The sequence below is a fragment of the Acidovorax sp. 100 genome (genome assembly GCF_003688355.1).
In the GTDB taxonomy this organism is placed as follows: domain Bacteria; phylum Pseudomonadota; class Gammaproteobacteria; order Burkholderiales; family Burkholderiaceae_C; genus Acidovorax; species Acidovorax delafieldii.
In genome coordinates this window covers 630,558-685,669 of record NZ_REFD01000001.1, presented here as the reverse complement: position 1 = coordinate 685,669, position 55,112 = coordinate 630,558, and the positions used below count along the sequence as shown (strand labels likewise).

The window sequence follows — 55,112 nt, the reverse complement described above, 5'->3', positions numbered from 1 at the left end:
GCCCATGCGGCGCATCCGAAGCATCCACTCATCCCGATTGCGCTCCAACGCGATCCCCTGCGAGATCGTAAACACGTTCTTAGACCTTGTCGGCGCAGTGTCACCCGCCCTCGTCATAATGCCCGCCATGCCCCACCGCTGGAAACCCAACGTCACCGTGGCCGCCCTCATCGAGCGCGATGGCCGCTTTCTGCTGGTCGAGGAAGAAACCACCGACGGCCTCAAGCTCAACAACCCTGCCGGCCACCTGGACCCGGGCGAGTCGCCCATCCAGGCCTGCGCGCGCGAGGTGCTGGAAGAAACCGCCCACGACTTCGAGCCCACAGCGTTGATTGGCGTGTACCTCAACCGCTTCACCAAGACGCGCACGGGGGACGACATCACCTACATGCGTTTTGCGTTTGCGGGCACGCTGGGCACGCACCATGACTGGCGCACGCTCGACACCGGCATCGTGCGCACGCTGTGGCTCACGGCCGACGAGATCCGCGCCTGCCCCGAGCGCCATCGCAGCCCCCTGCTGCTGCGCTGCCTGGAGGACTACCTGGCAGGCCAGCGTTTTCCGCTGACGCTGGTGCACACTGACATTTCGGTGACGGAACCCTCTGCGCAATAGCGCCAGACGACAACACGAGAAAGTTTTTGGACGGCCTGTAACCCGCAGTGCGCGGGGGACGAATTACCAGGCAGAGAGCGCTCAGTTGTGCAGCGTGATCTACCCGCTTCATTCATCCCTCAACGTTTACGGAGTTACTCACCATGCTGTCTACCCAAGCCAAGTCCACCGCTTCCTTTGCCCTGTCTGCCGCCCTGCTGGCACTGGCATCCACCAGCTTCGCAGCGGATCTGCCCAAGGGTGCCAAAGGCGCGGCCATTGGCGCCAACGACACCGTGCACTGCTACAACGTGCACGACTGCAAGGGCAACAGCGACTGCTCTACCGCAGAGCACAGCTGCAAAGGCCAGAACGCCTGCAAGGGCCACGGCTTCAAGGCCAAGACCGCAGCCCAGTGCCTGATGGAGAAGGGCACCATCGGCGATATCAAGGGATAAGGCAACAAGCCCCCTGAGGCGCTGCGCGCCATCCCCCCAGGGGGACACCGCCAGCGCGGCGGGGCGGCCCTTGCGCGGCGGTGCTGGCATCAGGGCGTGCCAGTCTCGGCGATCATGCCCAGTGCCCGCACTTTGATACCTTGATTTCGCCATGGCACATGACCTCATAGCTACGCGCGGCACCGGCTTTGGCCTGGGGCTGCGCACGCAGCACTACGCCGATTTCCTCGCGCGCAAGCAGCCGCTCGACTGGCTGGAAATCATCACCGACAACTACCTCATCGATGGCGGCAAGCCGCTGGCGGTGCTCGATGCCATCCGGCGCGACTACCCCGTGGCCATGCATGGCGTTGCGATGTCCATCGGTGCGTCGCAGGGCGTGGACGTGCCGTATCTGCAGCGCGTGAAGGCGCTGGCCGACCGCATCGAGCCGTTGTGGGTGTCCGACCACCTGTGCTGGACGGGCCCGGGCCCCGAGCAGTTGCACGACCTGTACCCGCTGCCTTACACCGACGAGTCTGCACGCCACGTGATCGCGCAGATCCGCCATGCGCAAGACGTGCTGGGCCGCAGGCTGGTGCTGGAGAATGTGTCGAGCTACGTCCGCTACCGGCAAGACAGCGCGAGCGAGTGGCAGTTTCTGGCCCACATTGCTGAGGAGGCCGACTGCCTGCTGCTGGTCGATGTGAACAACATCTACGTGAGCAGCGTGAACCATGGCTTTGACCCGCTGATGTACCTGCAGGCACTGCCCGCGCATCGCGTGCAGCAGATTCATCTGGCTGGGCACAGCGACAACGGCGACCACATCATCGACACGCACGACCACCCGGTAGCGCAACCGGTGTGGGATCTTTACGCCCAGGCCTGCCAGCGCTTTGGCGCCGTGGCCGCGATGATCGAGCGCGACGACCACATTCCGCCGCTGGCCGACCTGCTCGATGAGTTGGCGACGGCGCGGCGCATAGCGGCAGAGACCTTGGCCTCGCCCGAACCCGCAACTGCTGCAGTCATGCCTTTGGCCCCCGCAGTGGACCCGCTGCCACTGGCTGCGGTACAGCGCCACTTCGCCGACCAGGTGCTGGCCGGCGCGCTGCCGCAAGCCACACCCGATGACCCTGTCACCGGGCGCCTGCCCATCTACCACCATGCCTACCGCGCACGACTGTCCGAAGTATTGGCAGACACCTACGCCAAGACGTTTCTCTACATGGGGTCAGACAGCTTCGATGAGCATGCCCGCGCTTTTGCGGTGGCCCATCCGCCGCAGACACGCAGCCTTAATCGCTACGGTGAGGGCCTGGTGGAAGCGCTGCGAGTGCAATACCCCGACAACCCCGAGCTGCATGAACTGGCCCAGCTCGACTGGGATTTGCGCACCCGCTTTGACAGTGCCGATGTGCCGACCCTGGAGACTGCGGCAGCTCAGGCATCGGACACCTGGACCACCCGCCCCGGTGTGCTGCACCCCAGCGCCTTGCTGCGAACGATCACGACGAACGTCGTGGGCGTGTGGAACGCCATCCACACGGATGACGACGTGCCCGAGGCCGTGGCTCTGTCCGCACCAGCCACGCTGCTGGTCTGGCGCAAAGGCCACCAGCCGCACTTTCGCACGCTCGACGCGGCCGAGTCTGCCTGGGTGCAAGCGATGCACGCCGGTGCCTCGGTCCACGACGCCTGCGCGGCGCTGCTGGGCAGCGGCCTGTGGAAGGGCGACCCCACCGTGCTCGGCGGCTGGCTCGCGCAGCTGCTGGACGATGGGTTGGTGCAGGCGGATGGTGCTATGGAGGCATCGCGCGGTGCCGGCCCTTGCTAGTCCGCCGTCAGCTTGCGTTCCTTGATGATGGTGGCCCACTGGGTCGATTCCTTCTTCATGAAGGCCGTCAGCTCGGCGCGTGTGGTGGGCTGCGGCGTGAGGCCGTGCTTGTTCAGCGCCTCTTTCACGCCCGGGTCGTTCAGCACCTTCACGATCTCCTGGTTCCAGCGGTCCAGCAGCGGCGCGGGCGTTTTGCCCGGCGCCACAAAGGCGTACCAGTTGAGCGCCTCAAAGCCCGGATAGCCCGACTCCGCCACGGTAGGGATGTTGGGCAGGTAGGCCGGGCGCGTGAGGCCGGTGGTGGCCAGCGGTATGAGCTTGCCCGTCTCCACATGCGGCAGCGCAGTGGGGGGCGCGGCGAAGTACGAAGTCACGCGCTCGCCCAGCAGGTCCTGCAGCGCGGGGGCGCCGCCCTTGTAGGGCACGTGGGTCATGTCGATGCCCGCGCGCTGGTTGAACAGTTCACCCGCCAGGTGCGATGCCGAGCCCGCGCCGGTGGAGGCAAAGTCCACGCTGCCGGGCTTCTTCTTGGACAGCTGCACAAACTCGGCCAGCGTCTTCACGCCCGCGCCCTTGTGCACCACCAGCACGTTCGGAAAGTTCACCCCGCCCGACACGGCGGCCAGGTCCTTGAAGGGGTCGTAGGCCACCTTCATCAGGTGCGGGGCAATGGTGAGTGGTCCCACCGACCCGAGCAGCAGCACCGAGCCATCGGCGGGCGCATTGGCCACAAACTGGTGCGCGATGTTGCCGCCTGCGCCGCCCTTGTTGTCCACCACCACCGACTGGCCGATGTTCTCGCCCAGCTTCTTGGCGATGAGCCGTGCCGCCGCATCGGCCGCGCCGCCTGCGGCAAAGCCCACGACCAGCGTGACGGGCTTCTTGGGCGGAAAGTCTTGCGCCGCAGCGCCCAAGGCGAGAGGCAGGGTGGCCAGCGCCAAGGCGCAACGCAGCAGGGTTCTTTTGGGGTTCATGGGGGTCTCCTTCATCGTGGGTTGTTGGGGGGCTGGGGATCAGTCGGCGCCCAGACCGATGGGGTTGGGCTGTCGCTTTTCCACGGCATGGCGCAGCAGCGACGCGGTGCGGAAGATGCCGTGCGCAAACTTGCCATAGGGCATGGTGGCGAACAGCGCCATCACCGCGCCCAGGTGCAGGCACAGCAGCAGCGGCAGGCCTGCGGTGCCACGCACCGCCCACAGGGCCAGGCCGCTGGTGGCGGTGAGGAACAGCAGCGCGATGAAGGCGCGGTCCATGGGCTTTTGTGCGGCGTCGCCGTGTTGCGGGTGGCGGCGCAGGTTCAGCCGCCACAGGCCAGCCGTGCCAATCGCCAGGCTGATGCCGCCCACGCCGCCCAGCAGCTTGGGCAGGCTGGGCAGGTCGTACGGTGCAGGCAAGGCCAGCAGGTAGTGGTACAGCGTCGCCACGCTGGTGGCCGCAAAACACAGCATGAAGCCGTAGAACGTGAGGTGGTGCATGCGCCTGCGCGACAGGGTGTAGGCGTCGTCCTCGTTGTGGCAGCCGTCGCCGTGGCCGCCGTCCAGGTATTTGAGGCGCAGCACGGCGTCGGTGGCCTCGGCAGCCGCTGGAGGCGACAGGCGCGCGCCGCTGGTGGCTGGTGTCACATCGCGCCAGAAGCGGCGCACGCCCAGGCCCAGCGCGAGCGCGGCGAACAGGAACACCGGTGCGAACAGGCCCACCAGCAGGTTGTGCGGAAAGATGCCGTAGAAGCCGCCCACCGGCGCCTGCCACAGCGCAGCGAACCCTTGCCCGTTCAGCGCCACGGCCAGCAGCAGGAACAGCGTGAGCCCGGCCACCAGCGCCAGCGCCAACGTGAGGCCGTTGCGCTGGTAGAGCTGGCCCAGTGCGGGCGGCCAGGCGTAGTCGGCATAGGTCTGGCCGCGCACCTGGGCCATGGCCTGCGGAATGTTCACCGCAAACTCATGCGGTGGCGCGTACTGGCAGGCGTGCAGGCAGGCGCCGCAGTTGTGGCACAGGTTGGCAATGAAGTGAATGTCGGCCTTGCCAAACTCCAGCCGCCGCGTCATGGCCGGGAACACAGCGCAAAAGCCTTCGCAGTAGCGGCAGGCGTTGCAGATCTGCAGCTGGCGCGCCACCTCGGTCTCGGGCGCAGACAGCACGATGCCGCCATTCGCCAGCGCCCGGGCGTCGCGGGTCAGGGCCTCAAGCGTTTGCATGGTTTGCTCCTTGTTTTGTAGCAATTGAGGCATGTGCGACTGGCGCTACCGGCCGTTTGGAGGCCAAAGCTGCCTGCGTGCCCGCAATGCGGCCAAACGCAGTGCCAATGCTCATGCCCACGCCGGCGGTGTAGCCCTTGCCCAGCACGTTGCCGGCCATCATTTCGCCGGCCACGAACAGGTTGGGGCTGGGCTGGTTGTTGAAGCGCACGGCCGCCGTGTCGTCGGTATGCAGGCCGAGGTAGGTGAAGGTGACGCCAGGCTTGAGCGCATAGCCGTAGAACGGTCCGGTGTCGATGGGCCGCGCCCAGTGTGTCTTGGCGGGCGCCACGCCTTCGGTGTGGCAGTCGTCCAGCGTGGTGTGGTCGAACTGGCCCACGCGGCAGGCGGCGTTGTAGTCGTTGAGCGTGCGCATGAAGGTATCCACGGGCAGGCCGAGCTTTTGCGCCAGCTCGGGCAGCGTGTCGGCCTTCACGCCCGGGAACACGGGCGGCATGAAGCGGCCAATCGCCTTGCTGTCGATGATGGAGTAGCCGATCTGCCCTGGCTGCTGCGCCACCAGGCGGCCCCAGATGGCATAGCGCTTGGGCCAGAAGTCCTCGCCCTCGTCGTAGAAGCGTTCGCCCGCGCGGTTGACCACCACGCCCAGCGACACGCAGTCGATGCGCGTGCAGATGCCGCCGTCGTACAGCGGCGCGCGCGCGTCGATGGCCACCATGTGCGCCTGCGTGGGGTCGCCGATGCGGTCGGCGCCGTGGTCGTCGAGCAGGTGCTTGAGCAGCACCCCCTTGTTGTAGGCCGTGCCGCGGATCAGGAAGTTGTCGGCCGGCCACTCGCCGCGCTCGTTCTGGCCCCAGGCTTCGCGCAGCCATTCGCGGTTCGATTCAAACCCCCCTGCGGCCAGCACGCAGCTCTTGGCGGCAATGCGCTCGCCGTTGGCGAGGTGCGCGGCGATGAAGCGGCGGCCGTCCATCTCGATGCGCTCCACGGGCGCTTCGTAGCGGATCTCCACGCCCAGCCGCTCCGCGCTGCGGTAGTAGGCGTTGACCAGCGCCTTGCCTCCGCCCATGAAGAACGCATTGGTGCGTGCCACATGGAGCGTGCCTGCCAGCGCGGGCTGAAAGTGCACGCCGTGGCGGCGCATCCAGGGGCGGCAGGTGCTCGACTCGCGGATCACCAGGCGCGCCAGGTGTTCGTTGGTCAGTCCGCCCGTTACCTTGAGCAGGTCTTGCCAGAACTCGTCCTCGGGGTAGGCATCGACCAGCACGTCCTGCGGCGCGTCGTGCATGCAGCGCAGGTTGCGGGTGTGGGCCGAGTTGCCGCCGCGCCAGGCGCGCGGGGCGGATTCGAGCAGCAGCACGCTGGCGCCCGCCTCGCGTGCCATCAGGGCGGCGCACAGGGCGGCGTTGCCGCCGCCGATGACCAGCACATCGACCACAGCATCGCTGCTCATGGCTGGTGGCTCCCGGTCATGCGCGGTGCGCGGGGGAATGAAGAAGGGGGTGTGGGGCCCATGGGGTGTCTCCTGGCGCGGTCGCCGTGTCGTTCATCGGGGTGATGGCGACTGTAGGGAGACGCAGGCCCGCCGTGCAGCGGGTTCAGGTCATGGGGGTATCACGGATCGTGATGGCTGCGGGGTGGCGGCTCAGGCGCTGGTGTCCTGCCCGCCGATCCATGTCGTGCCAAACCACTGGCCGGTGATCACCAGTTCGCGCACGCAATCCGTCAGCACCACGCGAGCGGCCAGCGCGGCGGGCGAGAGTTCTTGGTCGGGCAGGCTGCACAGCAGGTTGACGCGGCGCGCGGGCGCGTCGGTGAGGCGCGCGCACTGAAAACGCTCGGCCGCATCTGGGTAGCGGCCCATGGCGGCCCAGGGCTGCACGGTGGAGCCCAGGCCCGCATCCACGGCGGCCATCACCATGGCAAGCGAGTCCACCTCCAGCACCACATGCGGCACCACGCGGTCGCGGGCAAAGGCCGTGTCCAGGGTGCTGCGCAGGCCGTGTGGGCCGGTGGGCAGGATCAGCGGCTCCTGCCCCAGCTCGGCGACGGTGATGGTTTCCGGCAGCTGCCGGCCACGGGGGGTGCCGGGGCCCTCCCGTCGGTCATGGGCGCAGATGAGGAACAGGTCTTCCTCCAGCAGCGGCGCCATGTCCCAGCGGCGCGCGCCCGTGGCCTGTTGCGCCTGGTGCAGGCGGGTGTCGAACAGCACGGCCAGGTCCAGCTCACGCGCATGCAGCATGGCCGTGAGGTGTCCCGACATGCTCTCCACCATGTGCAGCCGCACGTCGGGGTAGCGTGTGCGCATTGCCTGCATCAGCGGCAGGCCCAGCACGCCCGAGGTGGTGGGCGCCAGCCCCACGGTGACGGTGCCCGACAGCCGCGCCTGCTGCGCCGCGCGCACCGCCTGGTCGGCGTGGCGCAGGGTGAGTTGCGCCTCGCGAAAGAACGCCAGCCCTGCCTCGGTGGGGGTCACGCCGCGCGGCGTGCGCTGCAGCAGGCGCGTGGACAGCTCGCTCTCCAGCCGCGTGATCTGCTGGCTGAGCGCGGACTGCACCACGTCCAGGTCCAGCGCAGCGCGGCTCATGGAGCCTTGCTCCACCACACGTACGAAATAGCGCAGTTGTCTCAGTTCCATCGGGGGCCTCGGGGTCCCTCGATGGTTGCACAAGACGGCTTGGCGCCAGCATTGGAGTGAAAACAGCAGGAAGCGTTAGTGCAATATGTCTGAGTGGCTATCATTTTGATAGTTTCAAGCGCTCAAACCCCATGCGGCAAAAACGCCGACAGCGCCTCGCGCATCCAGCGCGCAATCAGCTGCTGGCGCTCGCGCGGCATGCGGTCCACGGTCGATGCCACACTGATCGCTGCCACGGGTTCGCCCGCCGCGTTGCGCACGGCCATGCCAGCCGCCAGCACGCCCTGCGTGGCATGGTTGCCCACCACCGACCAGCCGCGCTCGCGCGTGGCGCGCACCAGGATCTGCAGGCGCTCGGGCGTCATGCCGCCGTAGCGCGGCAGATCTTGCTCGTTGGCGTCGATGCAGGCCTGCATCTCGGCATCGGGCAGCGCCGCCAGCAGCGCCAGGCCCGCCGCGCCCACGCCCAGCGGCTGGCGCGTGCCCACCTGGATCACCAGGATCTGCACCGGGTGCGTGCCCACATGGCGTGCAATGCAGTGCGAAGTGGGGCCTTCGCGCACGATGGCAAAGGCTGCGTCACCACAGGCGCGGCTCACGCGTTCCAGCACAGGCGCCAGGCGCACGGCCAGGTTGGGTTGGCCCGGGGGCTCGGCCAGGGCGGCCAGGCGCGGGCCCGCCACGTAACGAAAGCGCCCACGCTGCGCCACGTAGCCGCTCTCCATCAGCGTGGCGAGCAGCCGGTACACGGGAGCCCGCTCCAGCGCAGCGGCGCGGCAAAGGTCCACCACGCGCGCGCCATCGCGGCCATGGGCCAGCACGGCGTCCAGCACCAGCAGGCCGCGGCGCAGCGTGCGGCTGCCGGGGTCTTCGACCGGCTCGTCGGGGGTGTGTGCACTCGCACGTTCGTCCGGCTGCCGGACGTTTGAATTCGCAGGTCGGGAGGGCATGGGAAAGAATTTGTTGGTCAACGCCACCAGTGCGCAGTGTGCCGCAGGGCGTCCAGACGGCATTTTTCCAAGAACCAACGGAGACAGACACCATGAGCCCACACACCCCCGCCGCGCTGGGTCAGCGCAAAGCTTCGCCATCCCGGCCACGCCGTGCCCTGCTGGCGCTGGCGGCCACCCTGGCCTGCGGCGCTGCCATGCCGTTGCAGGCCCAGCCCAATGCGTCCGGCTGGCCCACCAAGCCGGTCAAGCTGGTGGTGGGCTATGCGGCGGGCGGTGCCACGGACGTGATTGCGCGCCTGGTGGCCGTCAAGCTCGGCGACCAGCTGGGCCAGCCCGTGGTGGTGGACAACCGCGCCGGTGCCAACAGCAACGTGGGCGCCGAGGCCGTGGCGCGCGCGCCGGCCGATGGCTACACGCTCTACGTCTACACCATCGCCAACACCATCAACGCCACGCTGTACCCCAAGCTGGGCTATGACCCGGTCAAGGACTTCGAGCCCATCGGCATGATCGCCAAGATTCCGAACATCCTGGTGGTCAACCCCAAGCTGCCCATCAAGAACCTGGCCGACTACGTGCGTTACGCCAAGGAGTCCAAGGACGGCATCACGTTTGCGTCCTCGGGCAGCGGCTCGTCCATCCACCTCTCTGGCGAGATGTTCAAGATGCAGTCCAAGCTCAAGATGCTGCACGTGCCCTACCGGGGCAGCGCACCCGCCGTCACCGACCTGCTGGGCGGCCAGGTGGATTCGATGTTCGACAACACCCCGTCGGCCCTGCCGCACGTGCAGGCGGGCAAGCTGCGCGCCATTGCCATCACCAGCGCCCAGCGCTCGCCCCTGCTGCCGGATGTGCCCACGCTGGCCGAGTCGGGCTACGCGGGCTTTGACGTGCAGTCGTGGTTTGGCCTGGCCGCACCGGCGGGCACGCCGCGCGCCGTGGTCGAGCAAGTCAACGCAGCCCTGAACAAGGTGCTGGCCCAGCCCGAGGTGCGCACGCGCCTGCAGGAGCTGGCCGCCACGCCCGACGGCGGCGCCCCCGACAAGATGCGCCAGTTTGCCTCCGCCGAGATCAAGCGCTGGCGTGAAGTGGTGAAAGAGTCCGGCGCATCGGCCGAGTAACAGATCACCCACACAACCTCCCTGCCTTCATGTTCCCCATCGACTTCTTCTGGCGGGCCGCCCAGCGCTGGCCTGACCGCATTGCCATCGACGCGCCCGAGGGCGCCATCCGTTACGACGCGCTGGCCGCCCGCGTGGCCGCGCTCGCGGCGGGCTTCACCGCTATCGACCCCACGCCCCAAAGCCGCGTGGGCATCTGCGCGGGCAACAGCGCCGACCACATCGCCGCGCTGCTGGCCGTGCTGGCCTGCGGCAAGGTGTGGGTGCCGCTCAATCCCAAGAGCACGCGGCCCGAGATCCGCCGCATCATCGACGCCACCGAGCCCACCCTGCTGGTGCTGGATGCCGCGTGCGCCGACCTGCTCGAAGGCGCAGCCGGCGCCCGCGTGCTGACTGGGGTGCAGGCCGCCGAGGGCGCCGCAACCCTGGCCAGCCTGGCCGCTGCGCACGCTGGCGCACCCCGCCCGCAGCTGGATCTGCCGGACGACGCCACCCAGGCCATCAAATTCACCGGCGGCACCACGGGCGCGCCCAAGGGCGTGATGCAGCCCTACCGCGCGTGGATGGCCAACATCACCAACCAGATCCATGCCTGGGGCTTTGACGAGCACGAGCGCTACATCGTGGCCGCGCCCATCACGCACGGCACCTCCACGTACATCCTGCCCATCCTGGCGCAGGGCGGCTGCCACGTGGTGCTGGCGGGCGCGGGCGCCGAGGCGGTGCGCACGGCCTTCCGCGAGCGCGGCGGCACCGTGTGCTTCATGCCGCCCACGCTGGTCTACATGCTGATGGCGCTGCCCGGCGCGTCGTGCGCGGACTTTCCGCGCCTGCGCCGGCTCATCTACGGCGGTGCCCCTATGCCGCCCGACAAGATCCGCCAGGTGCGCGAGTTCTTCGGCCCGGTGCTGGGCACCACCTACGGCCAGACCGAGGCGCCGCAGATCCTCACCGTGCTGTGCCCCGAGGATTTCGAGGACGAGCGCAATCTGGCCTCGGTGGGCCGCACCACCTGGTTCAGCGACGTGGCCATCATGGCGCCCGATGGCCGCCTGCTGCCTCCGGGCGAAGTGGGCGAGGTGGTGGCGCGCGGCGACCTGCTGATGACCGGCTACTGGCGCCTGCCCGAGAAGACGGCCGAGACCCTGGTGAACGGCTGGCTGCACACCGGCGACCGGGGCCTGATCGACGAGCGGGGGTTTCTCTACCTCAAGGACCGGCTCAAGGACATGGTGATCACCGGCGGCTTCAACGTCTACCCCGTGGACGTAGAGAACGCGCTGGGCCAGCACCCTGCTGTGCACGAATGCACCGTGTTCGGACTGCCCGACGACAAATGGGGCGAGACCGTGCAAGCCGCCGTGCAACTGCGCACCGGCGAGCACGCGAGTGAGGCCGAGCTGATCGCCTTTGTGCGCGAACGCCTGGGCCCGGTGCAGACCCCCAAGCGCATTCATTTTCACGAAAGCCTGCCGCGCTCGCCCGTGGGCAAGGTGCTCAAGTCTGCCGTGCGCGATGCGGCCCTGGCTGGTACGGCCACTGCCTGAACGAAGGAACCCATCTCATGACCCAAACTGCTTCCAAGACCCCCGTCACCCGCCTGTGCACCCACACCCTCACCAGCCTGCATTACCGCGATGCGGACCTGGTCGAGGACCTGATGGGCAAAAAGACCTTCACCGAAGTGATGCTGATGCAGATCCTGGGCCGCACGCCGCGCGGCGTGGACCTGCGCATCACCGACGTGGTGCTCATCGTGCTCATGGAGCACGGCCTCACGCCCAGCGCCATTGCCACGCGGCTCATCTACATGAGCGCGCCCGAGAACCTGCAGGGCGCCGTGAGCGCGGGCCTGCTGGCCGTGGGCAGCTCCTTTGTGGGCACCATGGAGAACTGCTCGGGCCTGCTCGACCGCATTGCAGCGGCGCAAGACCCTGAGGCGGAAGCGCTCGCCATCGCGCGCCACTACAAGGGCCTCAAATCCCCCGTGCCCGGCTTTGGCCACCACCTGCACAAGCCCGTGGACCCGCGGGCCTACAAGCTGCTCGAAATGGGCCGCGCCGAGCCCGATTTGCGGGGCGACAAGATCCGTGCGCTGGAGACGCTGTCCCAGGCCGTGGATGAGGTGGCTGGCCGCCCCATCACCATCAACGCCACCGGCGCGGTGGCCGCGCTGCTGGGCGAGATCGGCGTGCCCACGGCCGTGATGCGCGGCTTTGCCGTGATCTCGCGCGCGGCCGGGCTGGTGGCGCACATCGTGGAAGAGCAGCAAAGCCCCTCGGGCCGCTTCATCTGGGACACGGTGGAGCACGCCATACCCTTTGTCGGCGGCAGTGCCGGCCAGGGCACGGACGCATGAGCGCGCAGCCAGGCCATCCTCCCGCCCTGCCGCTCGATTTGTCGGGCCGCGTGGTGTTCGTGGCTGGGGGCGGGTCTGCCGGCCCGGGCTGGAGCATTGGCCGCGCGGCCTGCGTGACCTACGCGCGCCTGGGCGCCATCGTGTGTGTGGCGGACCGCGACGCAGCTTCGGCCGAAGAGACCACGGCGCTCATCCACGCCGAGGGCGGCACGGCCGCCACGCTGGTGGGCGACGTGGCGGACGCGGCCGATGTGCAGCGCCTGTTTGCCGAGGCGCGCGAGCGCTTTGGCGGCGCCATCGACGTGCTGCACCACAACGTGGGCATCGGCAAGACCGGCGGCCCGCTGGAGACGAGCGTTGAAGACTTCGACCGCATCCATTCCGTCAATGTGAACAGCCTGCTGCTGGCCTGCCAGCAGGTGCTGCCCGCCATGGTGGAACGTGGGCGGGGTTCCATCATTGCGATCTCGTCCATCGCGGGCATGCGCTACCTCGGCTACCCGCACCTGGCCTATGGCGTGACCAAGGCGGCCGTCACGCACTTCACACGCATGGTGGCGCAGCAGTACGCGGGCCAGGGCGTGCGCGCCAACACCGTGGTGCCGGGGCTGATCGACACGCCGCGCATTGCCACCACGGTGGCGAAGATGTTCTCGGACACCAGCCTCGATGAGGCCCGCGCTGCGCGTGCCCGCCAGGTGCCCATGGGCCGCATGGGCACGGCCTGGGACGTGGCCCATGCCTGCGCCTTCCTCGCCAGCGATGCCGCTGCCTACGTGACCGGCACCGAACTGGTGGTGGACGGGGGCATCATCGGCAAGTTTGTTTAAGGTCTGCTCAGAATGTGTGCACCACACCGGCCGAGATGCCGGTGGCCGTGGCCTTGTTCGCCGCGCCCTGGAAGCCGTTGCGCCAGCGGGTGTTGTCCAGCTCGGCATACACCTTGGTGCGGCGCGAGAGCTTGTACTCGGCAAACGCCACCAGGCGGCCGTAGCCGTCGTCGGCCGCACCGGTGCGCGAGCGGTCCACCTTGTAGTAGGCCGCTGTCAGGTCCACCCACGGCGTGGCCGCCCAGGTGCCGCCGGCGGACAACACGCGCTGCACGGTGAAGCGGCCTGCGGCTGTCTCGGCCTTGTTGCGGCCGGCATTGGCGGCCAGGCGCACGCTGCCCCACTGGTACGCGGCGCCCAATGTGGTGGCGTCCAGTGTGCGTTTGTTGGTGTCATTGAAGCTCTGGTAGGCGCCGGATACCACGAAGCCATCCGCAGCCCAGGCCAGGCCCACGCCGTGTGACGACAAGGCCGAAGCCTGCGATGCGACCTCGCCTATGCCCCACATGGCACGCGCCGTGAAGCCGCCGAAGCGGCCCGTGTACTTCAGTGAATTGTCCAGCCGGTACGAGCCCGAGTTGGCGCCTGCGCTGCCGTACTCGATGCCCAAGCCATGCTGGCTTAGCGCCGTCACGCCGATGTTGGGGTTGAAGCTGGCAAAGCGCATGGCCAATGGGTCCACGGGCGAGATGGCGTCGGCCAGCGTCGTGGTCTGGCGGCCCAGGGCCAGCGTGCCCCAGCCGCCCTGCAGGCCCACCCAGGATGCGCGGTCGAAGTATTTCGTGGCGTTGGCCGGGGCGCCCGAGTCGGCGTTGAGGCCGCTCTCCAGGTTGAACAGCGCCTTGGCGCCGCCGCCCAGGTCTTCACTGCCCCGCAGGCCCCAGCGGCTGGTGGTGTGGATGCCACTGCCCAGGCTGCGGCTGGAGCCGGCCGTGGGCGCGTTGGATGCAGTGAGGCCGCTGCCGTTGCGCAGGCCCAGGTCCACCACGCCGTACAGCGTCACATCAGTGCCTTGTGCCATCGCGCAGTGGCCGACCAATGCAGCGCAGGCCGCTGCCATCTTCGTTTTCATGGTTGTCTCCTCTTGTTGAAATGCGGGCATGTGTGCCGCTGAGGGGCGGTGGCGCCCCTCTCCCTCTATTTCCCAGAGCCTTCTTCGCAGGGGCTCAATCGGGTGTGAGCTGGGCCTTGACCACCACACCCTTCCACTTGGCGAGTTCCTGCTTCACCGTCAGGGCCAGTTGCTCGGGCGTGCTGGTGTCCACCACTGCGCCTTGTTCCTCGATGCGGCGCACCACGTCCTTGTCGGCCAGTGCGGTGTTCAAGGTCTTGTTGAGCAGGTCGATCACCGGGCGAGGCGTCTTGCCGGGTGCGAACAAGGCGTACCACTGGGTGATCTCCACACCCTTGATGCCAGCCTCCTCCAGCGTGGGCACATCGGGCAGCAGCGACGAGCGCTTGGGCCCGGCCAGCGCCAGGGCGCGCAGCTTGCCGCCCTTCACGTGCGGGTAGGCCGAGAACAGGCTGGGAAACATCACCTGCGTCTGCCCGGCCATGGTGTCGTTCATGGCGGGTGCTGCGCCCCGGTAGGGCACATGGGCCATCTGGGCGCCACTTTCGAGCTTGAAGATTTCCGCCGAGAAGTGTGGGGCCGTGCCGTTGCCGGCCGATGCGTAGTTGAAGTCGTGGGGCTTGGCCTTGCTCAGCGCCACCAGCTCGCTCACGGTCTTGGCGGGCACCTTGGGATTCACCACCATCAGCGTGGGCGAATAGCTCACCATGCCGATGGGCTCGAACTGCGTGATGGGGTCGTAGCGCAGCTTCTGCAGTGCGGGGCTCATGCCGTGGGTGCCGATGTAGCCGAACAAGATGGTGTGCCCGTCGGGTGCCGCACGGGCCACGTATTCGGCCGCAATGGCGCCATTGGCCCCCGCCTTGTTCTCCACGATGACCTGCTGGCCCAGCAGGGTGGAGAGCTTGATGGCCACCACACGCGCCATGCCGTCGTTGCCACCCCCGGCGGCGGTGGGCACGACCAGCGTGATGGGCTTGTCGGGATAGGCCGCATGGGCGGTGCCGGTGGCCCAGAAGGCGCTGGACGCGAGCGCCAGCGCAGCCGTGGCCAGCGCCGTGCGGCGCGTGGTGGAGTGAATGGAACGGGTCATGGTTTGTCTCCTGTCGTAATGGTTGGAATCGTTGGAAGGGCGCTGCGCAAGCGGCGCCCTGACGAGCGCTCAGTGCGCGGGGGCGCTTTCGGGCACGAACAGCGTGCCTTCCAGAATCTTTCGGGCGGTGCGTACCAGCGCGGCCTGCGCCAGCTTGAACTGGCCATCCACCTCGCTGAGCTCCACCTCCACCTGGATGCGGCCTGCCGGGTGCTGCACTTCCACGCGGCGCAGCCCGGCGGCGGGTGCATGCCGTTCGTCGGTGGCCACGGTGCCCGGCAGTACCGAGGCCGCCGCCACGCCAATCGCGCCCGTCACGGCATGCGAGCGGTGGCACTGGTGGGGGGTGAAGTAGCGCGACACCACGCTGCCTGGTGATGTGCCCGGCGACACGATCACCGGCTTGGGCAGCACGCTGTGTGTCACATCGCCCATGCCCATGCGCTGGCCTGCTTCGAGGCGCAGGGCCTCGATGCGGGTGAGCAAGGCGGTGTTGGCGTCCAGCTCGGAAGGTGTCTCGTCGCCGCGCAGGCCCAGGTCGGCGGCGCGCAATAGCACCATTACCTGCGCCGCGTCGATGCAGGTGACCTGCAGGCCCTGGATGGTGTCGATGCGCTGGCAGGTGGGAAAGATCTGCCCGGTGACGGCGCCCCAGGCGTCCAGGAAGTTCATCAGCACGGGGGCTGCCGTGCCCTGCACGCCGTCGATGCGCACATCGCCGTCGTAGTGCACCTGGCCGCCCGCCGTGCACACCTGCACGTCGATGCGGGAGCAGGTGTTGACGTTGTAGACCCGCACGGTGGTGGTCTGGCCTTCGCGGTCTGCGGGGACCAGCCCTTGCTCGATGGCAAAGGGCCCCACACCGGCCAGCATGTTGCCGCAGTTGGGGCGTGTGTCCACGCGGGCCTCCTGCACGCTGACCTGGGCAAACAGGTAGTCCACATCGCAGTCGGGCTGCGTGGAGCGCGAGACGATGGCGACCTTGCTGGTCAGCGAGTTGCCGCCGCCCAGGCCGTCGATCTGCAGCTCATGGGGCGATCCCAGGGCCGCAATCAGCGTGCGGTCGCGGGCTTCGGGGTCGCGCGGCAGCCAGTCGGCCAGGAAGAACGGCCCCCGGGAAGTGCCGCCACGCATCAGAACGCAAGGAATGTTGGTGCTCATGGGTCGGCATGGTGCGACGCCTTCGATGATCTGTGAATTGCATTGTTGGCAACGATTGATGCATGCTGTGCAATAGGCTAACGCGGCTTGTACATGCTCCAATCACGGCCGTGAATTGCAATGTTCCGATCGTTTGATGCACGGCTTGCAACGCTGAAAACACCCCGAAGCGCACTGGAAGGACGCCGCGATGAACAACAAATTCGACCTTGCCGACATCCAGGCCTTTGCGGCCGTGGCCGAGCTGCAGAGCTTTCGTGCGGCCGCCGAGGCCATCCACCTGTCGCAGCCTGCGTTCAGCCGTCGCATCGACAAGCTCGAAGAAGCCCTGGGTGTGCGCCTGCTCGACCGCACCACGCGCCGTGTCACGCTCACAGCCGTGGGGCGCGACTTTGCGCGCAAGACCCGCGTGTGGCTGGACGACCTGGACGGCATGCTCATGGGCCTGGGCGATGTGGCCGCGCGGCGCATGGGCGAGGTCACGATTGCCTGCGTGCCCTCGGCCGTGTATTACTTCCTGCCGCAGGTGGTCAAGCGCTACCACGAGCGGTTTCCGAAGATCCGCGTCAAGGTGCACGACGCCAGCGCCAACGAGGTGCTGGTGGCCGTGGCGCAGGGCGATGCGGACTTCGGCCTGAACTTCATCGGCAGCCAGGAGGCCGAGATCGAGTTCAAACCCGTGCTGGCCGAGCGTTTTGTGGCGGCCTGCCGGCGCGACCATGTGCTGGCGCGCCGCAAGAAGGTGAGCTGGGCCGAGCTGGGCCAGCACGACTTCATGTCGGTGGGCAAGACCTCGGGCAACCGCCTGCTGATGGACCTGGCGCTCGCCAACGTGCCCGACCGGCCCCAGTGCCTGTACGAGGCCAAGCACGTGACCACGCTGCTCGGCCTGGTGGAGGCAGGCCTGGGCGTGGCGGCCGTGCCCAGCCTGGCCATGCCGGGCAAGGACCACCCTACGCTGGTCAGTATTCCGCTGGTGGAGCCCATCGTCACGCGGCAGATGGGGCTGATCAAGCGCCGGGGCAAAACCCTGTCGCCCGCCGCGCAGCAGCTGTATGACCTGCTCGTGGCTACGCGTTCTGCGCGCCCGCGCAGTGCTCCGGCGGCATCAAAAATACAATGGGGGCAATGACTTCCCCTACCAAACAGCGCGTTGTCGTCGGCCTTTCCGGCGGCGTGGACTCGGCCGTGACCGCCTACCTGCTCAAAAAGCAGGGCCATGAGGTGGTCGGCATCTTCATGAAAAACTGGGAAGACGATGACGACAGCGAGTACTGCTCGTCCAACATCGACTTCGTGGACGCCGCCGCTGTGGCCGATGTGATCGGCATCGAGATCGAGCATGTGAACTTCGCGGCCGACTACAAGGACCGGGTGTTTGCCGAGTTCCTGCGCGAGTACCAGGCCGGCCGCACACCCAACCCCGATGTGCTGTGCAACGCCGAGATCAAGTTCAAGGCCTTCCTGGACCACGCGATGCGCCTGGGTGCGGAGAAGATCGCCACCGGCCACTATGCCCGCGTGCGGCACAACCTGGCCACGGGCCTGCATGAATTGCTCAAGGGCCTGGACCCGAGCAAGGACCAGAGCTACTTTCTGCACCGCCTGAACCAGGCGCAGCTGTCCAAGACATTGTTCCCCGTGGGTGAGCTGCACAAGACCGAAGTGCGCCGCATTGCCGAGGAGATCGGCCTGCCGAACGCCAAGAAGAAGGATTCCACCGGTATCTGCTTCATTGGTGAGCGGCCCTTCCGCGAGTTTCTGAACCGCTACATCAGCCATGCGCCCGGGCCCATTCTGGACGACCGGGGACGCAAGCTGGGCCAGCATGTGGGCCTGAGTTTCTACACGCTGGGCCAGCGCCAGGGCCTGGGCATTGGGGGCGTGAAGGAAAAAGGCGCCCAGCGCGGTGGCGGCGCGCACGAGCCCTGGTTCGTGGCCCGCAAGGACCTGGAGAAAAACACGCTGCGGGTGGTGCAAGGTCACGACCACCCTTGGCTGTTGTCGCACCGCCTGGTGGCGCAGGACGTGAGCTGGTGCGCTGGCCAGGCCCCGGCGCCCGGCGCCTATGCCGCCAAGACGCGCTACCGCCAGCAGGACGCAGCGTGCGCGCTGGAGACCGTGCCCGACGGCTTTGCGCTGCAGTTCCCGGACGCCCAGTGGGCCGTGACGCCCGGGCAGAGCGCGGTGCTGTACGACGGTGATGTCTGCCTGGGCGGTGGCGTGATTGCTGCCGTGGAGGGGCTGCCGCAGCCCACCGGCCATGCGCCGGCGGTGCAGCCAGCCATGACCCGTTGATGCTTCAAAATTGATAGCTGTCAGGGCAATGGAATCCAGCGCTTGCACCTGATTTGTCTTGAAACTCTCTTTCCAGATGCAAAAAAGCCGGGGCGGTGATCGCTCCGGCTTTTTTGTGGGGCGGTGCCCTGGCGTGTCAGTCGTCGTTCGTGGCCAGGCTGATCAGGATGCGCAGCACGTACCAGAGCATGAGCGCAATCGATGCGAACAGGTGCAGCGCTGCGCCGGCGGGGCGGTCTGCAGGGTAGTCGTGGATGATGCGCGAGGTGTCGTACAGCACGCAGGCGCCCGCAAACAGCACCATGAGCCCTGAGAACCAGATGCCCAGCTTGAAGCCGAAGATGGCGCCCGCGATGATGGTGCCCAGTGCCACCAGGCCCGCCACCTTCAGGATGCCGCCCAGGAACGAAAAGTCGGTCTTGCTGCTGAACGCCGTCCAGGTGAGCGCCGCCACCAGCAGCAGCGTGGTGAAGGCGGCAGCGCCGATGGCGCCGGGCACCAAAAGCTGGGCAATGCCGAACATCGGGGCAAAGATGAGCCCTTCCGCCAGCACGTAGAGGCCCAGGCCCATCAGCTGTGTCTGAGGGTTGTCCGAGTTGTCGGCCAGGTGCGATGCCAGCCAGCCCACGAGCATGAAAGCGCCCATGACCCCCAGCCACAGGAATTTGCTGCCGCTGGCCATGAGCATCTTGGCCGCGGCGGTGGAAAGTCCGCTCACCATCAGCACCGCCGACAGCACGACAAAGGCCAGAATGGCCACGCCCAGGTGCTTGTAGGTGGAGACGATGAAATCGCGCCGCTCCATCGGAGCGCCCGCAGGGGTTTGTGGCGAAAGTGCGTTGGGGTTCATGGTGTGGTCCTCCGTAGTGAGCGCGCAGGTTGGCGCAAACGATGGGAGGAGCGCGCCCCGGGCGCTGCCCCTCCCTCCCTCTCTCTTTTTATGGGGTATGGCCGTCAGGCGGCGGCCAGCTGGTGTGCTTCGTCGGCGGCGCGCAGCTTGCGGTTGGACCACACGCCTGCCGCTCCCACCAGCGTGAGCAAAATGGCAAAGATCCAGGTGCCTGCGCCGCTGAAGGACTGCGCGGAAGAGGCGGCTTCGGCCTGCAGCCGCTGTTTGGTGGTGTCGTAGCTGATGACGGTCGCGCCGTCTGCCGATACTTCATAGACCAGGTCGCTGTCGCTGCCATCGACCAAGGCGGTGACTTTTTCGTCGATCAGGTTGCTCACCAGCTGCTGCGGCGTGCTGTGGTCGATGCGCAGCTTGCGCGCCTCGGCACCAGCGGTGTCGGGCTGGACCGTGATTTCGTAGTACTTCTTGGTCGTACGACGCTTGCGCTTGACGGTGACTTCAGAGGCCTGCGTCACGGTACCGGACACGGTCTGCAGACTTTCGCGCGCCACGTAGGCGTGGCCGTCTTCCGCCTTCCAGCCGCTGTACACCGACAGCCCGATGAGCCCCGGGCCCGCCAGCAGCAGGAGCCACGCGTAGCCAGTGACAAATATCAAAATCTTTCGGACGAACCCCGGCATCACAACCCTCTCTCTTTTCAGTTTGAAATATTGATTTTGGTAACTGCTGGCCGCCGGGTTTTGCACCTCTTTGGCGAGCCAGACCGCGATGATCTTTGATATTTCCGTATCGAATGTAAGGAATTGTTGGTTTGTCGCGGTGGTGCCGAACTGGACAAAACTGAGAAGTGGCGCCCGTGAGTGCCGTTGTAAAAGCCATCGCTCCATGGCCGCGCTGGCGCTTGTGAGTCGGGTAGGCCCCAGCACCTCCTGTTGCGAGTTGCTACGTTTTGACGCCCACAGGCGACGTTTTCCGTGGGGTTGGGCATGCCTTGCGCACAGACGAAAAAAAGCCCGCACCTTGCGGGTGCGGGCTGGGGACTAAGTCCGGTGCCAGAAGCTGTCAGAACGGAATGTCGTCGTCCATGTCGTCAAATCCGGAGGCCGCGCGCGGTGCCTGTGCCACAGGAGCGGGTGCAGGGCGCTGTGCGGGGGCGGCCATGGGGCGCGGCGCTGGCGCTGCACGGCGCGGGGCCTGGTCGTAGCCACCCTGGTCGCCACCGTAACCGTCGTCGTATCCACCGCCTTGCTGTCCGCCGCCCTGTCCGCCACCGCCCATGCCCTGGCGGCTGCCCAGCATCTGCATCTGGTCGGCGCGGATCTCGGTGCTGTACTTTTCAACGCCGCTCTGGTCGGTCCACTTGCGGGTGCGCAGGCTGCCTTCTACATACACCTGCGAGCCTTTGCGCAGGTACTGGCCGGCGATTTCGGCCAGGCGGCCGTTGAAGACCACGCGGTGCCACTCGGTGGCTTCCTTCATTTCGCCAGACTGCTTGTCTTTCCACTTGTCGGTGGTGGCAATCGTCACGTTGGCCACCTGATCGCCACTGGGGAAGGTGCGCATTTCAGGGTCGCGGCCCAGGTTGCCGACGATGATGACTTTGTTTACGGATGCCATGGTGCTGTCTTTGCCTTTAAGGGATAAAAGCGCCGGATTTGGAGAGAGATTCCTGGCGCCAAACGCGCCATTGTGCCGCAACCGGGGGGCAATGGAAGCCCTGACGGCGTGGCACGGCGTGGCGTTCAGTGCCCGCCACGCCCCACGGGCCGCAGCGGCCAGGTCAGCACCAGCCACAGAGCCGTGAGCGCCGTGGTCACGGCAAACAGGCCTGGAGCCCCAGCCCATTTCACCAGCGCGCCACCCATCGCACCGCCCGCAAACAGGCCCAGAGACTGCAGGGTGTTGTAGCTGCCCAGCGCGGCGCCGCGCAGCTGGGCTGGCGCCATGCGCGACACCAGGCTGGGCTGGCTGGCCTCCAGCGCATTGAATCCGCAGAAAAAGACGAACAGCAAAGGCCCCAGCACCCACAGCGTGGCAGGCACACCGCTGGCCGCCAGCAGGCCCAGCCCCGCCTGCACCACCAGCACCAGGGCAATGGCTCCGAGCAGGGCTGCGCGCAGTCGGCCCGCACGCTCCAGCGCAAACAGCCCGCCCATGGCGGCAAACGACAGCACCACGGCGGGCAGGTACACCTGCCAATGGTGGTCTTTGGTGAGTCCTGCCTGTACCAGCATCGCGGGCACGGCCACCCACATGGACAGCTGTACGGTGTGCAGCACAAACACGCCGAGGTTCAGGCGCAGCAGGTCAGGGTGTCCCCACACATCGGCCAGGCGGCCCCGGGGGGCGTTCCGATGCAGCGCAGGCTCGGGCGGCACCCACCACACCACCACGGCCACACCGGCCAGAGCCAGCGCACAGGTCAGGCCAAACAGCCCCGCCAGGCCGATATGGGCAGCCAACATCGGTGCCGCCACCAGCGCCACGGCAAACATCAGCCCGATGCTGCCGCCCACGAGCGCCATCGCCTTGGTGCGCACACTGTCGCGTGTCTGGTCGGCCAGCAGCGCGGTCACGGCTGCAGATACGGCTCCCGCGCCCTGCAGCGCCCGGCCCAGCAGCAGTCCGGTCAGAGAATCCGCCAGCGCAGCCATCAGACTGCCGCCTGCGAAGACGAGCAGGCCGAGCACGATCACCCGCTTGCGCCCGAAGCGGTCGGAAGCGATGCCCAGCGGCAGCTGCAGGACTGCCTGCGTCAGGCCATAGATGCCCATGGCCAGACCCACCAGGGCAGGATCGTCGCCACCGGGGTACTTGCGTGCCTCCAGGGCAAACACGGGCAGCACCAGGAACAGGCCTAGCATGCGCAGCGCAAAAATGAGGGCCAGGCTGACGCTGGAGCGACGCTCCAGCGCGGTCATTGCGGTGCCAAATGAAGGTGACGACAAGGGGGGCAGGGCAGCGCCCCGTAATGAAGAAGGAGATTCCGGCACGGTGGTGCCCTGTAGGGCAGATAAAGCGGGGATTTTCGCCCATGGCGCAGAAATTTGGATGCGACCTGGGCACCAAGCCATCTCGCCAAGGCTGGGCGGACAGGCGTTGTCAACTCAAATAGTCACAGCAGACTGCAGATTTTTTGCACACATTCCTGCGGCGTGATCTGCGCTGTTGCCAGCACAAGCTCTGGCGCCAGCGGGGGTTCATAGGGCGAATCAATGCCCGTGAACTGGCGAAGTTGCCCCGCCCGCGCTTTGCGGTACAGGCCCTTTGGATCGCGCTCCTCGGCAACAGCCAAGGGTACGTCCACGAATATCTCAAGAAAGTCCCCTGGCGAAAACAAAGCCCGGGCGGTCTCGCGCTCAGCGCGGAAGGGTGAAATAAACGCCACCACCACAATCACGCCAGCTTCGACAAACAGGCGGGCTACATGAGCAATGCGCCGGATATTCTCTGCCCGGTCGGCGTCGGAGAACCCCAAATCCTGATTCAACCCTTGACGGATATTGTCTCCGTCAAGGATGTAGGTGCGCTTGCCCTGGTGATGGAGTTCTAGCTCCAGCGCATTCGCGATGGTCGATTTTCCGGCACCCGATAGTCCGGTGAGCCACACGACCCGGCCTGCATGACCGCCTAGTTGCTCCCGTTCCGCGCGACTCACTGTGAGCACCTGTGAATGGAGATGAGGGGTGTGGGGGCTGGTCAGATGGGGCATTTTGGCGCTGGCGAAGATACTGGGCATGTAATGGTAATGGGGTGGCGGCACAGACGGTTTCACGCAGGCTTTGGTGAGCGAAGCTGCAGGGGTTGACCTATCATGGTCGGTTTCCCTGCTGTTTACTTCATTCCGTGACAGACTCTCACTCCCCCATTGATGCCCAAGCCGCCGACAGCGGCCTCTACCTCGCCCGCGCCCTGCGCGAGCAGCGCATCAGCATCCGGGGGGCGCGCACGCACAACCTCAAGAACATCGACCTGGACATTCCGCGCAACCAGCTGGTGGTGATCACGGGGCTGTCGGGCTCGGGCAAATCCAGCCTGGCGTTCGACACGCTGTATGCCGAGGGCCAGCGGCGCTATGTGGAGAGTCTGTCGGCCTATGCGCGGCAGTTTCTGGGGCGGCTGGACAAGCCGGATGTGGACCTGATCGAAGGCCTGTCGCCCGCCATCAGCATTGAGCAGAAGGCGACCAGCCACAACCCGCGCTCCACTGTGGGCACGGTGACCGAGATCCACGACTACCTGCGCCTGCTGTATGCCCGTGCAGGCACGCCGTTCTGCCCCGACCATGGCCTGCCGCTGGCGGCGCAGACGGTGAGCCAGATGGTGGACGCCGTGCTGGCCTTGCCCGAGGACACCAAACTCATGGTGATGGCCCCCGTGGCACGCGAGAAAAAGGGCGAGTTCACCGAGCTGTTTGCGCAGATGCAGGCGCTGGGCTACATCCGCTTTCGGGTCGATGGGCAGATCTACGAGCACGAGAACCTGCCCCCGCTCAAGAAGACCGAGAAGCACGACATTGACGTGGTGATCGACCGGGTGAAGGTGCGCGCTGACCTGCAGCAGCGCCTGGCCGAGAGCATTGAGGCGGCCCTGCGCGTGGGCGGCAACGAGGGCAATGGCCGCGTGCTGGCGCTGGAGATGGACACGGGGCAGGAGCATCTGTTCAGCAGCAAGTTTGCGTGCCCGGTGTGCAGCTACTCGCTGGCCGAGCTGGAGCCGCGCCTGTTCTCGTTCAACTCGCCCATGGGCGCCTGCCCCGCGTGCGACGGCATTGGCCAGCGCGAGGTGTTCGACCCGGCGCGTGTGGTGGCCTTCCCGTCGCTGAGCCTGGCCAGCGGCGCCATCAAGGGCTGGGACCGGCGCAATGGCTACTACTTTGCGATGCTGGAGAGCCTGGCCCGGCACTACACCTTCGACATCGAGGCGCCGTTTGAGTCGCTGCCTGCGCCGGTGCAGCACGCCATCCTGCACGGCTCGGGCGATGAAGAAATCGCCTTCAGCTACATCATGGACAGCGGGGCCTCCAAGGGCAAGGTGCACACCAAGAAGCACCCGTTCGAGGGCATCCTGCCCAACATGGCGCGCCGTTACCGCGAGACGGATTCGGTGGTGGTGCGCGAAGACCTGGCGCGCTTTCGCAGCACCCAGCCCTGCCCCGAATGCCACGGCGTGCGCCTGCGCCGCGAGGCCCGCCATGTGAAGGTGGGCGAAGGCACACAGGCCCGCGCCATCTACGAAGTGAGCCACGCCACGCTGAGCGACGCGCACGCATGGTTCCACTCTCTGCAGCTCACCGGTGCCAAGGCCGAGATTGCCGACAAGGTGGTGCGCGAGATCGCCACGCGCCTGCAGTTTTTGAACGACGTGGGCCTGAGCTATTTGAGCCTGGACCGCAGCGCTGAAACGCTCAGCGGTGGAGAGGCGCAGCGCATTCGCCTCGCATCCCAAATCGGCTCGGGCCTGACGGGTGTGATGTACGTGCTCGACGAGCCCAGCATCGGCCTGCACCAGCGCGACAACGACCGGCTGATCGCCACGCTGCAGCACCTGCGCGACATTGGTAACAGCGTGATCGTGGTGGAGCACGACGAAGACATGATGCGCGCCGCCGACCATGTGATCGACATGGGCCCTGGCGCGGGCGTGCATGGCGGGCGGGTGATGGCACAGGGCACGTACGACGAAGTGCGCGCCAATGCGCAATCGCTCACGGGCCAGTACCTGTCGGGTGCACGCACCATTGCCGTGCCCCAGCGCCGCACGCCCTGGCTGCCGGTGCTGGACCAGCCTGCCCCCGTGGTGGAGGCCAAGACCAAGTCGCGCTTTCCGCAAACCGAGGCGAGCAAGCGCCGCGCCGAGCGCATGGCAGAGCACCATGCGCGCCAGGGCGCCGTGCAGGCGCTGCGGGTGGTGGGTGCCACGGGCAACAATTTGAAGGGCGTGACGGTGGACTTCCCGGTGGGGCTGCTCACCTGCGTGACGGGCGTGTCGGGCTCGGGCAAAAGCACGCTGGTGAATGACACGCTCTATGCCGCCGTGGCGCGGCAGGTGCACCGTGCGCACGAAGAGCCGGCCGAGCACGAAGAGATCGTGGGCATCGAGTATTTCGACAAGGTCATCAATGTGGACCAAAGCCCCATTGGCCGCACGCCGCGCAGCAACCCGGCCACCTACACCGGCCTGTTCACCCCCATCCGCGAGCTGATGGCCGAGACCAACACCGCCAAGGAGCGCGGCTACGGCCCGGGGCGCTTCAGCTTCAATGTGTCGCAGTCTTCGGGCGGCGGCCGCTGCGAGGCCTGCCAGGGCGACGGCGTGGTGAAGGTGGAGATGCACTTTTTGCCCGACGTGTACGTGCCCTGCGACATCTGCCACGGCCAGCGCTACAACCGCGAGACGCTGGAGGTGTTGTGGAAGGGCAAGAACATCGCCCAGATCCTGGAGCTGACGGTGGAGGACGCTGCGGCCTACTTCAAGGACGTGCCGACCATTGCGCGCAAGCTGCAGACGCTGCTGGATGTGGGCCTGTCGTACATCCGCCTGGGCCAGGCGGCGACCACGCTCTCGGGCGGCGAGGCGCAGCGGGTGAAGCTGGCGCAGGAGCTGAGCAAACGCGACACGGGTCGCACGCTCTACATCCTGGACGAGCCCACCACCGGCCTGCACTTTGCCGACATCGACCTGCTGCTCAAGGTGCTGCACCAGTTGCGCGACGCGGGCAACACCATCGTCATCATCGAGCACAACCTCGACGTGATCAAAACCGCCGACTGGCTCATCGACATGGGGCCCGAGGGCGGTGCCGGCGGTGGCACCGTGGTGGGTGTGGGCACGCCCGAGGAGCTGGCGGCCAACCCGGCCAGCCATACGGGGCGGTATCTGGCGCCTTACTTGAAAAAATCGCCCGCCTGATCCCTGTTGCCCGTCAGGGCGTCTTGCTCACAAACGCCACGGTCAGCCCCTTGGCCGTCACGGTGATGGGTCCTGGCTGCAGGCCCAGGCCGTCAAACACCGCCGTGTCTTGCGGGCGCAGTTGGTGCAAAGTGACCTCGCGCAGCGACTGTTCGGCCAGCAGCGGGCCGTAGGCATTGAGCAGTTCGGTCACCGCCGGGCGCAGGCTGGGAAACTCCATGCGCCCCAGCTGGATCTGGTGGGCGCGCAGTGTGCGGTCGCTGGCCTCATAGCGCAGCGCAAACTCCACCTCCAGGCTGCCCTGGTGGCTGCGCCGCAGCGCCGGGCCGGCCACATCCAGCGCCATGGCTGCGCCCAGCCGGTTCACTTCGGGCAGCAGGCGCAGGTGGGGCGCCTGCACGCTCAGGTTGAACAGGCCTTGTATCGGCACGTTGCGCGGAAACTTGGGGTCCACCATGGCCTGCAGTTGGGCCAGGGGCACGGTGTAGCTGGGCTGCGCCAGCGCGCCCCGCGCCACCAGCAGCACCGCGCCGCCCAGGGCGAGGTCCCGGGTGGCATGGGTCAGGAATCGTCGGCGATGCAGCATGGGTGCTTTCCGTCAAAACCGTTGTGACACCGCGGTAGCAAAAAGGTGCCCAAGGCTTGCTGCAGGCGTTGTTACCAGAAGTTTGTGGATCTTGTGGCGATAGCGCTGGTGCTATATGCCTTGGGTGCTATCAAAATAGGTGCGTTTGCACGTGGGCTGCGGGATGGCGGTGGCGGGGCTCGGCCGCCACCGGTGTGACCAGCGCCGCGCTCAGCGCCCCACGACCGACCAGCCCGCCCGCTGGTTGTTCTTGTCGTTCTCGTACTCCCACGCGGTGCCGCAGCGGTCGCACACGTAGCGGGTGATGGTGACGGTGCCGTCCTCACGGTCTTCCTTGCGGTTGCCGCGCTGCACCAGCTCGGCATGGCCCGGCGCCTTGCGCCAGTTGCGCTGGATGCCCTGGCAGGGCTCGCACAGGGCCATGGGTTTGAGTTCGTTCTGTCGGGCCAGGTCTTTGGTCATGGGGTGGCAGCCGTCGTGGCTGGTATGTGGGTGGGTTTGTGTGTGCGGGGCGGCTACTGTAAGGCACCTGCAGGTGCAGGGGCACAGCGCTGTGGTTTCATTTCGAGCCAAATTGGCCTCTGGCGCTTGATTGATAAGCCCAACTAGCTATCAAATCAGGACTGATCCCTCAGGCGGGCCGCCAAGGCCTTGGCCATGCGCGCGTTGTGCAGCACCACGCCCGCACGCTCCACCTGCTGGCGCGCTTCCGCCACGAAGCCCTGGGCGGCAAAAAAGGGCTCGGCGGTCAGGCTGACGTGTGCGTGCAACTGGGTGATGCCGCGCTGCGCCGCTTGCGCGTGAATGTGCGCCATCAGCGCCCGGGCCACGCCCTGTCGTGCGAACGCCGGGGCCACGAAGAACATGTCGATATAGCCGTTGGCCTGCAGGTCGGCAAACCCGGCGATAGCGCCACTGCTCTGCGCCTGCGCGATGAAGGGCTGGTTGGCACGCATGCGCTCTGCCCACTGTGGGGCGTCATGGTGCAGTGGAGCCCAGGCGGCGAGTTGTTCGGTGGTGTAGTTCTTGCAAGCCAACCCATGCACCGAGGCATGGAAAACGGCGCGCAATGCAGGTTCGTCGCCGGGGCAGAAGTTGCGGATGGGGATGAAAGGCATGGCGGGCAAGCGACAATGAAAAAGGCCGCGATGGTGTCACAGCCCTGCGTGGTTGGAGACGGCGTCAGCCCGCCGCCATGCGCAGCCTGCGCGCTGCATCTTCGTCGCGCGCGTCGTCAATCTCGCGCAGCACGGCCTGCATGTCCACATCGGCATGCGTGGGCGCATAGATGCCGGTGAGCGGCGTCTCGTTGCTCAGCAGCCCGCTCTGGTACAGGCTCCAGATTTCGGGGCCGTATTAGGTGGTGCGCAGCTCGGGGGCAAACTGGCCGAAGAAGTCGCGCAGGTTGGCCACGTCGCGCAGCAGCATGCGCTGGGCGTGGTTGTTGCCCGCAGCGTCCACGGCCTGGGGCAGGTCGATGATGACGGGGCCGTCGTGGCCCGCCTCTTCACCTTCTGGGCCCGGCAGGTGGGCCAGCAGGATGTTGAACTCCGACAAGTCGCCATGCACCACGCCCGCACACAGCATGCGCACCACCTCGGCCACCAGCGTGGCGTGGTGGGTGCGCGCGTCTTCGGGCGTGAAGCTCACATCGTTCAGGCGCGGGGCGGCATCGCCGTGGGCATCGGTCACCAGCTCCATCAGCAGCACGCCGTCGTGAAAGTTGTAGGGCTGCGGCACGCGCACGCCCGCCGCGGCCAGGCGGTAGAGCGCATCGACCTCGGCGCTTTGCCACGCGGCCTCTTGTTCTTGCCGGCCAAACTTGCTGCCCTTGGCCATGGCACGGGCCGAGCGCGAGTTCTTGACCTTGCGGTTCTCGGTGTAATCCACGGCTTGGCGAAAGCTGCGGTTGTTCGCTTCTTTGTAGATCTTGGCGCAGCGCGTTTCGTCACCGCAGCGCACCACGTAGACCATGGCCTCCTTGCCGCTCATGAGTTGCCGGACCACGGTGTCGATCAGGCCTTCCTCGATGAGGGACTGCAGGCGGGGGGGAGCTTTCATCAGGTCTATGCGGTAGGGGGAATGGGCCATTGTCGTTGCAAGGCCGGTGCCGACACGGTGCGCCGCAGATGTGGGCGCAAGCATGATGGTCGTTGATGGCTTTTGCGAGCGCAGCGATGCTCCGGTGTGACAACACCAACGACCCGGTTGCCTCAGGCGGCTGACGGCCGTGCGCATACAACAACGCCCGGCATTGCGCTAGGCAGGCCGGGCGTTGGTGGGACCTGGGTGCTGAACCGGGACGCTTACTTGTCCAGCTCGGCGGTCAACATGTCCCAGCTGGGATAAGAGCTTTCGTCCAGGGTGATCGCCCCCTTGCCGGCGACAAACTTGAAAGCGGTGGTGCCAGTGCGGGCGAATTCCAGCGTCTTGAGTTTGCACACTGCCGCCTTGGAGGGAGCATCGTTGCAGTAGCGCGGAGCGTTGTCCACGATGGTGCCGGCCGCGTAGCGCACCTGGCGCAGGTGGTCCACGGTCTGGAAGCTCTCCTGCTTCACCTCCATCTTCACATTGCATCCGCAGGACTGTTTGAGGGTGCTGGCGGCAGATTGCAGAGCAGGGGTCACCTCAGCCGCAAAAAAATCCCGTTCGGCCTTGCCGGCATGGGCCATCGATGCAACCGCCAGACTCAGGGATGCAATCACCAGCGCGTGTTTTTTCATAGTGTTCTTTCAATGGACGGTTTGGAGAACCTGTTCTCACAACTGCGGTCACCTGCCCCTCCCTGGCCGGTGGCCCGCGCTCGACCTGATGGTTCAAGCGCTGCGGATTGTGCCGCGCAGGGGCGCTGCATTCGCCGCTCTGCACCTTACAAAACGTGCATTTTTGTAAGCGTTCATGTCACGCCCATCGCCCACTCTTTGGGCGGTGCGCTGCCCCATCGCGCGTCAGCGCGGCAACGGCACGCACCGTCCTCTTGGGGGCTCTGGCGCTGCCTCGTGTGTCTCGGTCACACCGCGCAGCCGCAGGTGCGTGGCATCGTCCGCAGCCACCGGCAACTGGTGCTTGGCCTGCAGGTAGTGGTGGGTGAACACGTCCAGGTATGCCTCCAGCGCCTGTGCGGCCTGCAGCTCGCCCGCCAGCTCCAGGCACAGCGCGCCGACCTCGGAGGTGCAGAAGTGGTCCATGCGGGTGGATCGGCGCAGGTGGTAGCGCGAGAGCTGCTCGGGCTGCAGGCTCAGCACGGGCAGGTGGTTGAGGTAGGGGCTCTTGCGGAACATCTTGCGCGCCTCGGGCCAGGTGGCGTCGAGCAGCACGAACAGCGGGCGTTTGCCCTCGGCCTGGGCCACCTGCGTGACAACGCGCTCGGGCGCCACGAACTCGCCGGGGAACACCACATACGGCTGCCACTGCGGGTCGGCCAGCAGCGCCAGCAGGTCGGGGTGCACTTCGGTGCGCGCCCAGCCAAACGCATAGGTGTCGGCCACCACGTCGGCGATCAGCCAGCCGGTGTTGCTGGGCTTGAGGGGCTCGATGTCCGCCATCAGCAGGCACATGCCCGCGCGCGTGGGCCGCACGGGCCGCAGCGCGCAGATGCAGTGGCTGGGCACCAGGCGGCAGCCCGCACAGCGTTCGCCCTTGGGGCCGCCCCGGGCCAGAAAGGGCTTGGCACTGCGGGCCAGGCGCTCGGCGCGCAGGCGTGCCACCGCATGCGGTGGGGCAGGTGGTGTGACGGACGGCGTGTCGGTGGTGGCCACGTCAGTCGCCGAGGGGGCTGCGGGCTGTGTCACCGGCCGCCCGCACGTTCCAGCGCAAACAGCGGCAGCTCTGCCAGCGGGCTTAGCCACACGCCACCACCCAGCTCGGTAAAGCCCTCGCCCAGCGTGCGGCGGTACAGCTGTGCGGGGTGGCGGAACATGCGCGGGTCGGTCACTTGCTCGTCCACCACATCCTGCTCCCAGTCCTCGCGCGCGACGGCCTCCACATACAGGGCGCCCCGGCTCAGGCGCGCCAGGTTGCGCATGGCCTTTTGCACGTCCGCCTCGCTCAGGTAGGGCAGCACGCCCTGGCAGATCACCAGGTCGTACGGCGTCCGAGCCTTGTAGTCCACCACCGAGCCGCGCTCCCAGCCAAACCGCTGGCACAGGTATTCGCTGAACTCCACGCCGTGGAACTGCGCCTGCGGAAAATGCCGTGCGATCACATCGCGCCACAGGCCAATGCCGCAGCCCACATCCAGCACCCGCCGCACGGGCACGCGCAGGTACTGCAGGTAGCTGCACACAAACGCGCCCAGGCGCTCGGTGTGCGCCGGGTCCACCACGCTGGTCTTCTTGTCGAAGTAAAAGCGCTGGTAGTACGCCTCGTCAAAAATGGCCGCGTCTGCGCTGCCGGTCACTGGTTTCACTGCTGCTTCCTTTTGCCCCGAACCGCCTGAGGGGGCAGCCGCACGATGGCGATTCGAGGTGGCTGTTCGAGGCGGCGAGTATCGCCCACGAGCGTATGGACTTCTGGCGGTGTAGTCTGCGGCCATGGATTCGCTGATCTCCGCATCCGCCCGCGCACTGGCCGCCGGGGACCCGCTGGGCGCCCTCAAGCGCGTGGCCCTGCGCGACGACCCACCCGCCCTGGCCTTGCGCGGCATTGCCATGGCGCAGCTGGGCGAACACCCCCGTGCGCGCGACCTGCTGCGGCAGGCTGCGCGTGCCTTTGGCGCCCACGAAGCCCAGGCGCGCGCCCGTTGTGTGGTGGCGGAGGCCGAGGTGGCGCTGGCCATGCGCGACCTGGGCGGGTCACCCCGCCCGCTGCTGGAGGCGGCCGACACGCTGCAAGCCCACGGCGACACCGCCAACGCCACACAAGCGCGGCTGATTGCGGCGCGGCGGCTGCTGCGCATCGGCCGCCTGGACGAAGCCGCAGCGGCCATGGACGCCATGGCGACCGCCCCCACAGCGGGCGACCTGCCCCCCGCCCTGCGGGCCATGGCCGACCTGACCCTGGCCGAGCTGGCGCTGCGCTCGCTGCACATCGCCTCCGCCAGCGCGGCGCTGGACCGTGCGCAGGAGGCCGCCGAGCAAGCCCATGTACCGGCCCTGCTGGCTGAGGTGGCGCAGGCGCGCGCCGTGCTGGACCAGCCCGCAGCGCGGCGCGTGGGGGCAGGGGTGGACCAGCCGCTGCGCCTTTCCGATGTGGCAGACCTGCTGGCATCGGGCGCGCTGGTGGTGGATGCATGTCGGCGCTGCGTGGGGGTGGGCGGTGGCCCCTCCACCGCAGACGCCGCCGTGTGGCAACCGCTGGCACGCCGGCCCATCCTGTTCACGCTGGTGTGTGCGCTGGCGCAAGCCTGGCCCGGCGATGCAGAGCGCGAGGCGCTGATTGCGCAGGCCTTTCGCACCCGCCACCCGGACGACACCCACCGTGCGCGGCTGCGGGTGGAGGTGGGGCGCCTGCGCGCGCTCCTGCGGCCGCTGGCGCGTATCGAGGCCACAGCGCGCGGCTTTGCGCTGCAGCCCTTGGACGCACGGCCGGTGGTGGTGCTGGCGCCGCCCATTGATGGCGAGCAGGCGGCGCTGCTGGCCTTGCTGTCGGACGGTGCGGCCTGGTCCACCTCGGCGCTCGCGCTGGCCGTGGATGCCAGCCAGCGCACCGTGCAGCGCGCGTTGGCCGAGCTGGAAGAACAAGGCCGTGTGCGCTCCATCGGCCGCACGCGTGCGCAGCGCTGGCTGGCGCCGCCGCTGTCCGGATTCACGACGATCTTGTTACTCCCTGCTGCGCTGCCGATTGCATAAAGTGGACGCCAAGCCCCACCGGGCCACCCCACAGGAGCCAACCATGACCACATGCACCCACAGCGACCCGACACCCGCCACCCTCCGCCACCACCCTTCACAACCCGCCGAGATCGTGCGCGAATACGGCCCCTTTGCGGGCGCAGACAGCGTGCACGGCGTCACCCACGACGGCCAGCATGTCTGGGCGGCCACGGGGGCGCACCTGGTGGCCTTCGATGCCGCAACGGGCGAGACCCTGCGCACGCTGGCCGTGGCCAGCGATGCCGGCACTGCGTTTGACGGCAGGCACCTCTACCAGATCACCGAGGCGCGCATCGACAAGATCGACCCCGCCACCGGCCGGGTGGTGGCCTCCATTCCTGCACCCGGCAACGGCAACGACTCGGGCCTCACGTGGGCCGAGGGCAGCCTGTGGGTGGGCCAGTACCGCGACCGCAAGATCCACCAGATCGACCCCGCCACTGGCGCCATCCGCAGCACCATCGAGTCCGACCGCTTTGTGACCGGCGTGACCTGGGTGGACGGCGAGATGTGGCACGGCACCTGGGAGGGTGACGAGAGCACGCTGCGCCACATCGACCCCGCCACCGGCGCCGTGCTGCAGCAGCTCGACATGCCCCAAGGTGTGGGCGTGAGCGGCCTCGAATCCGACGGCGCCGACCTTTTCTACTGCGGGGGCGGCGGCAGCGGCAAGGTCCGCGCTGTGCGCCGGCCCAAGGCGGCCCGCCCCTGAGCCCCTGACACCTTCAGCCCTTGAGCGACGCGGCGCCCCGCCGCACCCACCACCCCTTGCCACCACAGGCCCTGCGCGCATTACGCGATGTCGCGGGCCGGGGACAGGTGCGCCCGCCAGCGCCTCCCTCCCCACGCAATTCTCCGTCCCGCAACGTCATCCACCACCCACCAGGAGCACCCCCATGAACGCACCCACTTCCCACCCCGTGGTTTCTGCCGACGAATGGCTGGCCCAGCGCCACGCGCTGCTGGCCCGCGAGAAGGCCCTGACCCGCCTGCATGACGAGGTCGCCGCGCAGCGCCGCGCACTGCCCTGGACCCGCGTAGACAAGCGCTACACGCTGGACACGCTGCAGGGTCCGCGCGCCTTGGCCGACCTGTTCGATGGCCGCAGCCAGCTGCTGGTGCAGCACTTCATGTTTGGCCCGGGGTGGGAGCAGGGCTGCCCCAGCTGCTCTTTCATGGCCGACCACATGGGCGGCATGGAGCTGCACCTGCAGCACCGCGACGTGTCGGTGCTCGCCGTCTCGCGCGCGCCGCTGGCCGAGATCGAGCGCTTTCGCCAGCGCATGGGCTGGCAGTTTCGCTGGGCGTCGTCGCACGGCAGCGACTTCAACCACGACTTTGCCGTGAGCTTCACGCCCGAGCAGCGCGCACGCGGCAACGGCGAGGTGTTCTACAACTACGGCATGCAGCCGTTCCCCGCCGATGAGGCGCCGGGCATCAGCGTGTTTGTGCGCAGTGACGCGGGTGAGGTGTTCCACGCCTACTCCACCTTCGGGCGCGGCGTGGAGGCCATGATGGGCACCTACCAGCTGCTGGACCTCACGCCCCAGGGCCGCCACGAGACCAACCCCGCCTACCCCATGGACTGGGTGCGCCACCACGACCGGTATGCACCTTCCCTGCCAGCGGCTGGGTCTGCGGCGGCACCAGCTGCACAGGCGCCACAGCCTTCACCGGCCCACACGGCGCCGGGCGGGTGCTGCTTCACACGGGGCTGAACCACACACGGTTGAGACCGCGACCATGGACGCCACCCTCTGGCCCTGGCTGGCCGCTGCGGCCATGGGGGCACTGCACGGGCTCAACCCCCTCACGGGCTGGGGGCTGGCCACCAGCTGGAGCCTCTGTGCGCGTGACCACAGCATGCCGCTGCGCGCACTGCTGCCCATGGCCGTCGGGCACCTGGCCGCCGTGGCACTGACGGCGGCTGCTGTGGGGTGGGGGCTGTCGTTGTCGCCACCTGCCCTGCTGGCGGTGGCGGGCGGCCTGGGCGGGGTGGTGATAGTCGCTCGCGTGCGTCTGGCGGGGGCGGCGTGGCATCGCCTGCGCAAGCCCGCCGGGCCTGTGGGCATGGCGCTCTGGTCCTTTGGGGTGGCCACGGTGCACGGTGCCGGGCTGGCGCTGGTGCCTGCGCTGGCGCCGCTGTGCGGGGGCGGTGGCGCTGCAGGTGGGGTGGCCTCTGGGGGCGACGGGCTCTCCACCCCCTTGCTGTTCGCGCTGGCCGCGCTGGGGGTTCACACCCTGACCATGCTGGCCGTCACCGGGGCCATGGCCGCTGCGGCCTGCCACGGTGTGCAGGGCGCCCAGCGCTGGCTGCAACGCTGCCGGGGTTGCAGCGGGGGGCCTGCCCGTTGATCAGGCCTTGGCCGGGCGGTGCAGGGCGCAGATCTTGTTGCCGTCCGGGTCGCGCAGGTACGCCAGGTACAGCTTGCCGCCGGGGCCTTCGCGCCAGCCGGGTGGGTCTTCGCAGGTGATACCACCGTTCGCTACACCGGCGGCGTGGAAGGCATCGGCCTGCTCGGGCGACTGCATGGCAAAACCGATGGTGCCGCCGTTGGCAAAGGTGGCGGGCTCGCCGTTGATGGGGGTGGTGATGCCAAAGGTACCAGTGGGGCCGCGATAGAAGTAGCGGTTCTTGTTGGCCACACCGGGCGGTACGCCCAGCGCCCCCAGCAGCGCGTCATAAAACTTCTTGGACCGCTCCAGGTCGTTCACACCGACCATCACATGACTGAACATTCATCGTCTCCTGTAGGCCCCTCAGGGGGCGGGTTGTGGCCAACGGTTGGCGTTGGCATGTTAGCGGGTGGCTATCGCCATCACCGGCGCGGGCCACAAGCCCCTGTGCGGCACTCAGGGGCGGAGGCATTGGGCGGGCTGTACCGCTGGCCCCAGAGCGCCCCCACAGGCTTCATGGAAGCCGTTTTGAGGCAAAAATGCGCCATGGCGCTAGTGCAATATGCCTGAATGGCTATCTAATTGATAGCAAATTTCAGCAACGCCCACAGGCTCCACGCACTGCCCCATCCCCTGGTATTGCCCTTTGAACACACCCTCACACCCCATGCTGCCCACTGCCTCCCACCCCCACGTCACCCCGGTGCCCCTCGACAAGGCCTACCGCCTGCTCAACCACGGCCCCGTCGTGCTGGTGTCGGCCGCCCACGCGGGCCAGCACAACGTCATGGCGGCATCGTGGGCCTGCGCACTGGACTTCGCGCCGCCCAAGGTCACGGTGGTGCTCGACAAGGCCACGCGCACGCGCGAACTGGTGGAGGCCAGCGGCTTCTTTGCTCTGCAGCTGCCCACCGTGCCCCTGGCCGCGCTGACTGTGGCGCTGGGCACCGACAGCGCCAAGACCACGCCCGACAAGCTGCAGCGCCATGGCGTGCCGTTGTTTGAAGCGCCCGGCCACCCGGCGCAGGCCACGCCCCCGCTGGTGCAAGGTTGCGCTGCCTGGCTGCTGTGCCGCGTGATCCCTGAGCCGCACAACCAGCAGGCCTATGACCTTTTCATCGGCGAAGTGGTGGCCGCCTGGGCTGACGACCGCGTGTTCCGCAACGGGCACTGGGAGTTCGACACCGCGCCGGATGAGCTGCGCACGCTGCACTACGTGGCGGGCGGGCAGTTTTATGCGACGGGGGCGTCGGTGCGCGGCTAGTGCCGCCCAACGTGCATGCCACCCATGGGGACGGAGCAGCGGCAGACCGGTTGTGCCCGCCCTGTTTGCAAGGCCCCGTCCGCCGGCCGCCTCACCCCGCCCCGCATCACTCCCCGTCCGAAATCCCCAACTGCTTGAGTTCCGCAAATTTGGCCGCCATCGTCGGGTTGCCGCGTGTGAGCTTCTTGATCGTGAGGTCTTCGGCCTTGTCGTTGGCCAGGCGCAGGTTGTTGGCTGACTTGTGCAGCGCCTCCTTGGTTTTCTCCAGGTCCTTGATGGCCTCGTCAATGCGCTTGATGGCTTCCTCGAACCCGTCCGATGCCAGGCGCCAGTTGCGCCCAAACGCGCCCTTGAACTCTTCCAGCTGCGATTCGAACTTGGTGATGTCCAGGTTCTGCGCCTTCACCAGCGCCAGCTCCGACTTGTACTGCAACGACTTCATCGCAGCGTTGCGCAGCAGCGTGATGATGGGGATGAAGAACTGCGGCCGCACCACATACATCTTGGGATAGCGGTAGAACATGTCCACGATGCCGGTGTTGTACAGCTCGCTCTCGGGCTCCAGCAGTGACACCAGCACCGCGTACTCGCAGCCCTTTTCGTTGCGGTCCTTGTCCAGCTCTTTCAGGAAGTCTTCATTGCGCTTCTTCGTGGCCGTCTCGTCGCTCTCGTTCTTCATCTCGAACATGATCGAGACGATCTCGTTGCCCGCCTCGTCCAGGTCGCGAAAGATGTAGTCGCCCTTGCTGCCGCTGCGCGCGTCGTTGTCCTTTTCAAAGTAGGCGCGGGGAAACGCCGTGGCGCGGATGCGGTTGAACTCCGTCTCGCAGTGCTGCTCCAGCGTCTCGCCCACCATCTTGGTGGACAGGCGCGCCTTCATGTCCCGCAGCCGCGCAATCTCGCCGTCCCGGTCGCGCAGCTGCAAGGCGTACTGCTCCTTGATGGCGGCCTCCTCCAGCTGCTTTTTCACCACCACCAGGTTCAGGTTGTTTTGGAGCTCGTCGCGCTCCCGCGCCACCACTGTGACTGCCTCGGTCACCGCCAGCCTGCGCGCCACCTCGGCAGCGTCCAGTTGTGATTTGAGCTGCTGTATCTCGGCGTCCTTTTGGGCGGCCACGCCCTGCAGCTGCTGCGCCAGCCGTGCTTGTGCCAACTGGTCCGCTGCTTGCTGCGCCTGCCGCGCACGCTCCAGCTCACTCACCAGCTTGTTTTCCAGCGCGTCGCGCTGCTTCTCCACCGCGCCCAGGGCCTGCGCCACCGCCAGGTCGCGCTCCACCGCGCCCGCGCCCAGCTGCGCCTTCAGGGCCTGAATCTCGGCATCTTTGGCCGCCGCCGACTTCTGCAGTTCATTGGCCACCTGGGCCTGCGCCAGCGCCACCGCATTGCGCTTGTCCTGCTCGGCCAGCTCCAGCCGTTCGTGCAACTGCGCGGCGAAATCCGCATCCCGCACCTGCTTGAGGATGTCGGCATACCCGGTCTCGTCAATCTTGAACGCCTTGTTGCAGTGGGGGCAGATGATGTCGTGCATGGCGGTCACCGTGTGGGTTGTTTGTGTTTCGTTGGGTGGGGAGCATAGCGGTCAGGAGTGTGGGCAGACGGAGCCTTGCGAAGCCTCGTGCAGCGCGCTGACAGACCCAGCGTGAACGGCACCCGTGGATTCATACCGCGTCAGTCATCAGTCATTAGCCATCGCCCTGGGGCGGCAGCTCCTGCATCGCACCCATCTTGCTGATGACCAGCTCAATGAAAGCCGACACCGCCAAGGGCAGGTAGCGCCTGCTGGGGTAGACCATGTGCACGCCATGCCCCTGCCGGTGGTATCCAGGAAGCATGGGCACCAGCAGGCCAGCGCGCAGATCGCGTTGCGTCAGCGTGGAGGGCAGCAGCGCAATGCCCAAGCCCGCCAGCGCGGCCTTGCGCAAGGCCTGTGCCGTGTTGCCACTGAAGCGGCCAGTCACCTGCACCTCGGCCGGTGCGCCCTCTGGCCCCGTCACGCGCCAGGTGGCCTTGCCGCTGGGGTGGCTGAACGCCAGGCAGTCGTGGTCCACCAGGTCTTGCAGCGTGGCCGGAACACCCCGGCGGGCAATGTAGGACGGGCTGGCCACCAGGCCGTCGCTGCCCGCGTCCAGCACCTTGCGGGCAAACAGGCCCGAGTCCTCCAGAATGCCGCCCCGAAACGCCACATCGATCCGGTCTGCAATCAGGTCCGCGCGGCCGTCGCTCAGCACAAAGTCCACCCGCACCTTGGGGTGCGCGACCAGGAACTCGGTCAGCCACTCCATCGCAAAGAAATCAAAAAAATCAGCCGGGGCCGCCACCCGCACCAAGCCGCTGGGCTCCTGGTTCACCGCCAGCAGTTCCTCGCCCGCATCCATCAGCCCCTCCACCGCGCCGCTGCAACGCTCCAGAAACACCTGGCCCGCGCTGGTGAGCGTGAGGTGGCGGGTCGAGCGCTGCATCAGTCGGGTACCCAGTTGCGCTTCCAGCTGCTGCACCCGGCGGCTCAGGGTGTTGGGCGGCACGCCCAGGCGGCGCGAGGCTTCGGCAAAGCTGCCGCAGCGCACCACCTGCACAAAGATGGCCACGTCGTTCAGATCCAGCATGGTTTCGCTCATTCATTCGATTAATGGACGAGTGCAATCATATTGCGCTATCTAGTCAATCAATCGATGAATTTTTAAGCTACAGGCATCAGTTCAACACCTCCGAGGTTCTCTTCATGTCTGCACCCGCCACCGCCCCACGCGCCATCACACACCGCACCCGTGGCACCACGCACGGCCCCATTACCCGCCTCATGAGCCCTGGGGACCTGGGCCAGGTGCTCAAGCCCTTCATCTTTTTGGATCGGGTGCACTTTCAGCCCGGCGCAGCGCAGCAGGGCTTTGGCATGCACCCCCACTCGGGCATCGCCACCGTCACGTTCTTGTCGCAAGGCGATGTGCGCTACGAAGACAGCACCGGCCAAGCGGGCCTGCTGCCTGCAGGCGGCGTCGAATGGATGCGTGCTGGCAACGGCGTGTGGCACACCGGCGCCCCCGTGGGCGACACACCGGGCCGGGGCTTTCAGCTGTGGGTGGCCCTGCCCGCCGCGCTGGAAAACGCCCCCGCCCACAGCCAGTACCTCGCCCCCGAACTGGTGCCCCAGGTGGGCCCGGTGCGGGTGCTGCTGGGCGAGTACGGCGCAGTGCACAGCCCCGTGGCGGCGCCCGAGGGGATGACCTATCTGGCCGTGCAGTTGGCCCAGGGCGAACGCTGGACTTACACGCCGCCCCCCGGCCACACCGTGGCTTGGGCGGCAGTGGCCACCGGCGCGCTGACGGCGGGCGAACCCATTGCGGCAGGCGAACTGGTGGCGTTTGAGCCCACCCACCAAAGCATCGACTTTGTGGCCACCGAAGCCACCCGCTTCGTGCTGGGCTCTGCCGTGCCGCACCCGCATGAGCTGGTCATGGGGACTTACTCCGTGCACACCAGCCAGGCAGCACTGCGGCAGGGCACCACAGAAATCCGGCGCATTGCAGGGCAACTGCGCCAAGCCGGGCGGCTGGGTTAATCCCTTTCACATCCCCCTCCACATTCGACTTTTCACTGCTCCCTTTCCCTCCACCCACTTCACTCATTGACCAAGGAAATCACCATGAACATCGGCATCATCGGCTCTGGCGCACTCGGCTCTAACGTGGCGCGCGCATTGGCCAGCAAAGGCCTGTCCGCCACCCTCTCCACCCGGCGCGGTCCGGAATCACTGGCCGCGCTGGTGGCAGAACTGGGCCCCACCATCAAGGCGGGCACCGTGGCAGAAGCTGCCGCCGCAGACATCGTGCTCATCGCTGTGCGCTGGGAAGACCTGGGCCAGGCCCTGGGTGGCCTGCCTGCGTGGAACGGCCGCATCGTCATCGACGGCACCAACCCCGTGGAGTTTCTGGACCCCAACTCGCCAGATGCCCAAGACCCCAGCAACCCGCTGGCGGCCTACGGCATCAAGGCCATCGACCTGGGCGGGCGCTCGTCCAGCGAAGTGTTCAGCGAATTCGTGCCCGGCGCCCGCGTGGTCAAGGCGTTCAACCACCTGGATGTAAACGTTCTGGCCCAGCCCCAAGTCTCCGGCGGCCAGCGCGCCATGTTCTACGCAGGCGACGACGCCGCAGCCAAGGCCGCAGTGCGCAAGGTGCTGGACGCCATTGGCTACTTCCCGGTGGATCTGGGTACGCTGGCGGTGGGCGGGCGTTTGTCGGAGTTGCCGTTTGGCGCGTTGTCGGCCGCCCAGTTCATCAAGATCTGAGAAGGGGTATCTGCCCTGGCACTTTCAGACCCCAGGGTAGCTCGATCAAAACATGTTGCCGGGGGGCTGTGACCCTGCTCCACCACCCGCGGCACCACCGGGGTGTGCGGTCAGCCCGTGCGAACAGCTAAAAAATCACACCAATCGATGCGTCGCATCCTTGCACTCAGCGAGCCATGACGCCGCCCTGCAAGTCCCTGCAGCGCTGTGGGGTAAATTGCCCGGCATGCCGAACACCTCTTCGCCTCCCTCTGCCGCCGCCCCCGCATCCCTCATCGACTCCCGCCAGGCCGCGTGGCGCCTGCTGACCACGCTGGGCCTGGTGGTGCTGGGCAACAGCAGCATGTATGTGGTGTCGGTGGTGCTGCCCGCCGTGCAGGCCGAGTTTGGCGTGGGCCGTGCCGATGCGTCGCTGCCCTACACGCTGATGATGGTGTGCCTGGGGCTGGGCGGAATCTGGACGGGCCGCATGGCCGACCGGCATGGGCAGATGCCGGTGCTGTGCGTGGGCGCGGTGGCCGTGTGTGGCGGTTTTGTGTGGGCGGGGCTGTCGGGCAGCATCTGGGGGTTTGGGCTGGCGCACGGGCTGATGGGGCTGATTGGCAGCTCGGCCACGTTTGCGCCGCTGATGGCCGACACCGCGCTGTGGTGGAACAAGCGGCGGGGCATTGCGGTGGCGATCTGCGCCAGCGGCAACTACATTGCGGGCGCGCTGTGGCCGCCCATCGTGCAGCACGGCATTGAGCTGATCGGCTGGCGCCACACCTATGTGCTGCTGGGCATTGTGTGTGGGGTGGGCATGCTGTTGCTGGCACTGCGCATGCGCCAGCGCGCGCCGGTGGCGCAGATGGATGCAGCACCGGCAGCGGTGGCACCGGCTGCGTCGGGTGCAGCGCCCTCGCCATTGCCGCTCGACCGCAGCCGCCCGTTCGGTCTGCGCCCGCTGCATGCACAGCTATTGCTGTGTGTGGCGGGCGTCGCGTGCTGCGTGGCCATGGCGATGCCGCAGGTGCACATCGTGGCCTATTGCACCGACCTGGGTTTTGGCGCGGCGCGCGGGGCCGAGATGCTGTCGCTGATGCTGGCCTGCGGCATCGTCAGCCGCCTGGTGTCGGGCGTGATCTGCGACCGCATTGGCGGCGTGCGCACGCTGCTGCTGGGCTCGGCGCTGCAGGGCGTGGGGCTGGCGCTGTTTCTGCCGTTTGACGGGCTGGTGCCGCTGTATGTGATCTCCGCAATGTTCGGGCTGTTCCAGGGCGGCATCGTGCCCGCCTACGCCATCATCATCCGCGAGTATTTCGCCCCACAGGAGGCCGGTGCGCGGGTGGGTGCGGTGATCATGGCCACGCTGATCGGCATGGCGCTGGGGGGCTGGATGTCGGGCTGGATTTTTGACCTGACGGGCAGCTACCGCGCGGCGTTTTTGAACGGCATGGCGTGGAATCTGCTGAATCTGTCGATCGTGGGGTGGCTGTTCTGGCGCGTGCGGGGCCGAGGGGCAGTGGTGGGGCAGGTGCAGCCTGGTGCGGGGTGAGTGCGGCCAGCTCGACTATCTCCGCAATGGTGTGCTCCTCGGCCTCCAGGTAGCGCTTTAATGCGCAAATTTTTCTTTGAGCAAATCACGATGAGCGATAGGTTCTAGCTCGGCCTGGGCCGATACACGGCCCCGTTGCCCCGGTACTCGCACCGTTTCGGTGGCCGCTGCCCGGCGCGCGCGGTGAGTCCGTCCTTCATACGGTCATACCGACTGCATCCTCCGTAATCGCTTCCGCTTCATTCTTCATGTCATACACACTTCCCCTTTCAACGAAAACGGATGTCCGCCCCGTCCTTGGCGCGCTACGCCACGCTGCGGTGTGGACCTGCGGCGTCCTCGCCGCAATGGCAACACACACAGCACAAGCGCAGCCTGCAGGCTGGACACAAGCGAGTCCGTTCAATATCACGGAAAGCAGCGGCGCAACCCTGACGGATTACCAAATACGCCTGGTGCTCGACACGGCCAGCATGGTGACGGCGGGCCAATTGCGGGCAGACGCTGCCGATCTGCGCTTTGGGACTGCCGCATCGGGCGGCACGCTGATGAACTACTACATCGAACGCGGGGTCAACACCGCCTCCACGGTGGTGTGGGTCAAAGTTCCCACGATCCCCGCATCGACCACGACGGCGTTCTTCATTTTTAGCGGCAATCCTGCCGCCACCAGCGCGAGCACCGTCAATACGTTCGACTACACCGACGCCGTTGCCAATTCGGCCACACAGCAGGTGGTCGTAGGACAGCCTGGCGGCGTCACAAATTCCCAGCGCGGCTTCAGGTTCAAACCCAACCAGGACATTCTGGTGACAGACTTCGGGAAATACGAGCCTTCGGGAACCACCCGGTATCTGACGCTGTTCGATGTCGCCACGCAGGCCAAGCTGGCCCAGCAGCAGGTCTCAGGCCCCGCGAATACGTATACCTATGCGCAGCTTGCGCAGCCTCTGATGCTTACCAAGGACACCGAATACATCATGGAGATCTACCAGGGAGCGAGTGATGGCTACTACTTCGGCTCCAGCACGCAGATCAATCCTGTGCTGACGTATTTGGACATGCGCTATTGCAATGGCTGCACGCAAGACACGTTTCCCACCAACTACCTCAACGCTATCCACTACGGCTTCCCTGACTTCCAGTTTCGTACCACCAAGCAGGTCAGCCCGGCGCCGGTCTACGCGCTGGGCAACGTCGCGACCACCCTCTCGCTGACCAGCTCCAGCAACTCGGTCGGAGTGGGCGCCAGCGTCACCTTGACGGCAACCGTCAGCACTCCGTCGGCCGCAGGCACCGTGACCTTCCTGGATGGAGGAACGCCCATCGCCGGTTGCAGCGCCGTGCCCGTGGTTGCCGGTGCCGCGCAATGCACCACCAGCGACCTGCCCCTCGGCGCCCGGTCGCTGACGGCGGTGTACGACAGCGCCACGGGATATACGGCCAGCACCAGCGCCCCGTTCTCCCTGCAAGTGACACCGCTGGTAAGCGGCACGGCGATTCCCACCCTCTCGGAATGGGGCATCGCGTGCACGGCACTGGTCCTGGCAGGCCTGGGACTGGGTGGCCTATCCCGCTCCAGGGCGCGACAGGAACGCGCGTGATGCGTCAGCGGGTCGGCTGCAGATACCGCCCCACCAGCTCTGTCTGCGCTGCGGCGTCCACGCCCAGCACGTCCACCAGATAGGGCTGCAGACCGCCATAGTCGTTGTCCACCATGTGCAGGGCGGCGTCCAGAAACTCTTCCTGCACACGCCACAGCACGCGCAGCACTTCTTCCGGCGCGTGGCTGCCCATGCCCGGTGGGCGCTGGTAGAGCGTGTTGGTGAGCAGGTAGTCGTGCATGACCACATCGCGCGGCACGCCCAGGGTCAGCAGGATGAGGGCGGCGGCAAAGCCGGTGCGGTCTTTGCCTGCGGTGCAATGGAACACGGTGGGCGCGTCGCTGGCCAGCAGCAGGCGGAACAGCTCGGCAAAACGTGGGGCGTTGTCGTGCACAAAACCCCGGTAGGTGTCCTGCATCAGGCCCACGGCGTCTTGCGCCGTGAGCTGGCGGCCGGTGCGTTGCAGCTCCAGCGCGCGCTGCACCACGGTGGGTTCGATGTGCAGTGGGTGGTAAGCCACTCCGGGCAGTGCGTAGGCATACGCGGCGCTTTCGGCCTGGCCGCGAAAGTCCACCGCGCGGGCCACGCCCAGGTCTGCCAGCAGGGCCTGGTCCTCGGGCGTCAGGCCCGCCAGGTGGTCGGAGCGGAAGATGCGACGCCATTTCACCGGGCGGCCGCCGTGGCCGGTGTAGCCGCCGAGGTCGCGGAAGTTGGTGGCGCCTGCGAGGGGGACGGACCGGGTGGGGGCTTGCTCTTGCTGCATGGTGCTTGGCACGGGTGAGTGGTGGGTGGGGATACGAAAGCAACAAGGATAGTCGGGCACTGCGGCAGCTGCATGTCGCACGGGTGGCTGGAGAACGTCGAGTACGACGGCTGACTGGCTGACCACCCACCCCGAAAGCCGCCATCTGCGCCACGTCGATATGCAGAATGCGGGTATGCAGCGCTTGGTGCCCGTCCCCTCCGATTTGCAGCCTTGGCTGATGGCCGCCGTGGTGGTCAATGCCCCGGCGGCGCTGGCGCAATCGCATTTCCCGGCCATGGTGTCGAGCATGCTGGTGGTGCGGCTGGCCGGGCAGGTGGTGTGCCGGGGCGCGCCCGTGCCGCAGTCAGCCTGGATGAGCGCAAGCACCATGGCCACGGCGTATGAACACAGCGGGCCGGTGCAGGCCGTGGGGCTGGTGCTGCAGCCTTCGGCAGCGGCGGCGCTGTTCGCCAGTGCGCGTGGAGTGGTGAACACGCTGCGGCCGCTGGCAGACCTGGTGGGCCCTGGGTGGGCGGAGGTGGAACACGCGGTGCGGGCAGCCGCGGACGATGGTGCGCGGCTGCAGGTGCTGTGCGACTTCGTCCGCCAGTGGGTTACGCCGCCGTCGCCCTGCGAGGCGCGGCGGCAACAGGCGCTGGCCTTGCTGCATGCAGCCACTGAAAACGCCACGGATACGGTACAGCGTCTGGGTCTGAGCCAGCGGCAGTTTGAGCGGCGCTTTGTGGCGCATTGGGGCATGGCGCCCAAGCAGTTTCAGGTGATTGCACGGCTGAACAGCACGCTGGGCAGCGCGCTGGCCGCGCCCGACGGCCCTGTGGTTGAACTGGCGGTGGACCAGGGCTACTACGACCAGTCGCACATGGCGCGTGATGTTCGCAGGTTGGCGGGCCAGCCGCTACAGGCCCTCGTGCAGGGCAGCCGCAGCCCGGTCACCGAACACTGGCCCCTGCAGGTGGGTGCACAGGCGCAGCTGGGTCAGCCGCCGGAGGGATCAGCGTCCCTGCGCAGGCGTTGAGCCAGGTACAGCGGCATCACAAAAGCGAGCCCGATACCAAAGCAGGCCGCGATGCAGGCCCAGCGCCACGCGCCCAGGCGGCGGTCGGCCGCCACCCAGGCCGAGAACGCCACAGCGGCCAGGTACACATCGCAGGTGATGCCGGTGGTGAGCGCATTGGCAAAGGCGTCGCGCCAGAAAACATCGGGCATCACGCTGCCACCGGCCAGAAAGTACAGGGTGTTGAAGTACCAGGGGATGGCCAGGCCCAGGGCGGCCAGCAGAACAAAAAAAACGCGCAGGGGTTGGTGGTGGTGCATCGGTGCATGCGGCCCCCAAAGAATGAGAGTGAGGCCTGGGGTAGTGAATCAATGCACCGATTGAATCCGCGCGGCCCCCTCGCGGGCTAGGAAAAAAACGACATGCCCACCACAGGCCTGCACGCCAACCACAGCTGGCCGCCAGCCGCTTACTGCGCAGGCGGTAGCGACGTGACTGCCCCGTCCACCGACAGCTCCTGGCTGCCCTGGGGGCAGGGCTGGTCGGTGTAGGTAGTGCGGCCGTCCCGCACGCATTTGCGCGGCTGCGGCGCCACGGGCTGGGACGCGCCCGCCTGCGCGGGGCGGGCCTGCGTGGCAGCGGGGCGCTTGTCGGGTGGCAGGGACTCGGGCCCGGGGCGGGTGATCTTTTTCCAGGCCTGCTCGGTCCAGGGCCCGGCCTGGGGCAGCCACTGTTCGGCCGTCCACCAGGCTGCGGCGGCAGCGGCCAGCAGCAGTGAGGCCAGAAGGGACCAGAGGGCTCGTTCGCGGGGGCTGCGCATGGGGTGGGCCTGCAGTGGGGTGGATGACCACCAAGCTTAAAACATCACAGTGTCCCACCCCACACGGTCACTGCTGCTTGCCTTGGGCCGCAGGGCGCCCGTAGCGCGCCGTGAGTGTGGCCTTGCCCAGGCTGTTGGCGTTGATCATGTAGCCCGCCAGCGCAGCGGTGGCGTCGGCAGGCAGGTCCAGGCGTGGCACCTTGAGTGCATGCACCGCGAAGATGTAGCGGTGCGGCGCATCCCCCTCGGGCGGGCACGCCCCGCCCCAGGCGGCCACGCCGTAGTCGATGCGCACATGGCTGGCGCCTGCGGGCAGCTTGGCGCCGCCAGCAGCACCGGCGTCGGGCTGCAGCTCGGTGACGCTGGCGGGGATGTTCACCACCGACCAGTGCCACCAGCCCGAGCCTGTGGGTGCGTCAGGGTCATACGCGGTGACGGCAAAGCTCTGCGTGCCTGCAGGCACACCGTTCCAGCGCAGCGCGGGCGACTGGTTCTCACCTGCGCAGCCGAATCCCTTGAACTCGAAACGCTGGGGCAAGGTGCCGTCCGCCGCAAAGTCGGGGCTGCTGAGCGTGAACGCCTGGGCATGGGCAGCCAATGCCAGGCCGATGGTGGCAAGCGCGGCGATGGAGGTAAAAGCGCCACGGGGGCGTGAAAGTGGGTGGCTCATCCAAAAAGCTCCTTGCAGTAGCGGTGTGAAACAAGGACTTGATGGTGCGGTGTGCCACGCCTTCGCACTGGCCCGGCGGCATCAAAGGCTGTGCGCTGTGCGTCAGCCGAAGTAATCAGGGCCTCAGTTGCGAGGGCGGAAAGCCAAAACGCTCGCGGAAGGCGGCGCTGAAGCGGCTGTGCGACTCGTAACCGCAGCGCGCTGCGATTTCGGACACTTGCAGCGTGGAGCTTTGCAGCAGAACCAGCCCCGTCTCCAGCCGCACATCGCGCAGGCACTGGCTCACGGTTTCGCCCTCTTGTGCCAGGCGGCGCTGCAGGGTGCTGGCGCTGGTGGCAAAGGCAGCGGCGATACGCTCCACCGTCCAGTCAGCCTGCGGGCTGGGGCCCACCAGGCGGCGCACCCGGTCGGCCCAGCCCAGCTCGCCGGGCGGGGCGAAGACGATGCCTGCCTCGGCCAGCATCAGCAGCACCTCGAGCGCGCGGTGTTCGCGCAGCGCCTGCGAGCTGGCATCGCTCTCCAGCGCGGCCAAGGCACGGCGGTAACTGTCTTCAAATGCCGCATCGGCCGCCAGGCCCGCACAGCCCTGCACCGCAGGCACGGCCGCAAACTGGCCGAACTGGCGGTGAAACTGCTCCACCAGTTCTGGCGCAAAACACAGCAGTCGCGCCACATAGCGGCCTTGTGGGGCGGGGTCGTTGACCACCTCCCACTGCGCGCCACGCGGCAGCACAAACACCCGCCCGCTGGGATAGCGGTGCGCCCCGCCCGGTGTGACCAGGTGCTTGGTGCCAGAGACCACCCAGCCCACCGAATCCATGCGCACCGTGACAGTGTGGATCCGGTGGTGCACCGTGGTGGCAATCTGCAACGACAGTGCGGGTTCGACCATCCATCTCTCCCTTGCGGCTCACGTTCCATCATCCGCCCGGCCCCGTGCTGGTTAAAGACGGGCTGCGCGCGGTGGCAGCTTGCAGTCAGCGGGTGCGCTCCCGCGTCACGTTCACGTCGATATCACCAAACACAGTCACGCCGCTTGCGCCCTGGGGCTGCTGCTGGCTGGCCGGGTCGCTGGAGCGCGCGGAGCCTGTGGTGGCGCAACCCCCCAGCGCAGCGGCAACCGCGAGTGCCACCAGCGCGGTGCGGCAGACGCTGCCCGCCATCGACGCGATAGGCACCATGTTCAGCGGCTTCATCATTCGCCGCCCAGGTGGTTGCCCAGGATGCCCGCCAGCTCAAACATGCCCGCGCTGTCCTTGCCGAACACGGCGCGCAGCTTGTCGTCAGCGACGATGGTGCGCTTGTCCTTGGGGTCTTGCAGGTTGTGGACCTTGATGTATTCCCACATCTTCTTCACGGCCTCGGGGCGCGCCACCGGCTCGTTGCCAATCACGGCGGCCAGGGCGGCGCTGGGGGCCTTGCCTGCAGCGGCCTTGCGCGGGGCTTTGGCAGCCGTCGTTTTGGCTGCGGCCTTCTTTGCAGGGGCTTTTTTGGCGGCAGCGCTAGTGGGTTTTGCCTTGGTTGCTATTGTTTTTGAAGCGGCGCCCGGGCGGGGTGGGAACTTGCTGGGCGCGAATTCAAAGTTGACCTTGCCCGCCTCCTTGTCCCACGCCAGGTGGGCCTTGAAGTTGCGGCGCGTGCGCATGCTCACGAACTTGTCGAGCAGGTCGGTCTTGCCGGTCTCCAGCAGCTTGTGCATCTGCTCGCGCTCCACGGGCTGCTGCAGGATGATCTTGCCGCTCTTGAAGGTGCAGCTGGGCGTCGGCTGCGCCGCGGTAGGCACGGCCTTGCTGCACACGTAGTTGCTGCCGTGTTCGTGCACTTCCGATCCGCAGATGGGGCAAGGGCCGAGCGCGGCGTCTTCAAACTCCACGATCTCGCCGGACTCTTCGCCCTTCTTGTCGTCGCCAAAGTCGAATTCGAGCTTGTAGTTGTGCGCCTCTTCGTCGTACTTGATGACGATCTCGGAGGTGAAGGGCCAGCCCGCCTTGGAGCGGAAGCCCTCCAGCGGGCCGATCTTCTTGTGCCGCAGCAGGGCGTTGGCCTCTGCCGTCTCGAACGTGCGGCCTGCGGGTGATTTGCCGAAGCTGAATCCACAAGGCTCCGCGCCCGCCTTGCCCACACAGGCAAAGCGGCGGTAGTTTTCCTTCACCACACCGCCGCAGTTGGGGCAGGGCGATTCGAGCGTGGCGTAGTCGCCGGGGATGGTGTCGCGGTCGTATTCCTTGGCCTTCTTGACCATTCGCTCGGTCATGGCGGCGATCTCGGCCATGAAGGCTTCGCGGCTCAGTTGGCCCTTTTCCATTTGCGAGAGCTTGTACTCCCACTCGCCGGTCAGGTCGGCACGGCAGAGTTCTTCCACCTCCAGCCCGCGCAGCAGCGTCATGAGCTGGAAGGCCTTGGCCGTGGGGATGATTTCGCGGCCTTCGCGCAGCATGTACTTTTCGGTCAGCAGGCCTTCGATGATCGCCGCGCGCGTGGCAGGCGTGCCCAGGCCTTTTTCCTGCATGGCTTCGCGCAGTTCGTCGTCGTCGATCTGCTTGCCCGCGCTTTCCATGGCGCCCAGCAGCGTGGCCTCGGAGTAGCGGGCGGGGGGCTTGGTCTTGAGGCCCTTGGGGTCGGCGGCCAGGGTGTTGACGCTCTCGCCAGGCTTCACCGGCACCAGGTTCTGGCCCTTGTCGCCGTCCTTGCCGCCTTCCACTTCGTCGGCGGCTTCCTTGCCGTAGATGGCCAGCCAGCCCGGCTTGACCAGCACCTTGCCTTCGGTCTTGAAGCTGTGCGGGGCCACGGTGCTGATGCGCGTGGTCACCGTGTATTCAGCGCTGGGGAAGAACACCGCCATGAAGCGGCGCACGACCAGGTCGTACAGCTTTTGCTCGGCTTCGCTCAGGCCGCTCGGTGCCTGCAGCGTGGGGATGATGGCAAAGTGATCGCTGACCTTGCTGTTGTCGAAGATGCGCTTGGACGGGCGCACGTAGTTGTTGTTCAGCGCCGTGAGCGCGTGGGGCGCCAGGTGCCGCATGCCGCTGTCGGCCAGCATTTCAAAGGTCTGCTTGGCCACCGGCAAATAGTCTTCCGGCAGCGCGCGCGAATCGGTACGCGGGTAGGTCAGGGCCTTGTGGCGCTCGTACAGGCTTTGCGCCAGGGCCAGCGTGGTCTTGGCCGAGAAGCCGAACTTGCCGTTGGCCTCGCGCTGCAGGCTGGTCAGGTCGAACAGCAAGGGCGATGCCTGTGTAGTGGGCTTGCTCTCTTCGGTGACTGTGGCCTGCTGGCCGCGCACGGCGTTGGCTATTGACTGTGCCTCGGCGGCGGACCACACACGGTCCGCGCGCATTTCCACATCCTCGCCCTTCTTCCACTTGGGGTCGAACCACTTGGCGGGGTACTCGCCGGCTTCCGCGCCAAAGGTGGCGTGGATTTCCCAATAGTCGCGGCTGATGAACTTGCGGATCTTCTCCTCGCGCTCCACCACCAGCGACAGCGTGGGCGTCTGCACCCGGCCCACGGTGGTCAGGAAGAACCCACCATCGCGCGAGTTGAACGCCGTCATGGCCCGCGTGCCATTGATGCCCACCAGCCAGTCGGCCTCGGAGCGGCTGCGCGCCGCACTGGCCAGGCCCGCCATCTGCTGCTCAGTGCGCAGCGCATCAAAGCCGTCGCGGATGGCCTGGGGCGTCATGGACTGCAGCCACAGGCGCTTGACCGGTTTGCCCAGGGGCTTGGCGCCACCGGCGTACTGCTCGATCAGGCGGAAGATCAGCTCCCCCTCGCGGCCCGCGTCGCAGGCGTTGATGAGCTGTGTCACGTCCTTGCGCTTGGCCTGCTTGACCACCGCGTTCAGGCGGCTCTTGGTCTTGTCCACGGGCTTCAGGTCAAAGTACGGCGGGATCACAGGCAGGTGCGCAAAGCTCCACTTGCCGCGCTTCACGTCAAACTGCTCGGGGGCCTGGATCTCCACCAGGTGGCCCACGGCGCTGGTGACTACATAGCGGTCGTTCTCGAAGTGGTCTTCGTGCTTCTCGAACTTGCCCGCCACGGGGGTCAGTGCGCGCACGATGTCTTGCGCCACCGAGGGTTTCTCTGCAATTACCAGGGTCTTGGTCATTTTTTGGTTTCTCGCCAGTCTGGCTGTCCGGCATCCGGCCGGTCGCTTCTACAATTCGTTGCCTCACGCGTACACGCGCACGCGCATGTGTGCATATTCAAGTTAACAGAGTTTTTGCCATGCCCCGCACCGCACCGCCTGCAACCCCGACCCCCGCGCAGGGCCGTCGCATCCAGACCCGGCGTTCGGGCGTGCACGGCAAGGGCGTTTTTGCCGTGCAGGATATTGCAGAGGGTGAAGTCCTTGTCGAGTACACGGGCGAAGTGATCGGCTGGCAGGAGGCGCAGGACCGGCACCCGCACGATCCCTTGCAGCCCAACCACACGTTCTACTTCCATGTGGATGAAGACCATGTGATCGACGCAAAGTTCGGCGGCAATTCGTCGCGCTGGATCAACCACAGCTGCAACCCCAACTGCTACGCCGACGAGCGGGACGGCCGCATTTTCATCACCGCGCTGCGCAACATCCAGGCGGGCGAAGAGCTGAACTACGACTACGGCCTGATCATCGAAGAGCGCTATACCCCGAAGCTCAAGGCCGAATACCCCTGCTGGTGTGGCAGCACCAACTGCCGGGGCACGCTGCTGGCGCCCAAGCGCGGCTGGGCGCCGCCCGTGCCGCTGCCGCCGTCCAAACCTTCCGCCAAGGCCGCCAAAAAGGCCCGGCGATGAATGCCCCCATCCGCTGGCCTGCCGAGGCCGTCTGGGAAGCAGTGTCACCGCTGTTACCGGGCTTTACCGTCGAGGTGCTGCCCACCATCGACTCCACCAACACCGAACTCATGCGCCGCGCGCGTGCAGGCCAGTGCGAGCCCACGCTGCTGGTGGCCGAGCAGCAGACTGCCGGGCGCGGGCGGCTGGGGCGCGTGTGGCAGAGCGATGTGGGGGCCTCTCTCATGATGTCCCTGGGGCTGCCGCTGGCGCCCAAGGACTGGTCGGGCCTCTCGCTGGCCGTGGGTGTGAGCGTGGCCGAGAGCCTGCAGCCCGTGCTGCCGCCGCTGGGCACAGGCCAGCCTGCGCGCGTGGGCCTGAAATGGCCCAATGACCTGTGGCTGGGCGGCGCAGCGGGCGACCGCAAGCTGGGCGGTATCCTGGTGGAGACGGCGAGTTTTGTGGCGCCCCAGGCGATCTCCGCCCAGACGGGCGCGGCCACCACACGCTATGTGGTGGTAGGCATCGGCATCAATGTGCTGCCGCGCAGCGCCGAGGGCATGAGCATGCCCCCTGGCAGCCTGCAGGACGTGGAGCCGGGCCTGGATGCCCCCACCGCCCTGCTGCGCATCGTGCCACCGCTGGCGGCCATGCTGCAGGCGTTTGAAGGCTATGGCTTTGCGCCCATGCAGCCCCGGTTCGCCGCGCGCGATGTACTGCAAGGCCGTGCTGTGACCTTGAGCGATGGCCACACCGGCACCGCGCACGGCGTGGGCGACGATGGCGCCCTGCTGGTGCACACGGCCGGTGGCATGCAGGCCATCACCAGTTCTGAAATCAGCGTCCGGCCGGCGGCGGTGCCACCGGTGTGAGACAGTTTCCTCTTCCGATGCGAGTGTTCTTGAAAGGCCGCGCCCCATGCTCCGTCTTGCCGTGATCGTGCTGCTGCTGGCCAACGCGGGCTACTACGCGTGGTCTCAAGGGCTGCTGCGCCAGTTTGGCTATGCGCCGCAAGAGCAGTCCGAGCCCCAGCGCATGAACCAGCAGATCCGGCCCGAGACGCTGCAGATCCTGAAGGTCAACCCCAGCAAGACCTCCTCTGCTGCGCCCCCCGCCCCCACCCCTACTTCCCCATCCCAGGCCACCGCCGCCAACGACTCCCCCACTCCCGCCTCCACACCGGCTGCCCCGGCCCCCGCAGACTCTGCCGAGTGCCTGCAGGCCGGCGTGTTCGACGACCGCCAGGCCGAAGTGCTGCGCACGGCGGCTGCTGGCTTGCCCTCAGGCAGCTGGACGCTGGAGCCCACGCCCGTGCCGGGCCGCTGGATGGTCTACATGGGGCGCTTTGACGACGTGGAAACACTGGACCGCAAACGTGCCGAGTTGCGCGCCCGCAAGGTGGACCACGACCGCGCCGGGGGCACGCTCGAACTGGGCTTGTCGCTGGGCCGCTTTGCGTCGAAAGAGGCGGCGGAGCGCGAGCTGGCCAACCTTGGCAACAAAGGCGTGCGCACGGCGCGCGTGATCCAGGAGCGCGCCGAATCCCCCGGCTTCACGCTGCGCCTGTCCTCTGTGAACGACGCGCTGCGGGCACAGCTGGATGTGCTGCGCACGGCCATGGCGGGCAAGACGCTGCGCACCTGCGGCTGAGCACCTTCACCATGAACGAAGAGCCGACATCCATCCAGTGCGGCGAGCACGGAGAGGCGGCGCCCACCTACGTGTGCGGGCACCTGTGCCGCCACCCGGTGCAGCGCTGGTTTTGCGATGCACCGTCGCCAGACACCCCTTACCCGGACGCCTGGTGTGCGAGCTGCCATACCGAGCTGCTCAAGACAGGCGGCGAGTGGAACGAACACAACGCGGACTGCCTGGACCTCCAGATCCTGTGCCATCACTGCTACCAGGACGCCATGGCACGCAGCGTGGAGGCCCTGGACGGCGATGCCGAAGCCGCCTGGATCGATGCGGTGACACAGGGGCACCATGCGCTGCGGGACAAGCAGCGCGCACTGGAGCAGGACCACGGCATCTCGCACTTTGAACGCTGGGACTACGACCAGGCGGCAGGCACCTTGACCTTTTCAGACGGCGGTGTGCCCCGTCTGGTGGCCGACATCGAGTTCATCGGCTCCGTGTCGGAGGCCAGCGGCACCTGGCTGTGGGCCTGGGCCAATTTCCACAACGAGGCCCCGGTGGTGTCGCGCATCGCTGCGGTGCGGGAGTGGGGCGAAACCCAAGGCTTCCTGCACCTCACGGTGCCGCTGTGGAAGGGCGATGCTACCGATGGCTGGGAGCTGTCGGGCGTGGCCGCGCAGGTGCTGGGCGCCCAGGGCGTGTACCGCGTGCCCACGGGCCGGGGCTTTTTGTACATGGCCCTGATGTCGGTGCAGCGCGTGGCGTGAGCACGGTTGCTGCGCCAACCCCGGTGCAGCGCTATGGCAGCGGTATGGCGCGCGTCTCGCCCTGCCGCATGAGCCAGACGCGGTCCAGCGGCAGGCCACGCTGCGCGAGCGCGGCGGCCAGGTCGCGCGGCGGGTGGTCGAAGGCCTCCTGCGTCAGCATGAACGTGCCCCAGTGCACGCCCATGGCCTGCCTGGCTTCCACGTCCAGCATGAGCTGCACGGCGTCCTCGGGGTTCACGTGCATGGGCTTCATGAAGTCGCGGGGCAGATAGGCGCCGATGGGCAATGCGAGAAAGTCCACCGACCCCAGGCGCTGGCGGATGGCCTTGAAGTCGTCGCTGTAGCCCGTGTCGCCCGGGAACAGAAAGCGCCAGGGCGCAGCCGCCTGCGGGCGCGACCATTCCAGCAGGTACCCACCCCACAGCGAGGCATTCGTATCCCACGGGGTGCGGCGGCTCCAGTGCTGTGACGGCGTGAACACCACGCGCACGCCGGGGGCGATGTCGGCGTGCTCCCACCAGTTCAGCGCGGTGACGGGGCCCATGCCCCGGTGCGTGAACCAGTCGGCCAGCCCCAGCGGCACCACAAAGCGGGGCGACTGGCCCGCGTCGCGCAGGCGGCGCAAGGTGCCGTAGCACAGGTGGTCGTAGTGGTTGTGCGAGATCAGGACCACGTCAATGGGCGGCAGGTCCTCGGGCGCCATGGGCGCAGGCACGCGGCGCGGGGCACCAAAGCGGCCCAGGGGGCCCGCAAAATCGCACAGCGTGGGGTCGATCAGCACGTTGAGGCCCGCCACCTGCAGCAGCATGGAGACGTGGCCCAGCCAGGTGATCACGGGGGCCTGCTGGCGCTGTGCCAGGCG

54 protein-coding genes and 2 pseudogenes (1 of these 56 only partly in view) are annotated in these 55,112 nt (G+C 67.2%); 25 read left to right on the top strand and 31 right to left on the bottom strand.

The window, feature by feature from the left end; genetic code table 11:
* Nucleotides 1-127 precede the first annotated feature (127 nt).
* From C8C96_RS03245 to C8C96_RS25390, 3 genes are all read left to right on the top strand, one after another.
* A complete protein-coding gene (locus tag C8C96_RS03245; protein ID WP_056057615.1) occupies nt 128-616 on the top strand; it encodes an NUDIX hydrolase in 489 nt (162 codons plus the stop codon).
* A gap of 143 nt (nt 617-759) precedes the next feature.
* Entirely contained in the window at nt 760-1,053 is a 294-nt protein-coding gene (locus C8C96_RS03240) for a hypothetical protein (protein ID WP_082522271.1), read from the top strand.
* A 151-nt stretch (nt 1,054-1,204) separates the two neighbouring features.
* On the top strand, nt 1,205-2,872 hold the full coding sequence (locus C8C96_RS25390; protein WP_121941408.1) for a DUF692 family multinuclear iron-containing protein: 1,668 nt from the start codon (nt 1,205-1,207) through the stop codon (nt 2,870-2,872).
* Here the strand turns inward: C8C96_RS25390 and C8C96_RS03230 are convergent.
* The 5 genes from C8C96_RS03230 to C8C96_RS03210 form a co-directional block, all read right to left on the bottom strand.
* Nucleotides 2,869-3,846, bottom strand: a complete 978-nt coding sequence (locus tag C8C96_RS03230) for a tripartite tricarboxylate transporter substrate binding protein (RefSeq protein ID WP_056056701.1) — start codon at nt 3,844-3,846, stop codon at nt 2,869-2,871. The two genes, C8C96_RS25390 and C8C96_RS03230, sit on opposite strands and share 4 nt — an antisense overlap.
* Before the next feature lie 39 nt (nt 3,847-3,885).
* Nucleotides 3,886-5,067, bottom strand: coding sequence for a tricarballylate utilization 4Fe-4S protein TcuB (gene tcuB / locus C8C96_RS03225; RefSeq protein ID WP_121941407.1), 1,182 nt, complete (start codon nt 5,065-5,067; stop codon nt 3,886-3,888).
* Nucleotides 5,054-6,520 carry an FAD-dependent tricarballylate dehydrogenase TcuA gene (tcuA, locus tag C8C96_RS03220; protein WP_121941406.1) on the bottom strand — a complete coding sequence of 489 codons (1,467 nt, stop codon included), beginning with the start codon at nt 6,518-6,520 and terminating at the stop codon, nt 5,054-5,056. Before tcuA ends, tcuB begins: the two co-directional genes overlap by 14 nt.
* 192 nt (nt 6,521-6,712) lie before the next feature.
* Nucleotides 6,713-7,705 (bottom strand): LysR substrate-binding domain-containing protein, encoded by a 993-nt coding sequence (locus C8C96_RS03215; protein WP_121941405.1) that lies wholly within the window; start codon nt 7,703-7,705, stop codon nt 6,713-6,715.
* 122 nt (nt 7,706-7,827) lie between these two features.
* Nucleotides 7,828-8,655, bottom strand: coding sequence for an IclR family transcriptional regulator (locus tag C8C96_RS03210; RefSeq protein ID WP_121943850.1), 828 nt, complete (start codon nt 8,653-8,655; stop codon nt 7,828-7,830).
* Between the two features lie 92 nt (nt 8,656-8,747).
* Here C8C96_RS03210 and C8C96_RS03205 point away from each other — a divergent pair, with 92 nt between their 5' ends.
* The 5 genes and pseudogenes from C8C96_RS03205 (at nt 8,748) to C8C96_RS03190 (ending at nt 12,968) form a co-directional block, all read left to right on the top strand.
* The gene (locus tag C8C96_RS03205) at nt 8,748-9,779 is read left to right on the top strand and encodes a tripartite tricarboxylate transporter substrate binding protein (RefSeq protein ID WP_121941404.1); all 1,032 of its coding nucleotides are present in this window, start codon (nt 8,748-8,750) and stop codon (nt 9,777-9,779) included.
* 29 nt (nt 9,780-9,808) lie between these two features.
* Nucleotides 9,809-10,837 (top strand): annotated as a pseudogene (locus tag C8C96_RS03200) (class I adenylate-forming enzyme family protein); the annotation flags it as partial.
* Nucleotides 10,814-11,326, top strand: coding sequence for a class I adenylate-forming enzyme family protein (locus C8C96_RS25385; protein WP_370107383.1), 513 nt, complete (start codon nt 10,814-10,816; stop codon nt 11,324-11,326). The pseudogene C8C96_RS03200 and the gene C8C96_RS25385, both read left to right, overlap by 24 nt.
* Nucleotides 11,327-11,343: 17 nt before the next feature.
* Nucleotides 11,344-12,138, top strand: coding sequence for a citryl-CoA lyase (locus tag C8C96_RS03195; RefSeq protein ID WP_121941402.1), 795 nt, complete (start codon nt 11,344-11,346; stop codon nt 12,136-12,138).
* Nucleotides 12,135-12,968 (top strand): SDR family NAD(P)-dependent oxidoreductase, encoded by an 834-nt coding sequence (locus tag C8C96_RS03190; protein ID WP_121941401.1) that lies wholly within the window; start codon nt 12,135-12,137, stop codon nt 12,966-12,968. The genes C8C96_RS03195 and C8C96_RS03190 overlap by 4 nt, the downstream gene beginning before the upstream one ends.
* A gap of 7 nt (nt 12,969-12,975) precedes the next feature.
* Here the strand turns inward: C8C96_RS03190 and C8C96_RS03185 are convergent, their stop codons facing one another.
* The 3 genes from C8C96_RS03185 to C8C96_RS03175 form a co-directional block, all read right to left on the bottom strand.
* Nucleotides 12,976-14,040 carry a porin gene (locus tag C8C96_RS03185; RefSeq protein ID WP_233584141.1) on the bottom strand — a complete coding sequence of 355 codons (1,065 nt, stop codon included), beginning with the start codon at nt 14,038-14,040 and terminating at the stop codon, nt 12,976-12,978.
* A gap of 94 nt (nt 14,041-14,134) precedes the next feature.
* Nucleotides 14,135-15,133 carry a tripartite tricarboxylate transporter substrate binding protein gene (locus tag C8C96_RS03180; protein ID WP_121941399.1) on the bottom strand — a complete coding sequence of 333 codons (999 nt, stop codon included), beginning with the start codon at nt 15,131-15,133 and terminating at the stop codon, nt 14,135-14,137.
* A 69-nt stretch (nt 15,134-15,202) separates the two neighbouring features.
* The gene (locus C8C96_RS03175; RefSeq protein WP_121941398.1) at nt 15,203-16,294 is read right to left on the bottom strand and encodes a 4-oxalomesaconate tautomerase; all 1,092 of its coding nucleotides are present in this window, start codon (nt 16,292-16,294) and stop codon (nt 15,203-15,205) included.
* A gap of 190 nt (nt 16,295-16,484) precedes the next feature.
* Between C8C96_RS03175 and C8C96_RS03170 the strand changes: the two genes are divergently transcribed.
* Together C8C96_RS03170 and mnmA are read left to right on the top strand one after the other, a co-directional pair.
* Nucleotides 16,485-17,426, top strand: coding sequence for a LysR family transcriptional regulator (locus C8C96_RS03170; RefSeq protein ID WP_056742734.1), 942 nt, complete (start codon nt 16,485-16,487; stop codon nt 17,424-17,426).
* Nucleotides 17,423-18,592, top strand: a complete 1,170-nt coding sequence (mnmA, locus tag C8C96_RS03165; RefSeq protein ID WP_121941397.1) for a tRNA 2-thiouridine(34) synthase MnmA — start codon at nt 17,423-17,425, stop codon at nt 18,590-18,592. Before C8C96_RS03170 ends, mnmA begins: the two co-directional genes overlap by 4 nt.
* A gap of 136 nt (nt 18,593-18,728) precedes the next feature.
* Here mnmA and C8C96_RS03160 read toward each other — a convergent pair whose 3' ends face one another.
* The 5 genes from C8C96_RS03160 to cysC form a co-directional block, all read right to left on the bottom strand.
* The gene (locus tag C8C96_RS03160; protein WP_121941396.1) at nt 18,729-19,442 is read right to left on the bottom strand and encodes a Bax inhibitor-1 family protein; all 714 of its coding nucleotides are present in this window, start codon (nt 19,440-19,442) and stop codon (nt 18,729-18,731) included.
* Between the two features lie 104 nt (nt 19,443-19,546).
* Complete coding sequence (locus C8C96_RS03155; protein WP_056742742.1) at nt 19,547-20,122, bottom strand: hypothetical protein; 576 nt, start codon at nt 20,120-20,122, stop codon at nt 19,547-19,549.
* Between the two features lie 382 nt (nt 20,123-20,504).
* Nucleotides 20,505-21,059 (bottom strand): single-stranded DNA-binding protein, encoded by a 555-nt coding sequence (gene ssb, locus C8C96_RS03150; RefSeq protein WP_056056677.1) that lies wholly within the window; start codon nt 21,057-21,059, stop codon nt 20,505-20,507.
* A gap of 125 nt (nt 21,060-21,184) precedes the next feature.
* Complete coding sequence (locus C8C96_RS03145; RefSeq protein ID WP_056742744.1) at nt 21,185-22,363, bottom strand: MFS transporter; 1,179 nt, start codon at nt 22,361-22,363, stop codon at nt 21,185-21,187.
* 194 nt (nt 22,364-22,557) lie between these two features.
* A complete protein-coding gene (cysC, locus tag C8C96_RS03140) occupies nt 22,558-23,154 on the bottom strand; it encodes an adenylyl-sulfate kinase (RefSeq protein WP_121943849.1) in 597 nt (198 codons plus the stop codon).
* Nucleotides 23,155-23,288: 134 nt separating this feature from the next.
* On the opposite strand from cysC, the gene uvrA reads away from it, so the two are divergent.
* Nucleotides 23,289-26,354, top strand: a complete 3,066-nt coding sequence (uvrA, locus tag C8C96_RS03135) for an excinuclease ABC subunit UvrA (RefSeq protein ID WP_121941395.1) — start codon at nt 23,289-23,291, stop codon at nt 26,352-26,354.
* Between the two features lie 13 nt (nt 26,355-26,367).
* Here uvrA and C8C96_RS03130 read toward each other — a convergent pair whose 3' ends face one another.
* The 7 genes and pseudogenes from C8C96_RS03130 to C8C96_RS03100 form a co-directional block, all read right to left on the bottom strand.
* The gene (locus C8C96_RS03130; protein ID WP_121941394.1) at nt 26,368-26,940 is read right to left on the bottom strand and encodes a DUF1439 domain-containing protein; all 573 of its coding nucleotides are present in this window, start codon (nt 26,938-26,940) and stop codon (nt 26,368-26,370) included.
* 210 nt (nt 26,941-27,150) lie between these two features.
* On the bottom strand, nt 27,151-27,402 hold the full coding sequence (locus C8C96_RS03125) for a hypothetical protein (protein ID WP_056056666.1): 252 nt from the start codon (nt 27,400-27,402) through the stop codon (nt 27,151-27,153).
* Nucleotides 27,403-27,557: 155 nt separating this feature from the next.
* Nucleotides 27,558-28,058, bottom strand: coding sequence for a GNAT family N-acetyltransferase (locus C8C96_RS03120; RefSeq protein WP_121941393.1), 501 nt, complete (start codon nt 28,056-28,058; stop codon nt 27,558-27,560).
* Between the two features lie 64 nt (nt 28,059-28,122).
* Nucleotides 28,123-29,001 (bottom strand): annotated as a pseudogene (locus C8C96_RS03115) (PA4780 family RIO1-like protein kinase).
* Between the two features lie 245 nt (nt 29,002-29,246).
* Entirely contained in the window at nt 29,247-29,663 is a 417-nt protein-coding gene (locus C8C96_RS03110; protein ID WP_121941392.1) for a hypothetical protein, read from the bottom strand.
* A gap of 225 nt (nt 29,664-29,888) precedes the next feature.
* Nucleotides 29,889-30,698, bottom strand: coding sequence for a tRNA-uridine aminocarboxypropyltransferase (locus C8C96_RS03105; RefSeq protein ID WP_121943848.1), 810 nt, complete (start codon nt 30,696-30,698; stop codon nt 29,889-29,891).
* A gap of 29 nt (nt 30,699-30,727) precedes the next feature.
* A complete protein-coding gene (locus C8C96_RS03100; RefSeq protein ID WP_192419261.1) occupies nt 30,728-31,348 on the bottom strand; it encodes a trans-aconitate 2-methyltransferase in 621 nt (206 codons plus the stop codon).
* Between the two features lie 124 nt (nt 31,349-31,472).
* Between C8C96_RS03100 and C8C96_RS03095 the strand changes: the two genes are divergently transcribed.
* The 4 genes from C8C96_RS03095 (at nt 31,473) to C8C96_RS03080 (ending at nt 35,108) form a co-directional block, all read left to right on the top strand.
* A complete protein-coding gene (locus C8C96_RS03095; RefSeq protein ID WP_121941391.1) occupies nt 31,473-32,729 on the top strand; it encodes a helix-turn-helix domain-containing protein in 1,257 nt (418 codons plus the stop codon).
* A 43-nt stretch (nt 32,730-32,772) separates the two neighbouring features.
* Nucleotides 32,773-33,465, top strand: a complete 693-nt coding sequence (locus tag C8C96_RS03090) for a PQQ-binding-like beta-propeller repeat protein (RefSeq protein ID WP_121941390.1) — start codon at nt 32,773-32,775, stop codon at nt 33,463-33,465.
* 184 nt (nt 33,466-33,649) lie between these two features.
* A complete protein-coding gene (locus tag C8C96_RS03085) occupies nt 33,650-34,471 on the top strand; it encodes a DUF899 domain-containing protein (RefSeq protein WP_233584140.1) in 822 nt (273 codons plus the stop codon).
* A gap of 25 nt (nt 34,472-34,496) precedes the next feature.
* Nucleotides 34,497-35,108: a hypothetical protein gene (locus C8C96_RS03080; RefSeq protein WP_121941389.1), complete on the top strand. Its 612-nt coding sequence runs from the start codon at nt 34,497-34,499 to the stop codon at nt 35,106-35,108.
* On the opposite strand, the gene C8C96_RS03075 is transcribed toward C8C96_RS03080, so the two are convergent.
* Complete coding sequence (locus tag C8C96_RS03075; protein WP_056056657.1) at nt 35,109-35,492, bottom strand: VOC family protein; 384 nt, start codon at nt 35,490-35,492, stop codon at nt 35,109-35,111.
* A 325-nt stretch (nt 35,493-35,817) separates the two neighbouring features.
* Between C8C96_RS03075 and C8C96_RS03070 the strand changes: the two genes are divergently transcribed.
* Nucleotides 35,818-36,414, top strand: coding sequence for a flavin reductase family protein (locus C8C96_RS03070; RefSeq protein ID WP_121941388.1), 597 nt, complete (start codon nt 35,818-35,820; stop codon nt 36,412-36,414).
* 106 nt (nt 36,415-36,520) lie between these two features.
* On the opposite strand, the gene C8C96_RS03065 is transcribed toward C8C96_RS03070, so the two are convergent.
* Nucleotides 36,521-37,942 (bottom strand): DUF2130 domain-containing protein, encoded by a 1,422-nt coding sequence (locus C8C96_RS03065; protein ID WP_121941387.1) that lies wholly within the window; start codon nt 37,940-37,942, stop codon nt 36,521-36,523.
* 154 nt (nt 37,943-38,096) lie between these two features.
* Nucleotides 38,097-39,017 carry a LysR family transcriptional regulator gene (locus C8C96_RS03060; protein WP_121943847.1) on the bottom strand — a complete coding sequence of 307 codons (921 nt, stop codon included), beginning with the start codon at nt 39,015-39,017 and terminating at the stop codon, nt 38,097-38,099.
* 116 nt (nt 39,018-39,133) lie between these two features.
* Between C8C96_RS03060 and C8C96_RS03055 the strand changes: the two genes are divergently transcribed.
* The 4 genes from C8C96_RS03055 to C8C96_RS03040 all read left to right on the top strand — a co-directional run bounded on the left by C8C96_RS03055 (nt 39,134) and on the right by C8C96_RS03040 (nt 43,837).
* Nucleotides 39,134-39,970: a pirin family protein gene (locus tag C8C96_RS03055; protein ID WP_121941386.1), complete on the top strand. Its 837-nt coding sequence runs from the start codon at nt 39,134-39,136 to the stop codon at nt 39,968-39,970.
* Between the two features lie 84 nt (nt 39,971-40,054).
* Entirely contained in the window at nt 40,055-40,699 is a 645-nt protein-coding gene (locus tag C8C96_RS03050) for an NADPH-dependent F420 reductase (protein WP_121941385.1), read from the top strand.
* A gap of 226 nt (nt 40,700-40,925) precedes the next feature.
* Nucleotides 40,926-42,233 carry an MFS transporter gene (locus C8C96_RS03045; protein WP_121941384.1) on the top strand — a complete coding sequence of 436 codons (1,308 nt, stop codon included), beginning with the start codon at nt 40,926-40,928 and terminating at the stop codon, nt 42,231-42,233.
* 347 nt (nt 42,234-42,580) lie between these two features.
* A complete protein-coding gene (locus tag C8C96_RS03040; protein ID WP_158605741.1) occupies nt 42,581-43,837 on the top strand; it encodes a DUF2341 domain-containing protein in 1,257 nt (418 codons plus the stop codon).
* Between the two features lie 4 nt (nt 43,838-43,841).
* On the opposite strand, the gene C8C96_RS03035 is transcribed toward C8C96_RS03040, so the two are convergent.
* A complete protein-coding gene (locus C8C96_RS03035; protein ID WP_121941382.1) occupies nt 43,842-44,600 on the bottom strand; it encodes a tyrosine-protein phosphatase in 759 nt (252 codons plus the stop codon).
* Nucleotides 44,601-44,775: 175 nt separating this feature from the next.
* On the opposite strand from C8C96_RS03035, the gene C8C96_RS03030 reads away from it, so the two are divergent.
* The gene (locus C8C96_RS03030; protein ID WP_121941381.1) at nt 44,776-45,618 is read left to right on the top strand and encodes a helix-turn-helix domain-containing protein; all 843 of its coding nucleotides are present in this window, start codon (nt 44,776-44,778) and stop codon (nt 45,616-45,618) included.
* On the opposite strand, the gene C8C96_RS03025 is transcribed toward C8C96_RS03030, so the two are convergent.
* From C8C96_RS03025 to C8C96_RS03000, 6 genes are all read right to left on the bottom strand, one after another.
* Nucleotides 45,579-45,917 carry a DUF2834 domain-containing protein gene (locus C8C96_RS03025; RefSeq protein WP_121941380.1) on the bottom strand — a complete coding sequence of 113 codons (339 nt, stop codon included), beginning with the start codon at nt 45,915-45,917 and terminating at the stop codon, nt 45,579-45,581. The two genes, C8C96_RS03030 and C8C96_RS03025, sit on opposite strands and share 40 nt — an antisense overlap.
* A 149-nt stretch (nt 45,918-46,066) precedes the next feature.
* Entirely contained in the window at nt 46,067-46,417 is a 351-nt protein-coding gene (locus C8C96_RS03020; RefSeq protein WP_121941379.1) for a DUF4124 domain-containing protein, read from the bottom strand.
* Between the two features lie 67 nt (nt 46,418-46,484).
* The gene (locus C8C96_RS03015) at nt 46,485-47,087 is read right to left on the bottom strand and encodes a YbhB/YbcL family Raf kinase inhibitor-like protein (RefSeq protein ID WP_121941378.1); all 603 of its coding nucleotides are present in this window, start codon (nt 47,085-47,087) and stop codon (nt 46,485-46,487) included.
* 115 nt (nt 47,088-47,202) lie between these two features.
* On the bottom strand, nt 47,203-47,979 hold the full coding sequence (locus tag C8C96_RS03010) for a helix-turn-helix transcriptional regulator (protein WP_116748341.1): 777 nt from the start codon (nt 47,977-47,979) through the stop codon (nt 47,203-47,205).
* An 85-nt stretch (nt 47,980-48,064) separates the two neighbouring features.
* On the bottom strand, nt 48,065-48,286 hold the full coding sequence (locus C8C96_RS03005) for a hypothetical protein (RefSeq protein ID WP_233584139.1): 222 nt from the start codon (nt 48,284-48,286) through the stop codon (nt 48,065-48,067).
* The gene (locus C8C96_RS03000; RefSeq protein ID WP_121941377.1) at nt 48,283-51,192 is read right to left on the bottom strand and encodes a DNA topoisomerase III; all 2,910 of its coding nucleotides are present in this window, start codon (nt 51,190-51,192) and stop codon (nt 48,283-48,285) included. Before C8C96_RS03000 ends, C8C96_RS03005 begins: the two co-directional genes overlap by 4 nt.
* Nucleotides 51,193-51,311: 119 nt before the next feature.
* Here C8C96_RS03000 and C8C96_RS02995 point away from each other — a divergent pair, with 119 nt between their 5' ends.
* The 4 genes from C8C96_RS02995 to C8C96_RS02980 are packed head-to-tail and all read left to right on the top strand — an operon-like array spanning nt 51,312 to nt 54,250.
* Entirely contained in the window at nt 51,312-51,866 is a 555-nt protein-coding gene (locus C8C96_RS02995) for an SET domain-containing protein (protein WP_121941376.1), read from the top strand.
* Complete coding sequence (locus tag C8C96_RS02990; RefSeq protein WP_121941375.1) at nt 51,863-52,717, top strand: biotin--[acetyl-CoA-carboxylase] ligase; 855 nt, start codon at nt 51,863-51,865, stop codon at nt 52,715-52,717. The genes C8C96_RS02995 and C8C96_RS02990 overlap by 4 nt, the downstream gene beginning before the upstream one ends.
* A 46-nt stretch (nt 52,718-52,763) precedes the next feature.
* Nucleotides 52,764-53,495: an SPOR domain-containing protein gene (locus tag C8C96_RS02985; RefSeq protein WP_121941374.1), complete on the top strand. Its 732-nt coding sequence runs from the start codon at nt 52,764-52,766 to the stop codon at nt 53,493-53,495.
* An 11-nt stretch (nt 53,496-53,506) separates the two neighbouring features.
* Nucleotides 53,507-54,250: a DUF6882 domain-containing protein gene (locus C8C96_RS02980; protein WP_121941373.1), complete on the top strand. Its 744-nt coding sequence runs from the start codon at nt 53,507-53,509 to the stop codon at nt 54,248-54,250.
* A 31-nt stretch (nt 54,251-54,281) separates the two neighbouring features.
* On the opposite strand, the gene C8C96_RS02975 is transcribed toward C8C96_RS02980, so the two are convergent.
* On the bottom strand, nt 54,282-55,112 hold the 3' portion of the coding sequence (locus C8C96_RS02975; protein WP_121941372.1) for an MBL fold metallo-hydrolase. It continues 174 nt past the right edge of the window; 831 of the gene's 1,005 nt are visible here — the last part of the coding sequence; the start codon falls outside the window, past its right edge; the stop codon is at nt 54,282-54,284.

Bases quoted from the DNA above. Each gene is read 5' to 3' on its own strand.
- C8C96_RS02985 (WP_121941374.1), top strand. From the start codon at position 52,764: ATGCTCCGTCTTGCCGTGATCGTGCTGCTGCTGGCCAACGCGGGCTAC.
- C8C96_RS03010 (WP_116748341.1), bottom strand. From the start codon at position 47,979: ATGGTCGAACCCGCACTGTCGTTGCAGATTGCCACCACGGTGCACCAC.
- C8C96_RS03085 (WP_233584140.1), top strand. From the start codon at position 33,650: ATGAACGCACCCACTTCCCACCCCGTGGTTTCTGCCGACGAATGGCTG.
- tcuA (WP_121941406.1), bottom strand. From the start codon at position 6,520: ATGAGCAGCGATGCTGTGGTCGATGTGCTGGTCATCGGCGGCGGCAAC.
- C8C96_RS03190 (WP_121941401.1), top strand. From the start codon at position 12,135: ATGAGCGCGCAGCCAGGCCATCCTCCCGCCCTGCCGCTCGATTTGTCG.
- C8C96_RS03210 (WP_121943850.1), bottom strand. From the start codon at position 8,655: ATGCCCTCCCGACCTGCGAATTCAAACGTCCGGCAGCCGGACGAACGT.
- C8C96_RS03230 (WP_056056701.1), bottom strand. From the start codon at position 3,846: ATGAACCCCAAAAGAACCCTGCTGCGTTGCGCCTTGGCGCTGGCCACC.
- C8C96_RS03245 (WP_056057615.1), top strand. From the start codon at position 128: ATGCCCCACCGCTGGAAACCCAACGTCACCGTGGCCGCCCTCATCGAG.
- C8C96_RS03065 (WP_121941387.1), bottom strand. From the start codon at position 37,942: ATGCACGACATCATCTGCCCCCACTGCAACAAGGCGTTCAAGATTGAC.
- C8C96_RS03055 (WP_121941386.1), top strand. From the start codon at position 39,134: ATGTCTGCACCCGCCACCGCCCCACGCGCCATCACACACCGCACCCGT.
- C8C96_RS03175 (WP_121941398.1), bottom strand. From the start codon at position 16,294: ATGAGCACCAACATTCCTTGCGTTCTGATGCGTGGCGGCACTTCCCGG.
- C8C96_RS25390 (WP_121941408.1), top strand. From the start codon at position 1,205: ATGGCACATGACCTCATAGCTACGCGCGGCACCGGCTTTGGCCTGGGG.
- C8C96_RS03050 (WP_121941385.1), top strand. From the start codon at position 40,055: ATGAACATCGGCATCATCGGCTCTGGCGCACTCGGCTCTAACGTGGCG.
- C8C96_RS03090 (WP_121941390.1), top strand. From the start codon at position 32,773: ATGACCACATGCACCCACAGCGACCCGACACCCGCCACCCTCCGCCAC.
- cysC (WP_121943849.1), bottom strand. From the start codon at position 23,154: ATGCCCCATCTGACCAGCCCCCACACCCCTCATCTCCATTCACAGGTG.
- C8C96_RS03015 (WP_121941378.1), bottom strand. From the start codon at position 47,087: ATGAGCCACCCACTTTCACGCCCCCGTGGCGCTTTTACCTCCATCGCC.
- C8C96_RS02980 (WP_121941373.1), top strand. From the start codon at position 53,507: ATGAACGAAGAGCCGACATCCATCCAGTGCGGCGAGCACGGAGAGGCG.
- C8C96_RS03125 (WP_056056666.1), bottom strand. From the start codon at position 27,402: ATGACCAAAGACCTGGCCCGACAGAACGAACTCAAACCCATGGCCCTG.
- C8C96_RS02995 (WP_121941376.1), top strand. From the start codon at position 51,312: ATGCCCCGCACCGCACCGCCTGCAACCCCGACCCCCGCGCAGGGCCGT.
- C8C96_RS03120 (WP_121941393.1), bottom strand. From the start codon at position 28,058: ATGCCTTTCATCCCCATCCGCAACTTCTGCCCCGGCGACGAACCTGCA.
- C8C96_RS03040 (WP_158605741.1), top strand. From the start codon at position 42,581: ATGGCAACACACACAGCACAAGCGCAGCCTGCAGGCTGGACACAAGCG.
- C8C96_RS03060 (WP_121943847.1), bottom strand. From the start codon at position 39,017: ATGCTGGATCTGAACGACGTGGCCATCTTTGTGCAGGTGGTGCGCTGC.
- C8C96_RS03075 (WP_056056657.1), bottom strand. From the start codon at position 35,492: ATGTTCAGTCATGTGATGGTCGGTGTGAACGACCTGGAGCGGTCCAAG.
- C8C96_RS03035 (WP_121941382.1), bottom strand. From the start codon at position 44,600: ATGCAGCAAGAGCAAGCCCCCACCCGGTCCGTCCCCCTCGCAGGCGCC.
- C8C96_RS03215 (WP_121941405.1), bottom strand. From the start codon at position 7,705: ATGGAACTGAGACAACTGCGCTATTTCGTACGTGTGGTGGAGCAAGGC.
- C8C96_RS03240 (WP_082522271.1), top strand. From the start codon at position 760: ATGCTGTCTACCCAAGCCAAGTCCACCGCTTCCTTTGCCCTGTCTGCC.
- C8C96_RS25385 (WP_370107383.1), top strand. From the start codon at position 10,814: ATGGCGCCCGATGGCCGCCTGCTGCCTCCGGGCGAAGTGGGCGAGGTG.
- C8C96_RS03030 (WP_121941381.1), top strand. From the start codon at position 44,776: ATGCAGCGCTTGGTGCCCGTCCCCTCCGATTTGCAGCCTTGGCTGATG.
- C8C96_RS03170 (WP_056742734.1), top strand. From the start codon at position 16,485: ATGAACAACAAATTCGACCTTGCCGACATCCAGGCCTTTGCGGCCGTG.
- C8C96_RS03195 (WP_121941402.1), top strand. From the start codon at position 11,344: ATGACCCAAACTGCTTCCAAGACCCCCGTCACCCGCCTGTGCACCCAC.
- C8C96_RS03045 (WP_121941384.1), top strand. From the start codon at position 40,926: ATGCCGAACACCTCTTCGCCTCCCTCTGCCGCCGCCCCCGCATCCCTC.
- C8C96_RS03095 (WP_121941391.1), top strand. From the start codon at position 31,473: ATGGATTCGCTGATCTCCGCATCCGCCCGCGCACTGGCCGCCGGGGAC.
- mnmA (WP_121941397.1), top strand. From the start codon at position 17,423: ATGACTTCCCCTACCAAACAGCGCGTTGTCGTCGGCCTTTCCGGCGGC.
- C8C96_RS03020 (WP_121941379.1), bottom strand. From the start codon at position 46,417: ATGCGCAGCCCCCGCGAACGAGCCCTCTGGTCCCTTCTGGCCTCACTG.
- C8C96_RS03025 (WP_121941380.1), bottom strand. From the start codon at position 45,917: ATGCACCACCACCAACCCCTGCGCGTTTTTTTTGTTCTGCTGGCCGCC.
- C8C96_RS03180 (WP_121941399.1), bottom strand. From the start codon at position 15,133: ATGACCCGTTCCATTCACTCCACCACGCGCCGCACGGCGCTGGCCACG.
- C8C96_RS03080 (WP_121941389.1), top strand. From the start codon at position 34,497: ATGGACGCCACCCTCTGGCCCTGGCTGGCCGCTGCGGCCATGGGGGCA.
- C8C96_RS03070 (WP_121941388.1), top strand. From the start codon at position 35,818: ATGCTGCCCACTGCCTCCCACCCCCACGTCACCCCGGTGCCCCTCGAC.
- tcuB (WP_121941407.1), bottom strand. From the start codon at position 5,067: ATGCAAACGCTTGAGGCCCTGACCCGCGACGCCCGGGCGCTGGCGAAT.
- C8C96_RS03005 (WP_233584139.1), bottom strand. From the start codon at position 48,286: ATGATGAAGCCGCTGAACATGGTGCCTATCGCGTCGATGGCGGGCAGC.
- C8C96_RS03110 (WP_121941392.1), bottom strand. From the start codon at position 29,663: ATGAAAAAACACGCGCTGGTGATTGCATCCCTGAGTCTGGCGGTTGCA.
- C8C96_RS03155 (WP_056742742.1), bottom strand. From the start codon at position 20,122: ATGCCGGGGTTCGTCCGAAAGATTTTGATATTTGTCACTGGCTACGCG.
- C8C96_RS03130 (WP_121941394.1), bottom strand. From the start codon at position 26,940: ATGCTGCATCGCCGACGATTCCTGACCCATGCCACCCGGGACCTCGCC.
- C8C96_RS03145 (WP_056742744.1), bottom strand. From the start codon at position 22,363: ATGACCGCGCTGGAGCGTCGCTCCAGCGTCAGCCTGGCCCTCATTTTT.
- C8C96_RS03000 (WP_121941377.1), bottom strand. From the start codon at position 51,192: ATGACCAAGACCCTGGTAATTGCAGAGAAACCCTCGGTGGCGCAAGAC.
- ssb (WP_056056677.1), bottom strand. From the start codon at position 21,059: ATGGCATCCGTAAACAAAGTCATCATCGTCGGCAACCTGGGCCGCGAC.
- C8C96_RS02990 (WP_121941375.1), top strand. From the start codon at position 51,863: ATGAATGCCCCCATCCGCTGGCCTGCCGAGGCCGTCTGGGAAGCAGTG.
- C8C96_RS03185 (WP_233584141.1), bottom strand. From the start codon at position 14,040: ATGAAAACGAAGATGGCAGCGGCCTGCGCTGCATTGGTCGGCCACTGC.
- C8C96_RS03160 (WP_121941396.1), bottom strand. From the start codon at position 19,442: ATGAACCCCAACGCACTTTCGCCACAAACCCCTGCGGGCGCTCCGATG.
- C8C96_RS03205 (WP_121941404.1), top strand. From the start codon at position 8,748: ATGAGCCCACACACCCCCGCCGCGCTGGGTCAGCGCAAAGCTTCGCCA.